Below are 57,671 nucleotides of genomic sequence, written 5' to 3' on the forward strand. Positions count from 1 at the left end.
TATTTTACTTTTCTTGCCATAAAAAATGCCCCCAAAAGTGTCTAACTTTTTGGGGGCAGTGTAAAACCGAGTTCGCTTTTTTTATGCTACATTATTTCTTCTCGAATAAGAAAAGATTAGTTCCGTAATAGTTTGAATTGTTTATCAAATTTCCTTCTAAAACCATTGTTTTATTTGTTGCATCTATAACAGAAATATAGCTATTAGAATTGTATTCGATATAATTTTCTCTTTCTTTGTTTTGTGGATTTTTGCCGTATTGCATCTTATATTTAATCCAATCCTCTTTACTTGTATTACAATGAATAGGTCTAAATTTTGATTTTTTCGAATTAAATTCTATTAAATCAAATTGATCTACACATTCACTTGTATAAGCAATCTCTGGGTTTTTATCGTTTGCAAAACTTTCGTAATTTCCTTTGTAAATTCCAACTAATTTCCATTTTCCATCAACTTTATCTTCATCAATTTTTCCTTTTGCTTTTCCAACAGCCCATCCAATTCCCTTTACTGTTCCTTTAACGACTCCAACACCAACTTTTGCAACAGTGGTTACAGCTTTAGCAGCTGTAGAAACAACACATGATTGTAGGATAAATAATGCGGTGATTGATAAAGCTAAATTTCTCATAATTATCTGGTTTAATGATGATTAAATATATGTAAATAAGTTGATTATTTAACAGTATAAAAAGGAATTTTAAAAAATCCTTCGTAATATGTTATTGAAATATTATCGCCAATGTTTTTACTTTCGTATAAATCATAGCTAATGTCAACATCTTTAATTTCTGATATATATTGCCATTTATCGATAGTAAATATATAAGAAGTAGTTTTTCCGCCACTTGTAAATTTATTAAGAATTTTAGAGTTGTAATATTCGTTTCGTTGATTATGTATAGCATTTAGATTAATAATACTTCCAAAGCCAAAAGCGAAAGCAATAAAAAATAGAGTTATAAGGTTAAATTTCTTTTTGATAATTGTTTTATAATCTTCATTAATAAAATAAATTACTAAAATTATAAAAGCTATAATTCCACTGTACAAAAGGATATAACTATAATCTAAGAAATTGTATTTTAAAATGCAACTTATTATAAGAGCACCAGGAATTAAGGATAAAGCAATTCCTATACTTGGAGAAATAGTGTTTTTGTTATCTATAAATTTTATAATCCCTTTGTATTTTTTAAGAGTGAATATGCATATGAAAAATAAAACAATGCTCGAATATATTGCTAGTGTAATGAAAAATTCTTTAAAAAATATCATCCAAATAAGAATAATTACAGCTAATACATTAAGAGTTTTAGTGATTTTCTTTGCATCCGATTCTTTTAGATTTTTATGCTTCTTTTCAATTGCTTTTATTTCTTTTCTTTCAGTATATTTTTCATTTTTATCTAAGTTTTTAAATCTAGCTCTAATCCAGGTTTCTATTTCAGAATAATTGTCATAGTAAGATGCTAATTTTAAAGCTTTCTTTTCAGGATGATTCGTCTCAAGAATAATCATATTTTTTAAGACACGAAAACCTTTGATTTCGTCAAAATACCATTCTTTATAAATTTTATCATTTTCTTGTCTAATCTTTTCGTTATCTATAACAAGAATTAAACTGAATTGACTATTTAAATAGCTGTAAAGAAATATTCCTAGAAAAAAATACGCAAACGGAATAATTACAGTTACGAACATATTCATTTCAGTTTTACTATAAATTGGATATAGAAAATAGAGTGCTCCTAAATATATAGAGTAGATAATTGCTAATGATAGATATTTCCAAAAAGGAGATATTTCGTAAGTTTTCATGTATAGAGTAGTGAGTTAAATTAAAGAATTTAAATATAAAAAAAGGTTCAGAAATTAATCCAAACCATTATTGTTTATTTTTCTGTATTAAAAAACACTTTGTAATAATACATTTTCTTTTCTTCGTCGTAACCGCGTTCTAAATGTTCTTCGGCAGCATCGGGATCGTGTAAATCAATTTTGATATTGATATTAGTATCTAACTTAATTTCTGACTTTAATTTTTTAGATTCTTTAGCTAAAGTAGGAAAGGAAACTTCAAAATTCTCAACGAAATCTACTTTACGTTCTTCGGCATAATTCTTTTTAAAATCCTTAAACTCATCAATTAACTCAAATGGTTTAATAATTTCTTCCTCGATGATATCCGGAGAAATAAAATCATTGTTTTGCATCACTTGAATTGAATTTGCAATAAATTCAGCTTGAGATTTTTTATCGTTTTTGTCTAAGACAATATCATTTGAGAAATCTTCAATTAATTCTAAAACTTTCTTAGTATGATAGGCATTATCCTTAATCATATCAATTTCAAGGAAGTTCTTTTTCCAATATTCTGATTCTTGGTGCTGATCATCAATAGAAAAAACTCTAAAACCATCTTCACGATGTACATCCAAGATTAAACAAGCTTTGTCAATACCTTCCAGTTTATAACCTTTCCAGATATTATAATCAATTCCTTTTGATTCATCAAAACGAATAAATTTCTTTTTATTTTCTAATTTATAAATTGCTAAACCGCGACAAGGTATTTCTTCGAATTGCATATTTTCAAACAAAACCATAAATACTTCACCACTTTTAATCTGTGGATGTAAAGATTTTTCGTACAAATGGCTTAATGTATCGTTAGAAAAGTCAACGAAATCTACTTCATCATCAAAAACAGAAATTGCAGAATTGTATAAAACATTAAATTCTAACTTTTCTGTATAATGCGTAAAATGATGCGGTTGTAAATTCTTTCTGAAAGGTGCTAATAAGAAAGGAACCAAATCTTCTTCTTTCTTTTCGTCTAAAGGCATTGTTTCCTGAGCAAAAATATTTGCTTCTTCACGTATTTTATGTCCTACTTTTTGTAAAGTAATAAAGCCAATGTAAGCGTTTTTAACGTCAATCATACTCGAATTCTAATTAAGGCGTAAAATTAATTAAAGTTTTACAACTATTCCTATTAAAATATTTGACAATTTTGTTAGATATTTTTGTTAAGTTATATAATTGAACCACAATAATTTACATTTTATGTAAAAGTTAAATTTTAAATTTTTCCATTTAAAATTGAATAATGTTTTAAATCTTGGCATAAATATGGTAATGTCGTTTATATAATTTGATTATTAATACAGGTTGGTTATGAAATTAATAAGATTTACATTTTTAAGTTTAATTATGACATCAGGATTGATGGTTGAACTTAACGCACAAGACAGAGGTGGAAGAGGTGAAGGACAGCGTAATGCAGGAGGTAAACCTAATGTTGAAAACCACCAAAGATCGCAAAGAACTGATTCTCCAAACGTAAGAATGGAACAATCGAATAGAGGAAGAGTTGAAACTAACAGACCGAATAGAGAAGTTGTAAGACAACAATCATCTGTAAATCAAGGAAACCAAAGAATTGAAAGAAATTCTACGGTTGTGAAACAAGATAATAAAGGTAGAGATACACGTGTTGAAAGACCTCAGGTACAAACAGCAAAAAGACCTGAAGTTAAACATGATCAAAGACGTCCAGAAGTTAGACATGATGGTCATTCAGATAGAAGAGAACCGATCAGAATAAACAACTCTAGACAGCAACATAATTACAGTTATAGTAAACCAGTTAAGAACTTTGATCACAAGAGATATAATTCATATCACTACAACAACGTGAAATTTTATGGTCAAAATGGAGTTTATTACAGACATTACAACAATAATTATGTAAGATTTATGCCACCAGTTGGTTTTAGAATTAATGTATTACCGGCAGGCTTTATTTCATTAAATATAGGATCTAGACCATTCTACTTTTATGAAGGAGTATATTATGAAAGATATAGAAACGATTATCGTGTGGTAGAGCCACCTATGGGAGCAATTGTGTATGCATTACCATATGGTTATGAAAGAATTAATTATTATGGGGAAAACCTGTATGAATATGCTGGAGTGCTATATGACAGAATATACCACAGAGGAGAAAGAGTATATCAAGTAGTTGGTTATTTAAGCTAAACTTGATTTAGATTAGGTTGATTAAAAAAGCCCGATACATTTAGATGTATCGGGCTTTTTATTTGTAGCGAAGAGCAGAATCGAACTGCCGACCTCAGGGTTATGAATCCTGCGCTCTAACCATCTGAGCTACCTCGCCATTTTCTTTTGGTTTGCAAATATAAAGTATTTTAAAAATAATGTCAAAGTATTATTTTATTTTCTTTGGTAAATTCAATTCATTTTATATCTTGCGACCTCAATAAATAAGAATTATGCCAAAAAAGAAATATCAAATAGAGTTTTCAATTAATGCTTCTCCATCATTATTATATAACTATATTTCAAATCCTTCTGGTTTATCTGAATGGTTTGCTGGTAATGTAAATTCACGTGGAGAAAAGTATACTTTTATTTGGGACGGACACGAAGAATCTGCTTTTTTAATGAAATCTAAGCAAGATACCTACGTACGTTTTCAATGGGAAGATGATGAGGATACTAAATATTTCTACGAATTAAACATTGTTGTTGACGAATTAACAAACGATGTTTCTTTAGTTATTACAGATTTTGCTGAAGAAGATGAAGTAGAAGAATCTAAAGAACTTTGGGAAAGTCAAATTGAAGATTTAAAGAAAATCTTAGGATCTAAATAAGAAAACTACTTTATTTTGAAAATTAATGTTGGTGGATTAATCGTCGACCAAGAAAATTCAACGATTAAAATTACAAATCGTGCATTTTCTCATGGAGACGCGGTTAAAGAGGTTTTACGATTAGTAAACGGTGAAATTAAAGATTGGGAAGATCATTATTTTAATTTAATGGCTTCAATGCGTATTTATCGCATGAATATTCCTTTATCATTTACACCAGAATTTTTCCAAGAACAAATTAATTTAGTTGCTGAAGCTAATCATTTCTTAAACGGAAAAATTACGTTTTTTACATATCGTTCAGATGATGCAGATTTATTAAAATCATCTATAGATTACGTCGTTTCTATTGAAGGAAGTGAAAATGCTTGGGAATTAATAGAAGGTGATGCCGAAATTGATGTTTACAAAGATTTTTCTGTCAATACATCATTTTATTCTTTAGTTAATGCACAACATCCAGAAGAATATATTGCTGAAATTTATCGTTTAGAAAATGAATACGAAGATCTTGTATTATTAAATACTGATAAACGAATAGCAAGAACTTTAAAAGGGAGTATTTTCGTTTTAAAGGATAATGTTCTTAAAACGCCAAAATCGTCTGAAGGAGTTATTACAAGTGCTTTACGTAATAATTTTATCAAAGTAATTTCGAAAGAAGAAGCTTATACAGTTGAGGAAGTTGAAATATTTCCTTTCGAAATTCAGAAAGCAGACGAAGTTTTTGTTTTAATTGATGGAGTAGGTATTCAATCTATTAGTCAAAACAGAAAGAAAATTTATCAATCTACAGAGACAAAAAAAATCTTTGAAATTTATTTCAAAGATTAATTCATAGAAGGATCAGAGGGGGTGTTAAACCATATTAGGTTATCACCCCCTAATTTTTTCATTAAATTTTTCCACAAATCATTATCGTGTTTGGAAAATATATCTAAAGAAAAGTCATTTAAAACTTCCCATTCTTTTAACTTTTCGACTTCATTCTCTAATTGATTTTTACTCCAACCTGAATAGCCAAGGAAAAATTTGATATCATTATCACAAAATAATCCGTGATGTATAGCTTTGTTTACATCATCAAAATCGCCAGACCAATAAATTTCTTCGGTTATTTTGTAACTATTTTCAATCAAATCTGGTCTTCGATGTAAATAGTAAATATTATCCTTATCTACAGGTCCACCTTCGTTTACGATATCAGAACTTTCTAAATTTGAAACAAATACATTGATTGGAATTTCTGTAGATTTATTAATAATAAAGCCCACAGTTCCACTTTCTGAATGTTCTACAATCAGAATTACACTTCGGTTAAATATATCTAAGGATAATGATGGTCTTGATACCAAAATACTCCCTTTTTTTATACTTGTGTTGGGCATATATTTTCTTAAATTTGGTGTGAATTACTTTAATCACTAGTTAAATATAATAATTTATTTAAAACATTAATTATGAAACAGGATTTATCTTATCACCGTAAATCGTATGAGAAAAAATCAATGAAATTTGAAGATTTGAAAGATAATCCGCTAGAGCAATTTCGTGATTGGTTTTTACAGGCAGAAGAATGTGATGGGGTTGATGAAGCAAATGCAATGTCGATTTCTACAATTGGTTTAGATGGTTTTCCGAGAACAAGAGTAGTTTTATTAAAACGTTTTATTGATGAAGGTTTTATTTTCTATACAAATTATGATAGTCAAAAAGGAAAAGCTTTACTAGAGAATCCAAAGATTTCTGCGTCGTTTTTCTGGCCTTATTTAGAACAGCAAATCATAATTAAAGGAATTGCAGAAAAAACGTCTGAAAATACTTCTGATGGTTATTTTGATACACGTCCAAGAGGAAGTCAGATTGGAGCATGGGTTTCGCAACAAAGTAGCGTAATTGAAGAAAATGAAGACTTAGAAGCAGAAGTTAAAGAATTAGAAAAAAAATACGAAGGACAAGAAATTCCAAGACCAGAACATTGGGGTGGTTTTATTATTAAACCTGTAGAAATTGAATTTTGGCAAGGTCGTCCAAATCGTTTACACGATAGAGTTCGTTATGTATTACAAGAAGATTTTGATTGGAAAAAAGAGCGTTTAGCTCCTTAATGCTGTAAATCGATATAAAACAAAAAACCACTTCAATAGAAGTGGTTTTTTTATAAATTAATCGTTCGATTATTTTTTATCAACTGCGTCAGATAATTCTGATCCAGCCTTGAATTTAGCTACTGTTTTAGCAGCAATTTGAATTTCTTTTTTAGTTTGTGGGTTGATACCAGTTCTTGCAGCTCTTTCAGAAGTTGAGAATGTACCAAATCCTACTAAAGCAACCTTATCTCCTGAAGCTAAAGCTTTAGTTACATTTGAAGTGAATGAGTTTAATGCTTTTTTAGCAGCTTCTTTAGAAATTCCAGCGTCAGCTGCAATTGCGTCAATAAGTTCTGATTTGTTCATAGTTGTAACTTTTTTATAATTAATTTATACACAAATATAGTCTTTCCCTTTATTTGTGCAAGTTTACAAGCAAAAAAAAATCATCAAAACATAAAAAAATGCAAAAAATTTAACGATGCTTTATTATTTAACAAAGATTTGAGCTTCATTCTGGTGTCCATTGATGAAATCTTTAGCACTCATCTTACGTTTACCTTCTGGTTGCAAATCTAATATTTCGTACATACCATCAGCTAAATGAATATATAAATTGTTCTTAGTTCGTACTAATTCAAATAGTTCACCAGATTTTTCTAAATCTGTTTTTATACCTCCGTAAATTTTTAATGTTTTATATGCGTCACTATTCCCGTAAGTAGTCCAAGCACATGGATAGGGAGATAATCCTCTAATTTTATTATGTATTGTATCAACTGATTGGTTCCAATCAATTTTACAATCATCTTTAAATATTTTTGGAGCGTGTTTTAATTCAATTGATTCATCTTGTGGATGAGGTTTTAAAGCATCATTTGCTAAACCATCTAAAGTTTTAACAACTAAACGAGCACCAATTTCCATTAATTGATCGTGAATATCACCAACATTATTATTTTCTCCAATTGAGACTTCATCAGCAATCAAGATATTTCCTGTATCAATTTCTTCATCAATTAAAAAAGTTGTAACTCCAGTTTTTGTTTCACCGTTCATTACAGCCCAATTGATAGGTGCAGCTCCACGATATTGTGGTAATAAAGAACCATGTAAGTTAAAAGTTCCTTTTGTTGGGATAGACCATACAGCTTTTGGTAACATACGGAATGCTACAACTACAAAAACGTCAGCATTTAGGGCTCGTAAATCTGCTAAAAACTGTTCGTCTCTTAATTTTTCAGGTTGTAATAATGGTAAATCGTGTTCTAATGCATATTTTTTTACATCAGAAATGTTCATTTTTTGACCACGTCCAGATGGTTTATCCGGAACTGTTACAACACCAACAATTTCGTGATTACTATTTGTATGAATTTCGTTTAGAGAAGCAGCTGCAAAACCAGGAGTTCCCATAAAAACTACGCGCATATATTATTCTTTTATTTTATAACTAGCTAATCCTTCATTTTCAATCTTCATTTCGTCAATTAAGAGCTGAAGAGTTTGAAGAATTTTTTCTTTTGGCGAAGTTATGAAATTAGTCAGAATTTCTTCGTTAGTTTTAGGTCCTGATGCTATAAATTGTAGTATTTGTTTTTGAATTTCTTTCGATTTTTTACGTTTTTTGCACACATCGCATTGTCCACAATTTGTTTCAGACTTTTCGTTAAAATATGCTAATAGCATTCGTTCACGACAATTATCTGTTTGTTCAGCATAAAAAGCCATCGCTTGTAAACGCTTCCATTGTGAGATTTGAATGTTTTCGAAAATTGTCCATAATTTATTATTAAATAATGAATCTTCTCGTGGAACTAAAAATCTAAAACGAGCCAAATATCGATCTGAATATTCTAATATTTCTCTGTCTTTTAATACGTGTAATTTTTGTCTAATTTCACTAATACTTTCATCCAATTCATAACTTATACGACCTTCACTTATTTCGCGATGTTGCATAAAAATTCCAGGTGAAGTACGTTGTAAAAAGCTTAAAATAGGATTATTTAAATTACTCGCAGTTTGTGGTGAGATATGAATTTTAACTGTACTTTGTTGATTAAAATTCTTTTGAAATATGACACCTTGTGTATTTAGAAAATCAATAAACATGACCATACTTTTGGCGTTGATTCCAAATTTTTCAGAGAATTTAGGAATATCTAACGTGTAATCAAGATCATGTAATTCGCCTTCACCAATTATTAAATGACTAAATAAGGCATTCGCCATACGTAGGAATTCTTTTTTTGAAGGTAAATTAGCTTTGAAGATACTTTCTGCATTTACTTGATCTTCTTTAGTATATAAATAAATTCCTCTCGATTTTTTTCCATTTCTTCCGGCACGGCCAACTTCTTGGTAATATGCTTCAATACTTGGAGGTAAATCTAAATGAAAAACTGAACGAACATTAGCTTTATCAATACCCATCCCAAAAGCATTAGTAGCAACCATAATTTGCTCGTCACTTTTTGTCCAATCATTTTGCCTTTGTTCTTTTTCTTCTTTCGATAATTTCGCATGAAAATAGGCTGCATCAATTCCGTTATTAATTAAAAACTTATAAATTTCTTGGGTTTGACGACGGTTTCTTACAAAAATGATAGAACTTTCTTTTCTTGTTTTATAGTAGCGTAAAAGATCACCAAATTTATCTTTAGATTGAACAACATGATAGGAAAGATTCTCACGTTTTAAAGTAGATTGAAAAACATTAGGTTCAAAAAGTTGTAACTTTTGAATGATTTCTTGCTTGATTTGATTTGTAGCAGTCGCTGTTAAGGCCAAAATAGGTACACTTGGAAAAACTTGTTTAATACGTGCGATTTTGTGATAGGCAGGTCTAAAATCGTGTCCCCATTCAGAAATACAATGTGCTTCATCAATCGCGATTAGCGAAAGTAAAACAGAACGTAAATGTTCTATAAAGATTGAACTTAATAATCGTTCAGGAGAAACATATAAAAGTTTAATTTCTCCTCTTTTTGTTTTATCAAGAATTTCTATAATTTGTGCCTGAGTATATTCACTTGAAATTAATTCGGCAGGAATTCCGGTGTATTTTAATTGATTAACTTGATCTTTCATCAAAGCAATTAATGGAGATATAACCAATGTTACACCAGGAAATAATAAAGCTGGAATTTGATAGCATAAAGATTTTCCACCACCAGTAGGTAAAACAGCCAAATTATCTGTTTTATTTAATACTGAAGTGATGATTTCTTCTTGAGGTCCTCTAAATTCTTCGTATCCCCAATATTTATTTAGAACTTCTTTTGCAGTCAAATTGTAATTGCTTTTGTGTAAAAATAAAGTATTTGAACGACAAATTGTGTCTGTATAAATGTTTATTTGCTAAATGTCCAGATTAAAGCTTTTTCTTTTGTCGCTCTAAAAATGGTATTATGTTTTTCTTTTGGCTCATCAGCATAAATCCATTTTAAATTTGCTAATGGGTTATTTTTTAAATTTTGAGCCAATTGTTTTGTGTTTGCATTGATGTCTTTTGCTCCAGAACCTGCAAACCAAAATTTTAGTGGTTTAGAAGATGTAATCGAAAGGTTTGATTTAGAATTTTTGACGATATATTGATTATTCCACCATAATGAAGGATCGAATGCGATGTAATCGTCAAATAATTCAGGTTGCTCAAATAAAGTTTCTACGACAAATAAACCTGCTAAAGATTCTCCTATAATACCTTTTTGATCGTTTACTCTATATTTTTGATTTATTTTTGGAATCAATTCATCAGCTATGAAAGTTCTAAAATTTGTAGACTCACCAACAATTGGTGCTATTTTTTTGTCTTTTTCTATAGTGGTATAACCAGTTAAATCTCTTCTTCGTTCAGTATTTTCTATCCCAACTAAAATGATTGAAATTATTTGTTTGGAATTAATTAATTCAGCAATTGTATTGGCTAAATGAGGAAAATCTTCATTTATTCCACCATCTAACATATACAAAACAGGATAATTTTGATTAGAAGTTGTATAATCATCAGGTGTCCAAATCGTAATTATTCTATTCTCGTTTAAGGTTTTAGAAAAGATTTCTATCGTTTGATGCTTTGGAATTTCGTCTTGTGCATTTACATAGGTGTTTGATACGAATAGAAAAAGAATAATATTTTTAAAAATTTTAATCATTATAAAGTGGTTGATATCTATAAAAATAACTAAATTTTAAAATAAAGTCAATTCTTTGTTGTTATTATTAAAAATATTTAAATGAAAATTATCCGATTAATTGCATTACTATTTCCTTGTATATTATATGCTTAAGACAAAAAGTGTTTGCTTTTGTTGGAGAATTGATTGAATATAAAAAAGTAGATTATCAAGAACATAACAAGTTAAATAAAGAAAAATCTCCAGTTTATTTTGATCAAATGTTTGTTGCGAAATATAAAATTTTACAACCAATATGTAACGAATTTAAGTCGGATACAATAGAATTTGTAAGTTTTGATCATTACGGTGTTCCACCAATTTTTAAAGAAAAAAATCCTATTGTTTATCTAGGTATTAATAATGAAAAAAAGGAATATTTTCAATATAAATACATATGGGATGAACCAATATTTATTAATAATAATTGGTATGGAATTTTTGATTATATAATTGCTGATTTATTAGAAATCTATCAACCAATTACAGTGAAGTTTCCATACATTTATAATAGAGAAGGGCACGAAAAAAATCGATTTTTATATCCTGATACGCATTTTGAAATCAATCCAAATGGACAATCTTATGTAACGAAAGTATACGATATATATGATTTAGCAGAAGCAAGAATTAAATATATAAACAGATAGCCAACTAAATTTAGTTGGCTATTTTGTTTAAAATTATACTGTAATGCCTTCTAACATAAATAAGAAAGCATCTTCTTTTGCATCTTCTTTTAACGATTCGAATCGGCCAGAAGCTCCACCGTGTCCTGTATCCATATTCGTATCTAAAAGTAAAATATTATCGTCAGTTTTTAACTCACGTAATTTAGCAACCCATTTAGCAGGTTCCCAATATTGCACTTGCGAATCGTGTAAACCAGTCGAAACATACATGTTTGGATATGCTTTCGCTTCTACATTATCGTAAGGCGAATATTCTTTCATGTAATGGTAATATTCTTCGTCGTTTGGATTTCCCCATTCGTCGTATTCCCCAGTTGTTAATGGAATTGTATCGTCTAACATTGTTGTAACCACATCCACAAAAGGAACTTGCGCTACAATTCCGTTAAATAATGTTGGTTCGTAATTAATTACAGCTCCCATTAATAAACCTCCTGCAGATCCACCCATTCCGTAAAGGTGTGGAGTAGAAGTATAACCTTTCTCAATTAAGTATTTCGCACAATCGATGTAATCAAAGAAAGTATTTTTCTTGTCTAACATTTTTCCATCTTCGTACCATTCACGTCCTAAATATTGTCCACCACGAATGTGTGCAATCGCGTAAACAAATCCACGATCTAATAAACTTAAACGAATAGAACTAAAGTTTGGTTCTATTGTATAACCATAAGATCCGTAAGCGTATAATAATAATGGTGTATCAGCAGAAAGTTTTGTGTCTTTGTGATGAACTAAAGAAATCGCAACTTTCTCACCGTCACGTGCTTCAGCCCAAATACGTTCAGAAACGTAATTGTCTTTATCAAATGTTCCTAAAACTTCTTGTTCTTTTTTTACTTCGAATGTTTTATCTTTCATATTGAAATCAATAACAGAAGTAGGCGTTGTTAAAGAAGTATAACCGTAACGTAAAATATCCGTATCAAAATCAGGATTTGTACCCGATCCTGCTGTGTATGTTTCTTCGTTAAATGGTAAGTAATAATCTTCTGATCCGTCCCACGCTTTAATGTTCATTTGCATTAAACCATTTGTACGTTCTTCGATTACCAAGTAATTCTTGAAAATTTCAAATCCTTCGATAAAAGTTTCTTCGCGATGTGGAATCACTTCAATCCAATTTTCTTGTTCTGTTTTATCAACAGAAGTTTTCATTAATTTGAAGTTGAAAGCATCATCTTTATTTGTCTGAATATAAAATTCGTTACCGAAGTGTTCAATTGAATATTCTAAATCACGCTCGCGCTCTTGAAAGATTTTAAATTCAGCATCTGGTTCATTTGCCGGAATAAAACGGTATTCGTCTGAAACTGTTGATGAAGTTCCGATGATGATATAATCTCTTGATTTTGATTTGTACACATAAACCGAAAATGTATCGTCAGTCTCTTCAAAAACTAAAGTATCATCTTCTGATGAAGTTCCTAATTTATGTTTCCAAATTTGGTAAGCGCGTAACGTTTCGTCTTTTCTTGTGTAGAATAACGTTTTGTTGTCTGCTGCCCAAACTGAACCTCCAGTTGTATTTTCGATTTTATCTGCTAAGATTTCACCAGTTGTTAAATTTTTGATTTGAATTGTATAAATACGGCGCGAAACATTATCTACACCAAATGTACACATTTCGTTATTTGGAGAAACTGATAATCCACCTAATTTGTAGTAAGCGTGACCTTCGGCCATCGGATTTACATCAAACAAGATTTCGTCTTCGTTTTCTAACGAATCTTTGCGACGTTTGTGAATTGGATATTCTTTCCCTTTTTGGAATTCAGTTAAATACCAATATCCGTTCATTTTATAAGGAACAGAAGAGTCATCTTCTTTGATGCGCGACTTCATTTCTTCAAACAATTTTGCTTGAAATTCTTCAGTCGGTTTTAAGATAGCTTCTGTATATTTATTTTCTTCGGTTAGATAATCAATCACTTCTTGATTTTCGCGTTCGTTTAACCAATAATAGTTATCGATACGAATATCACCGTGTTTCTCTAATTTCTTTTCTATTTTTTTAGCAATTGGTGCTTGCATAATATAAAATTTATGGCTGCAAATTTAGTGATTTGCAGCCATTTTTTAGTTTTATTTTACTTTATTAAAAATTCGTTCTTTTAATTGATTGTTGTGATCTAAATATTCAAAACTAATCGTTTCATCTGTTGTATACCCAATCGAATTATAAAATTGGTTCTTAGAATCTTTTAATGAAACTAAGAAAACATTTGGACGTAAAGTTGGTTTAAAATTAGCAATCAAAGTAGTTTCGTTTGTAATTACAATCGTACCATTTTCTTTATAATTTACTGTAATTGTAATTAAACCATCTGTAAAATCAACTGACTTTTTAGATTTAATACTTTTTACATCAATTGGTTTATTCTCTACTTTTTTATTTGTTTTTGAATCTTGAATTAGATTTGTGTCGTTTGTACTAACTTCAACAGTTTCCTTTTTAATACTATTTGTAGTAGTAAATTTTTGTTCAGGTAATTTGTTCATAGCTTCAGCTAAAGCAGCTTGATAACCTTTTTCAAAATCCTTTAATTTAGAAACACCATCTAATTCATTCAATATAGAATTATTACAATCTGTAAAAACAACTTTTAATTTGTTTTGAAATGAACTTTTTACATTTTGAATATTTGCTCTTGTAGCTAAACATTCGTTTTGTTGTAAATCTGAAGGAATATTATTTGAACCTTCAACAACAATTTCATACTTTTTTTGACGTAGTAACGTCTTTAAATAGGTATTTAATTGATAATCTTCTTTTTCGAAATCAATAAATGTATTTGGAACAATTACATACTTGAAATTACTTACTTGTTGTGCATTTGCAAATGAAACAGAAAGTAAAAAAAAGGCAGCTACAAGTTTTTTCATAACGGATTACTTTGAAGTTAATTTAATTTCTTTCCACATATTATTTTCTAATACTTCGTAAGAAATTGAATTATCGTTGTTGTAACCTATAGAAGAATAGCTTGCTGTATCATCAGTAACTGCTACACGATAAACTCCGGGCTTAATGGCTTTTTCAAATTTAGCTACAACTTGTGTTCCGTTTTCATTCATTAACATAAAACTACCGTTTTGTAATTCTATAATTTGGTAATTATTTTTGCCATCAGTAACTAAATTATTTACAACAGCTTTTGTTGTAGTAGCAGCTGGTACGTATACAGCTTTTTCTTCTTTAATTTGTTGAGAGTTTGATTGTTTCGCTTCAATTGGTTTAGTAGATTTTACAGTCGGAACACTAATTTGAATTTTTTCCAATGCTTTTTTCAAAGCCTCTTGATAACCTTTATCAAAATCTTTGATACTTGAAACTCCTTCAAAAGTGTTAATGATTTGGTTTTTACAATCAATAAAATTGATATTTAATTTATTAGTTGTTAAACTTTTAGCTTTTACTAAATCTGCTCTTACAATAGTACATGGATCGTTTAAAGTTTCTGCAGGCCAAACAGATTTATCGTCCTTTAGAATATGATAATTCTTTTTACCTAAATAAAAACTTAACCTTGTGTTTAATTGGTATTGATTTTCACCGAATGATGATAATGCATCAGGTACATGAACGTATTTATAATCTTTGATTTCTTGAGCATTAGCAAAACCTAATGTAGCTAATAATATAGTTGATAGGATTGTTTTCATTTAAATAAATATTTAAGACCAAATTTAACAGAATTAATAGAATATGCATTGTTAATTATTAGCTAATCCTAATCTTTAAAGGTTTTTTCTTTCATTTTTATTGTAATTCTATTACTTAAATCTGTAGAAGACTTACCTAAAGCAAATGTGTAATCACCTTTTTTAATTTCCCAGCTTTGAGTTTTCCAATTAAAATCAGCAATAATTCGTTTATCCATTGTTAATTTTACGGTTTTAGTTTCTCCAGGATTTTTATCATCAGGTCGATATCCGGGGTTAGTTACTCCCATACTTGCATCTGTACTTTGTATATTAGGAATTCCCAATCTTGGGATACCAGGTGTATATCCAGCACTCATTAAAATATTATTTGGAATTCGGTTATCTTTAGGAATACCCAATGTAGGGACGTAGCCAACTAAGCTTGTTATCAATGAAAAGCGTTCATCATCGGTCATTTTAGCTTCGGTTTGTTTTGTTTTTTGTTCGGCAATTTTATTTTGAGCTACTACAGTCATACTTCCTATAAATATTGATAGAATAAATAGTCTAATTTTATATTTTATCATAAAGTGATTTTATATTAACATATTGAGCTGTAGGGAGATATTAATTTTACTGTTAATTTATTATATATTGCATAAGAGTAATTATATGAAATGAATTTAAATAAGGTTTAAATCTTGAAAACTAAGGTTTTAAATATTAATAAATTCTTAAATTTATATAGAAATAAAAAAGGATAAAAATGGGAATATTAGAAAATAAGGTTGCAATTGTAACTGGTGGAGCATCTGGAATTGGAAAGTCAGTTGCGGAAATTTATGCAAAAGAAGGAGCAAAAGTAATAGTATCTGATATTGATATTGAAAGAGGTGAACAAGTTGTTGCTGATATATTATCTAATGGAGGAATAGCTTCATTTTTTAAAGCAGACACTTCGACAGCTGAAGAAAATAAAGCATTGGTTGATGAAGCAATTAAATTATATGGTAAATTAGATATTGCCTGTAATAATGCTGGTATTGGAGGTTTAGCTGCTGAAACTGGTAATTATACATTAGAAGCATGGAAACAAGTAATTGATATAAATTTTAATGGTGTTTTTTACGGTTGTAAGTATCAATTAGAAGCAATGGAAAAAAACGGAAGTGGATCTATCATTAATATGGCTTCTATTCATGGTTTAGTTGCAGCGCCTATGAGTTCTGCTTATACATCTTCTAAACATGGTATAGTTGGTTTAACAAAGAATATTGGTGCTGAATATGGACCAAAGAACATTCGTTGTAATGCTGTTGGCCCAGGATATATTAAAACTCCGCTTTTAGATAATAATTTATCAAAAGAACAATTAGAATTTTTAGTAACAAAGCATCCAATTGGTCGTTTAGGAGAGCCTGAGGAAGTTGCTGAATTTGTACTTTTCTTAAGTTCGGACAAGGCATCATTTATGACAGGAGGTTATTATGTAGTAGATGGTGGATATACAGCTGTATAGCATTTTGTTAGATATTTCTTTTAAGATTTAGAGGTTTTATAGCCGATTAATCCTTAATTTTGTGCAAACGTAACACAACAAACAATGAAATTTTTTATCGATACAGCAAATTTAGCTGATATTAAAGAAGCTCAAGATTTAGGAGTATTAGATGGAGTAACTACAAACCCATCTTTAATGGCGAAGGAAGGAATTGCTGGAACAGAAAATGTATTAAACCATTACAAAGCAATTTGTGAAATTGTTGATGGAGACGTTTCTGCTGAGGTAATTGCTACAGATTTTGAAGGAATGGTTAAAGAAGGTGAGGAGCTTGCTGCTTTACACCCACAAATCGTTGTAAAAATTCCGATGACAAAAGACGGAATTAAAGCATGTAAATATTTCTCAACGAAAGGAATTCGTACAAACGTAACTTTAGTTTTCTCTGTTGGTCAAGCTTTATTAGCTGCAAAAGCAGGTGCTACTTATGTTTCTCCTTTCTTAGGACGTTTAGATGATATTTCTATGGATGGTATGAATTTAATCGAAGAAATTCGTTTAGTTTATGATAACTATTTATATGAAACAGAAATTTTAGCTGCTTCAGTTCGTCACACAATGCACATTGTAAATTGTGCTAAAATTGGTGCTGATGTAATGACTGGACCATTATCTTCAATTGTTGGATTATTAAAACATCCATTAACAGATTCTGGATTAGCTCAATTTTTAGCTGATCACGCAAAAGCAAATTCTTAATAGAATTCCTTTACAACTACACAAAAGACAAAGTTTATATATTTAAAAAGCCACTCATTTGAGTGGCTTTTTTTGGTATTATATAAATTGATTATTTAATTATAACTTTTCTATTAATTTCAAGTCCGTTTCCAACAACTTTGATGACATATACTCCTTTCGTTAGGATTTTGATTTCCATTTTTTCAGAATTATTATGATTTTGTTCTTGTTGAACTAATTGACCATTTAAATTGTATACTGAAACTTGCTGAATCTTTTTATTATTGTTTTTTAATTCTACAATTACAGATTGATTATTAGTGTTTATTACACTAATATCAGTTCTATCTTGGTAATCGAAATCTGTAGAAGATAAAGTTCCCCAAATACGTTGTACGTAATCAGGATTATCAATATATGGATTTCTGTTTCCTTGATAGTTGTAGATTAAATCATTGATGTCTAATTCTCTTTGCGAAACAGGATCCTGTACATGCCAAGTAATTAGTTGGTTTAAGAATTCGTCAGAAAATGCTTTGTTAGTACTACCGTCAAACATCACTTTAGAATTACTTCTTGTAGTTCTGTAAAAATCAGGCATCATATCTTCGTAACGAGTAGAGAAGTACAATAAAGCACGAGCAATATCTCCTTTAAATTCATCGATTGGTTCTACTACAGTAATTGAATTGTTAGTTATATATTTTCCTTTTGTGGTTCCATTTAATGATTTACATGGAGTATTTGTTGCACCACTGTTACAAGGCGAAGCGGAGTTTCTATTTACAACATTACCGAATGCAAAATTACTTCTCCATCCGTTAACTTTACCATCGGTAGGCCAAACGTGAAAAGCATCTGTACGCATAGGGTTAGTTTTATATTCGTCAAAAAACGATTGTGGAACTAAATGTTCACGATTGTAACCGCCACCTTCTTGTCCTGCACCTAGATTATCTCCAGGAATGTAATTGTAAGGATCACGTCCTGTAGGGTTTTCAGAATAGATATCTAGAACTGTATCATCGTTTTCATAATATTTATCTCTAAATCCATTTTTTGGATCAGTACTTTTGTATAAATCTTTTAAACCATTATAAGTTCTATCAGTATGATTAGCTTTAATTATCTCGTGTAGTTGAGTTTTTAATGCATAACCTGTACCATTAGCATTGTCGTAATAACCAGTAGGAATTTGTGCAAAAGCAGATAGACTTAAATTAATAAATAGAATAGAGTAGATTGCTTTTTTCATAATATTATTTTATAACTACTTTTTTAGTATCGTTAATATTATTACCAGTAATTTTTAGGATATGAATTCCTTTAGAATTATTACGTATTTCTATATTCTTTTGATTAGATGTATTATTAAACACTTTGTTTAATTGTCCACTTGGCGAATAAATAGAAATAGATTGAATTAATTCTGTTGTAGATTGTACAAAAATACTTGTCCCGTTTGTGTAAGTACTGATTTTGTTTTCTGTATAATTATAATTTTCTGTAGATAATGAACTCCATAAGTTTTCTGCAGCTGGACCACCCCAGATTAATGTAGCTAAATAAGGATTATCAATAAATGGGTTACGATTACCTTGTGCGTAAGTATTACTTCTATTTCCCATATATTCATTACGTTGAATTTCGAATTGAGAAACTGGATCTTCCGCATTCCAACGTAAAAATAAGTCAATCATTTGATCAGGAGTATTTGCTGTGCTTCCAAATCCTACTGCTGTTGGTTTACATCTGTCACCATAACGTAAATACATATACATCATCATACGAGCAACATCTCCTTTCCATTCATCTCCAGGATACCAACCGCTTCCAACTTTAGCTGAATTCCCAGAACCATCAATGAATTTTAAATTTCCACGCGATGAGTTTCTTTGTACGTCAGATGCTCTTAAATGATGTGCATCTGCACCAGGTCCAGATGTATTTAAATTTGGAGAACCTAGAGATTTAGCGTAAGTATGCTCACGGTTCCATTGTCCACTTCCACCACCATTGTTATCTTTTCGGTTGTAGTAAGCATCGTTTCCTGTAGAGTTTTTATTATAACCATAGATTTGGATTACTCTACTATTGTCTGTTGGATCAAGATCTGTAACTTTTAATGCATTCCAAACATTTGAATAAGATAAAGTTTTCGTATGTGTAGAAGTAATTAATTCGGCTAGTTCTTGTTTAAGTGCTAATCCTCGTAAATTTAAATCTATACCGCTGTAGTAAGATTGTTGAGCTTGCGTATAAATACAAGTTAATACAAATAAAATTGTAGAAAGTTTTTTCATTAAAAATGAATTTAGTTTATATTTAAAATTTTGGCTTGCAAACATATGCAATATTTAACAATAATCTATAAAGTGTTGAATTAATTTATTAATATGAAAAAAATAAATAATTAAACCTAATGATTTTGAGTGAAAATTCATTTATATTGTCATAAAAATATTGAATTGATATAATTTAAGTAATATTTGTAAATAATATATAAAAAAATAAACATTTTGATTTAAATGCCTTAATATTACTATTGTTAAATATTAATAAATTCCATTATTCCATGACAAAACTATTTATTGTATTACTTGTATTATTTCTTGTACCAATTGTATACGTATTATTACTTTTTATAACATCTTTTTTTAAAGGTTTTAAAAAAATAAATCACGATTAAAAAAATCCATTATATAATGTAATGGATTTTTTAATTGTTTAAAATTCGCATAATCTATTACACTTTATATATATTTAACTATATGTATAATAGTATTTTATGGTTAAATTTTTATTTATTTTATTATTACTTCAACAGTCAATAATATGTGCTCAAGATTCTCTAGTATTAAATACAAAGTATAGTTATGATAAAGTAGATTTTACTGAAGGAAAGTGGATAAATAAAGCGATCGCTCCAAGTATTTTTTTTGTAGCTTCAGCAGCTTCATGGAGTGAGAGAGAAAATATTAGAGAAATTAGAAATAGATATATCCCAACATTTAAAGTAGATTATGATGATTATTTACAATACAGTCCTGCAGCAGCTGTTTTTGGATTAAAAATAGCAGGTGTTAAAGGTCGTAATAATACTTTAAGAGCTACTATATCTTATGCAAGTAGTTTAGCTATTATGGGAATAATTGTAAATACTGTTAAAAATAGTGTAGACGTTGAGAGACCGGATGGTTCTGCAAATAATTCTTTTCCTTCTGGACATACTTCTATGGCTTTTACGAATGCAACTTTTTTACATAAAGAATATGGTTTAGTAAATCCATTATATAGTATAGGTGGATATAGTGCTGCAACTTTTACTGGTTTAGGTAGGAATTTAAATAATAGACATTGGATTTCTGATGTTTTAGCTGGAGCAGGGATCGGTATTTTATCAACTGAATTAGGCTATTTTTTTATAAATAAATTCTATAAAAATAATGGTGATAATGAAGGTTTATTATCAAAAATATCAGGTAATGATAATCCATCGTTCTTAGCATTAAAAGTCGGATCAGCATTGGGAACAACTAATTTTTTAAAGGAATCTGAACTTGATGATAAAAAAGAAGTCGGTTTTGAAGCTGGTTTAGAAGGTGCTTACTTCATAAATAAAAAATGGGGTATAGGTGCAGATATTACTTTTAGCAGTTTTCCTGTTTTAAAAACTCATTTTGATTTGGATGATCAGGGTTTAGAACATGTTGATATAGTTACACAATCTTTGGGTTTTTTAAATTTTGGTATTGGTCCATATTATGCTTATGATTTTAACGATAATTTTCAATTAATGTTAAAAGCAAAGCTAGGTTATTCTATAGGTGCAAGTGGTAAAATTTTATTAAAGGATGATTTCATAGATGCTCCTACTAATGAATTCGAAATTGCTGAATATAAACCAACTGATAGTTTTAGATTCAATAGCGGAGTATCTTTAACTTACAAGATTAATAATGAATTAGGAATTACTTTGTATTCTGATTACAATGCGAGTTCATCTACAATTAACTATAAATTTAATGAAATCTTAGCGGATGATGAAATGGATGATAATTTAAATGCTAGTGCTAAAGAAAAAATGAATTATGTTGGAATAGGGCTAAAACTTACTGCATATTTTTAGATCTGCATATTTTATTAATTTTAAAGATAGATCCAATCTTTCTTCAAATTATTTAGATATATCAACAATTCCTTGGTAGAAAAATGAAGCATAAAAAAAGCCATTACAAATTTTGTAATGGCTTTTCAATTATATTTTATAAACTTCGTGTACTTTGATTTGTGTTGTAAATAAACCATAGTTAACAAAAACTACATCTTTACTTATTTTGTCAATTGTCCCAACCGAGCTGGATCCATGTATTTTGACACGATCACCAACTTTTAGGTTGTCAATTTTCTTTTGTGTCGCAGCTTTTTCTTTCTGTTCAATCACTTCTTTTTGTTTCGAAATCTCTTTTGAATTTTCTTTCAATTCACGTTGAACTTCCTTTTCAATTATTTTTTCGATTTTCTTCAATTGCTGAACTTCTTTTGTTTTTTTCGAATTTTCCATTTCGATAATCTTCAAGAAATTAGCAATTAATTGTTTTTTATTCTTCGATTTCAGGTAAGAATCAGACATGTCTACGATACGTTTTCCTAACATCATCGTTTTTTGTTCACGATCATATAATTGTTGGAAATCATACAATTTTTGTTGAATTTTTTCCTTTGTTTGTTCTAATTCTTCAGTTTGAACTAAACTCGTTTCTTTTAATTCTTCTACTTGATTTTTCGTTTTCTGAATTTCAAATTTTTCTTGTTGAAGTTTTAAAATCGTTTTGTCTAAACTAACTTTTTCACTTTCTACTTTTTTCTTTGCACGATTTATTAATCGGAATGGAATTTTATTTTTTTCAGCAACCTCAAATGTGAAAGAACTTCCGGCTTGACCGATTTCTAATCGATATAATGGTTCTAACGATTTTTTATCAAATAACATACATGCATTAATCGCTTCTGGTAATCTTTCTGCGCTTAATTTGATGTTGGTATAGTGAGTTGTGAAAATACCATATGATTGTCTTTCATAAAATTCTTCAAAGAATACTTCAGCCAAAGCTCCACCCAATTCTGGGTCAGATCCTGTACCAAACTCATCAACTAATAATAATGAATTTTCGTCGGCTTGTTTCAAGAAATAAGACATTTGTTTTAAGCGATAACTATATGTCGATAAATGGTTTTCGATGGATTGATTATCTCCAATATCTGTAAAAATTTGAGTAAAAAATCCGAATTCGCTTTCTTCATTTACAGGTACTAAAACTCCTGATTGAACCATTATTTGTAATAAACCAATCGTCTTTAAAGTAATCGATTTTCCACCAGCATTAGGACCTGAAATAATGATAATGCGACAATCTTTGTCTAAATGTAAACTTTGAGGAATTGTACGTTCATTATTTCTAATATTGTTTAAATATAATAATGGATGATAGGCATCTACCAGTTTAATTTGAAGTTGATCTTTATTAATTTTTGGTAATATTCCATTAATACTTTGTGCATATTTTGCTTTAGCTTGTGTAAAGTCAATATACTCTAAAAACGCCTGATATTCTTCCAAATTTGGTCGATAAACTGCGATTTTTGCTGTTAAATCTAATAGAATTTGAATAATAAGGTGTTTTTCATCTTCTTTTAATTCTTCAAATTCACGGCGTGGACCTTGTACACTTTCTGGCTCAATAAATGTAATAGAACCTGTTTTTGAAGTTCCTAAAAATTGTCCTTTTACACGTTTTCTTTGGAATGATTTAACGGCTAAAACACGTCGATTTCCAATTACAGATTCGCGAATATCATCTAAATAATCTGAATGATATGCCATTGATTTATTAAATAACTCTGTAATACGCGAATTGAGATGACGTAAACGATCACGAACAATTTTTAATTCAGGACTTGCATCATCTTTTACTTCTCCAAATTTATTAAAAACTGTATCGATTAATTTTACAATATCTTTTTCATATTGTATCGATGAAGCTTTCGTAAATAGAGTAGGAGTATATTCTTGGAAATTAGTTAAGTACTTTAAAATTTCCTTTACTTGTAATGCGTTTGATTTTATTTTGAAAAATTCTTCTGCAGGCAGATAATAATTTTCAATTTCTAAACGCTTTAAATATTCGTCAATAATAAAATATTCAGCAAAAGGGAAAGTATTTCCACTTTCAAAACTTGCTAAATACTCGTTAGTTGTATATAAATCTTGAATTAATTCATCTTGGTCTGAATAGGGTTGCAATTCTGTAATTTGATCTACAACTTTTTCAGTGTAAGCAAATGCTGCAATCTCTGATTGAACAACATGAAACTCTAAATCTTTTAAGGTTTGATTTGATATTTGCATTAAAGCAAAATTACATAATATTTATAATTCTAATAATATTATATTTTATATCTAAGATCATTTGATTTCAAATATGAAGTAATTATTTTTATCGAAAATTATTACAATGAAACTGTCTATTGAACAAAGCTGGCATGAGGTTTTAAAAAATGAATTTTCAAAAGAATATTACTTAGATTTAATGTCTTTTGTAGGGGCTGAATATCAAACTAAAATGATTTATCCATCTTTTGATAAAATATTTGCGGCTTTTGATGCAACTAAATTTAATGACGTAAAAGTAGTAATATTAGGTCAGGATCCATATCACGGCCCAAATCAAGCCAATGGATTAAGTTTTTCAGTAAATGATGGAATAAAATTTCCACCAAGTTTACAAAATATCTATAAAGAATTACAAGATGATTTAGGAATACCTATACCAACTTCTGGTGATTTAAGCAAATGGGCAGAACAAGGAGTTTTAATGTTAAATGCAACTTTAACTGTAGAAGCTTCAAAAGCAGGATCACATCAAAAGAAAGGTTGGGAAATTTTTACTGATGCAGTTATTCAAAAATTAGCTGAAGAAAAAGAAGGGATTGTATTTATACTTTGGGGTAGTTATGCGCAAAAAAAAGGGGCTAAAATTGATAGAGAAAAACATTTTGTAATAGAATCTGCACATCCATCTCCATTATCTGTTTATAGAGGTTTTTGGGGAAGTAAACCATTTTCTAAAACAAATGAATTTTTAGAAAGCATTGGAAAACAAAAAATAGATTGGCAACTAATAGCATCAAATAATGCAACATATATTCAAAGCAGTATTAAATTGGACTTTTAAAGAGAAATCTAAAGATTCTCCAAAACGTTTTTATTCTAAATCACATTCAATAGTTATTGAAGGGAAAGAACTATTAGAGGTTTCTGCTGCTAAAAACTTTAAGGGAGATCCTTCTTTATATAATCCAGAAGATTTATTATTAAGTAGTTTAACATCTTGTCATATGATGTCTTATATGTATTGTTGTTCTATTAATAAAATAGATGTAATTTCCTATACAGATCAATCAGAAGCTTGTCTTGAAGTAAATTCCGACGGAAGTGGTCAAATAATTAAAGTGATATTAAACCCAACGGTGATTATTTCATCAAAATCAGATCCAAATCTTGCTAAAGAATTACATAATAAAGCGAACGAACTATGTTTCATTGCAAATTCATGTAAATTTCCTGTAGAACATCACGTAACTATTATTCTAGAGTAATATATTACTTAAAATATACGGTTATTACTAATTGAAATATATAATTAATAGTAGAATTCGATTTATTTTTGTCAATCAATAATCAATTCTTATGAGTTATAGTTCTAAACAAGTAGAAGTCGTTTCAAATTTTAAAGATTTAATTGGGTTTGAATTTTACGGTACTAAAAATGCAACTTGTTGGCAACGTGAATTATCTGGTGATTTTAAAGAAATTGTTTCAAAATTAGTTTTGAAAGATGATATAACTGAAGTATTAATAGAAGATTTATTAGCTTTAGAACTTAGCGATCAAGGAAAATTAGCCAGAGAAATTATAATATCAGATCTGGAATATTTAACTGAATTTGGAGCTCAGCCTACTTTAAATTTATTAAAATCATACGCTCGTGATGATGAGTTTGATTTTATCTCGACAGATGTATATTCTTATCATGTAGACAGGTCTCCAATTTTAACTGATACATATCTTTGTACATATTACGGAGCTTCTAGTGATATTATTGCGAATGAAGAGGTAACGCAGAAGATTTTAATTCCTGAAATTAGAGAAAAACTTAAGGAATTGCACGATGATTCGGATGGTGATTTTGAAGAATTTTTAAAAGAATACTTTTTTGATTTACACTACCATGCCAAAGAAAATGCTACACCTACAAATTTAGGTATAGGTCATCTTTGGCGTTTAGCAGTAGATCATCCAAATCAAGCGGTTTTACCTTGTGTACATCGTGCGCCTAAAGAAAATGATGGTGAATATCGTTTATTATTAATTTGTTAGAAAAAGCTATTTTGATTTTTTTATAATTTTTGCCTTTTTAATTACATCTAATTTCGGAAACTTACTTCTCATTGCGGCTGTACTATTGTAAATATCGTCTTCTTTCATCGTAGCTTCGCCATAACCATTATATAAACTATTTACGACATCCATGCCATTTATTACGTTACCGAAAGTAGGAAATCCAACAGCTCCTTCATAACTTGCTGTATCTAATCTTGCATTGTGATTAAGATTGATAAATAAATCTAATTCTCTCGTGTCTTTACCATATCTCGCAAAACTAAGAGTTCCTTTTTTATTTCCATTAATAACAGGTTCGTCTAAAACTTTGTATTTTTTCCATTGATTGGCAATAACTGTATCTGTATTTCCAAATTGAGCTACAAAATTTGGAACTACTCTATAAAAAGTGCCATCTTTAAAAAAATCGTATTTAACTAATTGATAAAAACGATCCGCTGCATTTGGTGATAATTTTCTTTCAACCTCAATATCAATATTACCTTTTGTTGTTGTTAATCTTGCAACAAAAACTTCAGGTGCTTTTTTAGTCGTCCACTTTTCTTTTACAACAGTGTTTGTAGTACAACTTGTTAATGAAAGCAAAGCTATAAAACCTAATATTTGATTTCTCATTTTATATTATTGAAATTTAAATATACTAAAACTATACACTTTAATAAATTAATATTAATGAAATAATAGAAATTGCTATCCATAAAATGATTGCAAATGCCATTGTTTTGATTCCTGCTTCTTTAAAAGATTTAAAATTAATTAAAGACCCAATCATAAATAATGACACACAAAGCAGTTGTTTTGAAATAGTAGTAATTATTGAATAAACATTTTCTCCTTGTGGGTAATAAGTGGCAATAACCATAGCTACTATAAATCCGATGATAAAAAATGGAAATTTAATTTTGGATTGATTCGTTTTTTTCTGAAACAAACTTATTATAATAGCAACAGGAAATATCCAAAGTGTTCTACTTAATTTTACTGTTGTTGCGATTTCTAACGCTTCGTCTCCAAATGTTTTTGCTGCACCAACTACAGAACTAGTATCATGTATTGCAATCGCAGACCATAATCCAAATTGATATTGACTCAGGTTTAATAGATTTCCAAGAATAGGGAATAAAATAAGTGCAACTGCATTTAGGATAAAAACAATTACCAAAGCAATTGATATTTGATTGGCTTTTGGATTTATTACGGATGAAATTGCTGCAATAGCACTTCCACCACAAATAGCAGTTCCGGAGGATATTAATAAAGAAGTGTTTTTATCGGTTTTCAATATTTTGTACAAAATAAAACCTAAAACGAAGACAGTTGATATTGTAATTAATGTAATTAAAAATCCATCTTTACTAACAGAAATTGCTTCATGTAAGTTTAGACCAAATCCTAAACCAATGATAGAGATGTTTAAGATTTTTTTTGAATAATTTTTAGAAAAAGATGACCAATAATTATTAAAAATTAATCCAAATGTAATTCCTAATAATAAGGCTATAGCTGAATTTGTAATTGGCAATAAAGAAATTATTATAAATAAAATATAAAAAATCCTGGCAGTCATTTATGTAGTTTTAACAAGAGCTAAATTATGTTTTATTAGTTAAAATTTATGTAACATTTGTTACAGTTTTAGACTGATAAAACAAAACTTGCAGGATATTCCTGTTAACGCTAAATTAGAGCGATCTATTATTGCAAATTACCAAACAGCAGATTATTTATTTACGAATCATTTATTAAATGAAAAATAAAATTATATTCATTATTAATCCAATTTCTGGAAAAGGAAAAGGTAAAAGTTTAAAGTTGATTATTGATGATTTTTTCAAAGATAGAGAAGAAGAAGTAATAATTCGTTTTACTGAATATGAAGGACATTCAATTCAGATTATTCAGGAAGAAGTTAGAAATAATCCAACAAAAATTATCGCTTGTGGAGGAGATGGTACAATTAATGAAGTTGCGCAAGCATTAGTAGGGAAGTCTATACCTTTAGGAGTTATTCCTATTGGTTCGGGAAATGGATTAGCTTCAAACCTTAAAATTCCAAAGGACGAAATTAAGGCATTAGAAATTGTAATTTCAGATAAAATCAGCCAAATAGATGTAGGATTGATGAATGGCAAATACTTTTTTAGTAATATGGGTTTAGGAATAGATTCGACAGTTATTCATCGTTACACAGAACAAAGTAAACGTAATTTATTAGGATATTTTAACGCTACAATTTGGTCATTTTTTAATTTTAATCCTTTACAATTTAATCTTTCGATAGATGGATTTGAGATAAAAGATAAAAGCTATTTTTTTGTTTTATGTTCAAATTCTAACGAAGCAGGGTATGGAATTTCGTTCAATCCAAATGCTAAGTTAAATGATCAAAAATTGGATCTTTTATGTGTAGAAAAGCTTAACTTTTTTCAGCTTTTAATTTTTGGATTTTCAGTTTTAACAAATCAAATTCATAAAATGAAAAAGGCTAATGTTTTTCAGGGTGAAGAAATTATTTTTACTTCTAAATTTGATCAAATTAAGGCTCAAATCGATGGTGAGGCAATTATTATTAATGAAAATCAGGCAAAAGTTAGTATTTTGCCTAATGCACTTTATGTAATTATTCCATCAAATTAATAATCTTGTTGCTATAAGTTAGTATTAAATTTAGATCCAAACGTAACATTTCCTTCTTGAAGCACAATGTCAGAATGTAGAAATTTAGCAGCATCTGCTGATTTTTTAACTTTAACGCTGCTGCGGTCAATCATTTCTTTTTCAAAAGGTTTCAATACTTTTTCTCGAATATCAAGATTAGTATTCCCTTCATTATATGCTGTTGTTATTTTTTGAGCCAATAATAAAGCATCTAATAAAGCCTGATTTGCACCTTGTCCTTTAAATGGACTCATCGGATGGGCAGCATCGCCAAGAATAGTTACTGGTCCTGCATTTGCAAGTAATTCGGGATTCAATAATGCTCTGTCATATACAGGATATCCTGTGATTTCTTCCGTTTTAGTAGCTGCAATAATTTGAGGAATAGGTGCGTGCCATTGCGTTTTTTTAATTACTTCCTTCTTTAATTCTTCAGCACCTTTTTTACTTAAAATTTTAGCTTCTTCTTCAGATATCGGATAACTAAATTGCCACATAATCGAATCTTTATCATAAGGCATCATGTACATTCTTTCCGTACCATTAGCGGTCTGAAAAACTGTTGCTTGATCTAATAAAGGATTATTTAAATTTTTTAGAGCATCTAACTTACAAATGCCTAAAATAACAATACAACCTAGATAACGTAAAGGGCTTTTATCTTCGCCAATTAATTTATTACGTACACGACTTCGGATTCCGTCAGCACCAACAAGTAAATCTGCTTTATACTGTTTTTGAATTCCGTCTACTTCAAAAGTTAATTCAATTTTATCACTAACTTTATAATCAGTTAATTGATGGTTCCATACAACTTTACTATCTCCACCTAATTGATTTAGAAAAGCTAAGCGTAAAGATTGTCTAGCAATATGAATATTAGTTGCTTTATTTTTATTCTTTTCTTCTATAGCTTCTTTATCAATCAATTTTCTAATACCCCATTGGGCAATTACATTTCCATCGATTGTATGCGCTAGGTGTAAAGTAGAAACGATTCCTTCAGTTAAATCGTTTATTCCGAATTTTTTAATTTCTTTACTTGCTTGTTGTAATGTTAAGCCATAACCTTGTGAACGATCCAAAAAAGAACGATCACGTTCAAAAAGTGTAAATGGAATTTGACGATGTAAACAAGCTAATGCAAGTGCAATACCTCCAATTCCGGCACCGATAATAGCAACATGCGGATATTTATTTTCATCAGGGATTGGTTGCCCATTGTAGATTTCTAATCCTGTACCTGAACAAGTGGTACAAATTTGCATCGAGTTTTTAGGTTTAATAGGTGCTTCAGTTGCTTGTTCATTTTTATGAAATTGAGCTAATGCAGATTCGTAACGTAACAGTTTCTTTTTAGAAACACCTTGACTTTTTTTACCTTGACCTTTGCAAGAAGTACAACTTATCCAATTATCTTTTGTGCTCAATTTCTCTAATTTAATGATGCTTATTATTTGCAAAAATAAGATAAAACTAGCTGTTAGTCTATCATCAGATTAAAAATGTAGTTATGTTATAATGAGTAAAAATTTAATATTTTTGAGTAAATAAAAACAAATATGAAATTTCTATTTTTTATTAAATTATTTTTAACTAGTTATCTACTTACAGCTCAAATACAAAAAGAATATTACATCACGATAAAAAATGATACAATTAGTGGAGAATTTCTTGATTATCATCCAAAAATGGTTACTTTTTTAGTGGATGAAATAAAGGTCAAATTAAAACCAAAAGAAATACAATCTATTTTTATTAAAGAAAATGAAAAGTTAGTAAAGTATGTTACTTTAAATAATGATAAAACTAATTTTTATGAGGAGGCAGTAGTTGGTCCTTTATCTCTTTACTATTTGCGTACTTTTAATCCATATGATGGTGAAAAACTTATTTTTTCAATATTGATTAAAAACAATGAAATGATTAATGTAAATGCTTCAAATTCTAAAAAAAGAATTGCCAAATTAATTAAAGATTGTCCCCAATTATTAAAAGAATGGACGCAAACTAATAATTATCCTGATTATGATATAATAAAAATTACAGAAGCTTATAACGAATGTAAAAAGTAAGTTATAATTTTAAAAAAGCCCTAGTTAATTTTTAACTAAGGCTTTTTTTATTTAAAAATTATACTTCATTTGAAGTTTGAAATTTCGTCCAGGATTTGCCATACGTTGCATTAAAGGTAAATCTAATTGATTTTTGTAATTAAAATTTAAATGACTTTGATAGAATTTATCAAATAAATTTTCGATACCAAAAGTCAACTGAATTTTATCAGTTAACTTAATCAAAGAATTAAAATGCATTAAATGGTAGCTTGTTGAATATTTTTCTCCAAATGAATTTGCTATTCTATTTTGATGATTTACAAATTGGTGTTCAAGATTCAAATTCAACCATTTATTCTGAAAACTAAATTTAATCGTATTTTCTAATGGAGGAGTAAGCGCTATAGCTTCATTCCAATCTTTATTTTTGGTATAGATATAATTTAAATTTCCGTTTAAACCATAATTGGAATTAAAATGATAATTCCAACCTAAATCAAATCCAACTTTAATTGCATTTTGAATATTTGTAAATTGTTTTAAATTTTGTTTATTACCATCAATCATAAAAAAATCTTGTTTAGCGACGATGTAATTTTTAATGAATGATTGATAGACAGAAAAATCTAAATGTAGTTTATTATTTTGTTTTTTGTATTGAATTTCAAATTGATAATTTTCTTCAGGTTTTAAATTTGGATTTCCAAAATAACTAGCACCATCCATGCCGACTTGATGTAGATTGATTGTACGTTCAATCATATCACCACTTCTAATTCCACGTCCAAATAAAAATGAAATTTTCTGATTATGGGTTAAATTTTTTGTGTAACTAAGAGTTCCGCTAAAATTATAATCAATAGGATTTAAATTAGAATAATATGTTTGAAATAAAATAGATGGATCGTTTATTTTTAATTCATTTTTATCAATTCTAAAACCAAAGTCAAATTTATTTGTTGAGTTTATATGATAATCTCCTTGAAAAAATAAACCTAAATTATTTTGATTTGTATTTTGCCATACAGATGATTGTTTTGTGATAGGATTGGTAATTAAATGTCCATCATGCATTAACATAGTACTGTTTTTTAATCCATCTCGGTGTATATAAATCCAATCTAATCCGTTGTAAATATTAAGTTTTTTTAACTTCCAAATTGCTTCAATTTTCCCGCCAATTGTAGTACTTTCAACATCTGTTATCATACGCATCATTTTTGAATTTGGTCGATTTAAATTATTCATTTGATGTGTTACAAAACTTGAATAAATTTTACTTTGAATTTCTTTTACAAAGCTATTTTTTAGTTTCGTTTTTCCTATAAAGTGAAATATTGTAGTGTCGTCATAACTTGTATCCATAGGTAAAGTTGGATGTAATATATTACGACCGAATTGTTGTTGTAATCCAAACTCGTATCGACTTTTATTATTTGATTTTAATCCCAATTTCAAAAAATAATCTTGTGATTTATAAGAGCTTGGTACAATTATTCCGTTCCCATCTTTGTAATTTTTAGAATCTTGATAATTGTAACCAGCTTGTACATCCCATTTTTCTTTATTATAAGATAATTTAAGTTGATTTGTAAATGCATTCGGATTGGATTGAAAACTACTAATATAGTTAGCTTGAAATCCATATTTATCGTTTAGTTGATGAGAAATTAAGTTGATAATTCCTCCAAAATTTGGTCCAAAACGCATAGAATAAGGGCCTTTTATAACTTCTACTTCCTGAATTTGATTCATTGATAAATGAGTTGTAATAGGATCCATTCGATTCGGACATGCATTCATTGCTTTAATACCGCCATCAAACTGAACATTGAGTTGTTCGTATTGATTAGCTCTAAAACTAGGATCGATTGCGTAATTACTTCTCTTAATTAATTTAATTTCTTGATGAGAATTAAATATATCATTATGATTGAAATTTGAACTTGTATTAGGTTTAATATTTGTTTTTAAGTGATTAAATATAGAAACAGGATCTAAATTTATGGATGTGTTAATACTGTCCATTTGCTGAGCATATCCCATAGAAGATGCGCAACAAAAAGACGTTATGATGAATCTTTTCATTGAATTTGATTTAAAATTATTATTGTTTAACTATTTTCTTGTTAAACAACAGGTGGTTTTAAATCTGCTTTTTCAAAAATAAACTGGTAAAAATTTGTGTAATGAAAGAACTGTTGTTTTTTTATTACAAGTGGAGTATAAATTTCAAAATCAGATGTTGTAGAGATATTCCAAACGATAGAAATATATGAAATACTCTTATGATTTTCTTTGTGTTGATGTTCGTAAAAATCACCGATTTTTTTTAATTGACATGAACCTTCACAATGCAACTCAGGCTGATCTGTATTTATACATAAATATTCTACAAATGCATCTTTTTCTATGGTATAAACTAGCATTGTAATTGGTGCGAAAGCGCTTCGTACCAATAGGGCTAATGTAATACATATATATAGAAAATGTTTTGGCAAAATATAAATTTAAAATCAAAATTAATTTATCTTAATTGGCTATAATATGATAAAAATCGGATGAAGCTTATTTCATCCGATTATAAATAACATGTATTATTTTATTAAGCTTTCTTCCCATTCAATACCGCTAATATCTAAAAGTTTAATAGATGTAATTTGGTTTATATCATTAACTTTAAGTTTTAAATCAGCTTTCGCACCTAAAGGAATTATTAAACTATGTTTACCAGGTTTTACTTTTGCGACGTAAATATTATTGATTTCGTTAGAATTTAATTGAGATAAATCAGCCATTTTATATTCGTGTACAATTTGTTTTTTTTCATTTAGAAATTGAATTCCGATTAAAAATGAACCATAAACATCGGCACCTTCAGTACGATAGATCTGAAATTGGATCTGATTATCCATTTTAGTAATTTGTGAAATTTCAATTTTAGGTTTAACAGATTTGTTGTGCAATTTTCCGAAAACTCCACCATGAAAATATTGATTGGTAAATAAGGTTAATCCTAGGATTAATAAAGAAACCATTAAAATGAATTTTTTAGATATAACAACTGGGAGATTGCCAGATCCAAGCCAAGAAAACCAAGATGTTTGTGTCCATTTTAGTTTTTTATTTATAAGCAATTTATCTAAGGAGTAATACCCACTTCCGGTTAAGAAAAGTGTAAAACCAGAAGCGATTCCTAAAACTCCAATTTGCCATTCATCTAAGCACGTAGTACCAATCCATCCAGATCCTAATAAAATTCCCATTGCAAGTCCAAATACTCCAACGCTCATTAGTCTTGTAAATAGGCCAAGTATAATAAATAGCCCAACTATAGCTTCTATTATTGTAAATGTAACCATAGAATAATACAATTTATCAGGATTCAAAACGAGATATTCTATTAATGGCTTTATTCCTAGTGCGTTGGGTAAAAAGTGATTAAATTTTTCTCCAATATATCCAGCTTCGTTAGGAATTAATTTATTTTCTAAAATTAATCTTCTCCAAAAGGCAGAAAAATAAGTCCATCCGATTACAATACGTAAGGACAAGGTAAATAATCCAGCGTAATTATGTAGCTGGTTTTGTGAGTTTTGCATAGCTTTTTTTTAATTTAACAATTTAATTTGATGATTAAATGGCTAAACTATTGCTATTTTTAATTGAAGATAAAGGATGTATTTTGGTGGACTATTATTATGATAATCAAAGTTATAGCTGTCTGAGTAAGGTTTATGATTTACGACAAAAAAAGGAAGTAAATCGGTCGCTTTGACATTAAACTTTATATTTTGTTGCTGCTTGTAAGATTTAACTTTTAATTGATTAGTAGTATAGCATGTTGAAGTTGATTTTGTTTTATTGTATGGTTTTTCAAATGTTAAACCTACAGTTTCAAAAATAGCTTCTTTAATTGTACATGATGCTAATGCAAAGCACGACAAAATGATCCAACAAGTTATTCTGAGTTGTTTGAAATTAGTTAAATATTTGAAACGATTTATCATAATTGAATTATGAATTTAAAACAAATTCTTGAATTAAAATTAAGGATGCAATAAATAATATAAAATATCCAAAATACGGTTTCAATTTAGACGCATCTACATATCGAACCAAATAGTTTCCCAGTACAATTCCTATAATAGACAAAATAGTCATTGATAATAATAATGTCCAATTTAAGGTGTTGAATTGTTGAAAATCACTTGTAAAACCTATAATCGAATTAATAGCAACTAGAAATAGGGAAGTAGCGACAGCATTTTTCATCGGAACTTTAGCAAAAACAACTAATCCGGGAATAATTAAAAATCCACCACCAGCTCCAAAAATTCCTGAAATTGTTCCGATAATTATTCCTTGAAACAATAATAAGAATGTTTTCTTCTCCATCTTTTTACCACATTCTATGCAATCCTCTTGTTTGTTCGTAATCATACTATAAGCTGCAAATATCATTACGATAGCAAATGCAAAAATTAAATAAATATCTTTTGAAATTACTCCCAAATAAGGAAAATAAATTTGTTGAGATAGGAATTTTAAAATGTAAATTCTCGTAACAATCATCGCAAGTAATGAAGGAATTCCAAAAATTATTACTAATCTAAAATTAACTAAACCATTTTTAATTTTATCATAACTTCCAATTAAAGAGGTAATACCTATAATAAATAAAGAATAAGTAGTTGCTTGTACGGTATTGATATCGAATAAATAAACGAGATTTGGAACAGTAAGTATTGATCCACCACTACCCATTAATCCTAAAGTAATTCCTACAAGAATTGTAATGATGTACCCTATAATGTCGTTCATGATAATTTTTGTTTTAAGCTTCAAATGTCTTTATTTTAGCATTATTCCACAGTTACAAATGTTACATAAGTGATTTTTTTTTATAGAAAAAAAGTGACTGAATTTTCAGTCACTTTCATTGTAAAAAAAGAATATTTGGACCCAATTTTGGATTTGATATTATAAGTGTTTTTTAAGATTATTAATCAAATCATCAGGAAACAAAACACCATTATATTTCCATAGCAATTTATTGTTTTTGAATAACATTAGAGTAGGTACTCCCATTATTTTATAAGTTGCATCGAAGTGAATAGTATTAATTTTATCTTTATCAATATCGATTTTTATAAGATCTAACTCATCCTTAAATTCTTTAGAAACTTCTTTTAAAGATTGATCTAAAACTGTACATATACTACATGTTGTAGTGTAAAAATCTATTAATATAGGTTTATCTTCTTTGATTCTATCTTGTATCATTTATTTTCATTAAATACAGACCATGCACCACCATTACTCGAATTATAGCCGTGTTTTATTAATATTGATTTAGCTTGCTCACTTCTTGCACCGCTTCTGCAAAGTGTCACAATTATTTTTGATCGATCGATCTCGTTAAGTCTATTTTCTAATTCATGTAATGGAATATTGATTGAATTAGGAAAATGACCATTTTGAAACTCTTCAGGTGTACGTACATCGATAAGAATTATATTCTGAATCATGTTGGATTAGTTGATAGTTAAAGATTTTCCTTTTTGTTTCCAATCTGCTATACCAGCAGAATAATTTTCAACTTTAAACCCAATCGATTCTAAATAACTTTGCGCAATTGTTGCTCTGTCACCAGCCTGGCAATGTAAAACAATCTTTTTCTTTGGATCTAATTCATTCGCTTTTGTTCTTAAATGACCTACAAAAATATGTTTTGCACCTGGAATGTGTCCCGCTTTAAATTCAGTTTCTGCACGAACATCTAAGATTTGAATATCATTTTTACCAAGGTAAGATTCCATCCTATCAGCATCAATGATTTTTGAAGTAACCGTATTTTCATTATCATCTAAAAGTAAACTTGGCTTAATGTATCCGTAGATATTATCCATACCAATACGCATTAATTTACGAGTAATTTCTTCTATTTCTTCATGGTTTGCGATCAAAACAATTGGTTCTTCGTAATTAATCATCCAACCCATCCAAGTGTTTAATGTTTTATTATTTTGGATGTTAACTGTGTTTGGAATATGTGAATTGAAAAATTCTATTTTATTTCTTGTGTCAATTACTTTCATACCAAAATTTTTTGCCTTTTCGAACTCAATTTTAGTTAATTCAGCAACCTTAGGAACTTCAATCAATAATGGACGAAGTTTTTTATTTAATTGCTTCATTTTAGAAAAATAGGCAGGTGCTTCTGGTTGATCGGCTAATAAATAATCAGAAAAAACTTCTACATCTGAATTTAATTTAAAAGCCCAATTTCTAATTTTTTCGTAACCAACTGTAGAGCTAGAAACAGCTCCCAAGGCTTTACCACAAGCAGATCCTGCTCCATGCGCCGGCCAAACTTGAATAAATTCTGGTAATTTCTCGAACTTTTTTAAAGATTCAAACATTTGTTTAGCACCAATTTCTTTCGAACCTATTAACCCAGCTGCTGCTTCTAATAAATCAGGACGTCCAATATCTCCAACAAATACAAAATCTCCTGTAAAAATCATTACCGGCTCCATTGTAGCTGGTGTATCAGTTAATAATAAACTGATACTTTCTGGTGTATGTCCAGGCGTATGCATCACAGCAAAAATTAGATTTCCTACTTTTATTTTATCTCCATTTTTTAATCCAACATGATCATATTCGTATTGCCAATCTGGTCCACCTTCATCAGAAACATAAATTTTTGCGCCGGTAACATAAGCTAACTCTAGACTTCCTGATAGATAATCAGCATGAATATGTGTTTCAGCAATATGTGTAATTTTTAAATTATTTTCAGAAGCGATTTGTAAATAGGTGTCAATATCTCTTTTAGGGTCTATAACAATAGCTTCTCCAGCAGCTTGACATCCTACTATATAGCTAGAATGTGCTAACGATTTTTCGAAAATGTGTTGAAAAAACATAGAATGATTTTTATGGTTAATATTAATTATCAATTATTTATTAATGCAAATTTAAAGACTCATATAATCCTATACAGTAACCTTTGTTACATTCCTATTGTTATGTTTATTTAATTTTGTATGAGCGTAAACAGAGAAAAAAAAATTAAGTGATTATATTAAAATGTGTTTGTTATTATCCGTTTGATATAACTTTTTTATTAGCGTAATCATTAAATAAACTGTAATTTTAGAAAAGAATTAATCGATATAACTTTTAAATATTACCAATGAAAAAAATAGATATTACAACTTTAGAACATTTAGATCAATTAGATCAAGCTTCGTTCAATCAACCTCAGATTATATATAAACATAGTACAACATGTGGATTATGTGATATTATTTGGGATATAGTTAAGGTAAGTGATTTTGAACTGAATTATTTAGATTTGTTAACATATAGACCAATATCAAACGAAATAGAGCGTAGATATAATATTTTACACGAATCACCTCAAGTCCTTATTATAAAAGATGGAAAATGTGTTTATAATGCATCACACCGTGGAATCAAAAATGAAGAAATCCAAAAACAATTGGATTTATATAAAGTTGATTAATTTAAATGAAGATTAAGGCTCATTTTTGATGATAAAATACAAATAAGGTACAGATATTATTATAATATTGATATAACGTAAGTTTGTAAAAAGAATAAAAACCTCTTAAATTCAATGCTTTAAGAGGTTTTATTATTGTTTAGTTTGATGTGGTTACTTTCCGATACAGAATATACTAAAGCCTTTATATATAAGAATTTTAGTAGGTGAGAGGTGTAGTTTTGGTGAAGTGATTTTATTGAAAGTTTAACATTATTGCTTAGAAATTATTGGAAGATCTTCTTAAATCTGTTATTAACTATTTCTTGATATTCTAGTTTAACATCATCGTTTAAAAAACTTTGTTGAATAAATTCATCCCATTTTGGTTTAACCTTGACGAATTTTTTATAGATAGATTGTAATGATTTCTCTGAGATTTTAAGCGATTTTGCTAATTGATCAAAATCTTCAATTTTTAGTCTATTTTTCTTACCATTAATTGTCAATGCGGATTCTTCTTTATCATCTGGTATAAGAATTAGTGTATTTAATAAATCATAAGCCGGTGATAACTCATACTCATTAAATTCATTTTCAATTAATGAATAATTCTTTAGATGCATATCTGCATTAGCGACTAAATAATTGAATAGAACGATTTCAAATAATCTTTGAGCCTCTAAACCACTGTTTTTAGTATATAGGTAGATTAATTTACTTATTTTTTCTATAGACCCACGATATTTATGCTCAGTTAGATTTTCGCTCAATTGGCAAAAATCTTCAACTGAAATTTTTTGATTTTCTTTTCTATCAAATCTTTTTGTTAAATAAGCTAATTCACCTGATTTAAGGCGAATTAAAGTATGTTTGGCTGTTTTAATTTTAACTAAATCAGCTAGATGCATAGTTAAATCTTCATTTTCAGGTAAATTAATATAGTCATTTGATGCAGGTTTTAGAATATAATTACCCTCAAGATCAACAATTGTAAATCTTGATTGTTTATTTTTATTATTAATTAGATTTAAAGATAGCTTTGGTTGAACTCCTGTTAGTGCTATACTTTTATTAATAATTCTCTTAGCTAATTCTTCAATTTGCTTACTATCAAAATCAATTCGTGGTAGAGTATGACTACCAAATATTTTTCTAGCACATTTAGAATGGAAATCAATTTCGTTTTCTGACAGCTCTTTATAACAGCTTAAACACTTTTTCATTATTTCTCATTTTTTGGTATGATAGATATGCTACCAATACAATCTTTGCAAAGTATAAGTAACAGGCCAAATCGATCTTTTGTATTCAATTTCCAGTTTTTTACAGCTATGTTTAAAAGCCATCCTTCTGGTATTAAACCATCGAAAAATGGAAATAATATTTTGCTTTCATAGCTTTCAAGTTGCTTTGGCAGGGTTAAACTAATAGGTTTAGAATTTTCATCATTTAAATATTCTATGTCATATTTAAATATAAACCCGTCTTCATTTTCGGTAATTATACCTGCAAATTTGTCTTTATAGTATACTAATCCTTCTCTCATATCTCAATTTTATCAATAACACCAACTTCAGATCCAAACAATGCTAATACTTGATTTACTTTATCTAATCTTAAAGTTGGTTTACCTTGTTCTAATTCTCGAACGAAACGAAGACCAACACCAGCTCTTTCAGCAAGTTCTGGCTGAGTAATCTTTAATCTTTTTCGTTTTTGTTTTACAAAATCTGCAATTGATAAATTCATATTATACCCTTTAAGGTATAAATATATGAAATAATTTTTAATTATACCTTTTAGGGTATAAAATTTTGTTTTATAACTATATTTATACCCTTTAGGGTATATGATTATAAAAATGTAGTCAGGTTAATAAATTAGTGCAATATATAGCACTAATTTTACACTTTATATTAAATAAACAGTAATATATCTATAAAAGTGCAATATATGACACTATTGATAATTCATCAAATCAAAGAAAGACGTAAAGTTTTAGCTATTTCACAAGAAACATTAGCTGAGATTTCAGGTGTTGGTTTACGTACGATAAAACAATTTGAAAGTGGCAAAGGTAATCCTACATTGGGAACACTATATAAGCTGTGTGATACATTAGGATTGGAGATTAAATTAGAGGTTAAAACAATCGAATAGTTTATTTCTTCTTTTCAACGTAATTTTATAAGTGAAATAATAGAAATAAAAATGTTAAAAGCTCTTATCAATAATGATAAGAGCTTTTAATTTATAGTTTAATGCGTTCTAAAAATCGTCTTCAATAATTTCCTGTACACGTCCAATTTGTCCATCCATCAAACGAACTTTTATACCACGATGATGATAAGGCGCAGAAGTCAATAAATCTTTCACTACACCCTCAGTTAATTCGCCAGTTCGTTGATCCTTTTTCAATACAATATTAACCAGTGTTCCTGATTTTATATTTGCTCTTGTTTTACCATCCATATTACAAATATCTTAAAATAAATGGAAAAAATATTCATTCTATCGTAAAGGAAATTAAAAAAATACTTGAAATGCAAACAAAAATTGGAGAATAAGTTAAGCTACATTTTTATAACTAATTTTTTGTTGAATATAAGCATTGTTGACAGGCACTAAAGATTGGTAATAAATTTCTAATGTATTAGGATCGCATGTATCGTCTACATCTTCGTTGTATTTGATTTCATATAATTCTTTGCTAATTCCTAATTGATCCAATTGCTGAATTAATTCTTCTCTAAACTTATTTATAATAAATCCACCTGAAGATTTTCGTAATTTTTTAATTTGAGATTTTGAATTTAATTCATCAAATCCTAATAAATGACGATCGATAATAAAATCAATATCTTCAGAAAATCGATCAATTACATCATTAGTTTTACTTAATGATGTACCAGCTTTAAAGATAATTGAATTAGCATATCGTGATTGAAAAATAGATTTCAACAAAATACAAACCCACAAATATTTCTCTATTACAAAGGCAGGAAAACCTTTAGTTATACCTGTTTGTTCAAGTAAATGAATTTTTTTGTTTTGAATAAGATTCCATGAATCGTATGTTCATTTGAATAATGCGTGTACTTTATATAAAATTGTTCCTATGGACCAAATTTTAAGTGATATGTTTAAAGAATTACAAAGCACCTTTTAATGAAGTTTGATTCCCTTCATTTTTACCTATTCTTCTTAAAATTCTCGGCCTGTTCCAATACATTCTTGTAAACATCTTCTTGCGTAATAGGAGGGTAACCAAACTCGTGAAGCTTGATAATAATATCCATTTTCAATTGTGCTTTAATATCATCTCGTTCAGCCCAATCAGGATATTGAGAGGCGTTGTCTACAATCTTTTTTATTTCACGAGCGAGTTCTAACATTTTATCTTTATCGAATTCAAATCCATAATTTTTACAAATGACATCCAAAATATCGTAGAAAGCTTTTTCTTCATAATCGATGCCTAAATCTTCAAATGAAGCCATTTCAGTGCGTAATTTGATGATTAAATCTAGCATTTGTTCTGCTGTATCAGCTTGTATACCATCATAATCTAAAATATCTTTTTCACTACGTTCGTTGTAACGATCCACAATGCTTTTCAAACGTTCAGCAAAATCTTGACCTTTCACTTTATTCACTTTTATAAAGTCAGTAATCGTTTGTTTTAGTAAACGTTCTAAGATTTTAATCTTTGTGTTCGGTAATTCAAGATTAGAGATTTTCTCAATGAATTTATCGTTAAACAAATCAATAGCATTGGCTTTATTATCATCCAGTTTAAAGATTTCCTCTACACCTTCAGATATTATCGCATCTTCTACCATTTTAGCTACTTTTTCATTCATTTGAGCCGTGTCAGGTGCTTCTCCTTTGGTCAACTTGACAACAATGGATTTAACGGCAAAATAAAAATGAATTTCATCCACTTCTTTTGGTGTGAATAATTCAGAACCGCTGACCAAATTATAAGCCGACTTTAATTTCTTCGTTACATTGACAAAAAATTTTTCCGATTCTTCCGTCAATAACACAAATTCAGATGCTTTTTGTAAACATTGCAAACGTTCTACAGGATTTCCTTCATAATATCCTTTGGCATCAAACGTATGAAAATACTGACGTAACAAATCCATTTGATCTCGAACCAGTATTTCAGCTTGTTTTAAGTCCTCAAAATCATCATCGGCAGTTTGGTTGTTGAACACGCCTAACGCTTTGTTCAAATTCTTTTTAATTCCAATATAATCAACCACTAATCCGCGATCTTTTCCTTCGTATTTTCGGTTGACACGAGAAATGGTTTGTATTAAATTGTGCGTTTGTAAAGGTTTATCAATATAAATAGTATCTAAAAAAGGAACATCAAATCCTGTCAACCACATATCTACTACAATCGCAATTTTAAAGTTGGATTTGATGTGTTTAAACTGTCGATCCAATTCTTTACGTTCATCTTTATTACCCAAAAGCTCCCAAAGCTCTTTTTCATCATCTTTATTACGTGTCATCACCATTTTCACACGTTCGATAGGTTTGATTTCTTTTTGCTCTTTCTCAGTTAATCCATCCGAAATATTTACTTCTCCCCATTCAGGTCGTAAGGCTAATATTTCTTGGTACAATTTATATGCAATGGTACGAGAAGCACATACAAACATCGCTTTTCCTGCAACGGTAGCACGTTCCTCGATACGTTTTTCGTAATGCGCAATAAAATCTTGTGCAATGGCTTTAATTCGATCCGTATCCCCTAAAACAACTTCCATTTTAGCAATCGCTTTTTGGCTGGCTTCTACATGATATTCAGAAGCGCCTTCGGCTACTGCATTTTCGTAATAGGCTTCAATTTCTTGCACCTTATTGTAATCTAAATTGACTTTAGCGGCTCTTCCTTCATAGACCAAACGAACGGTAATTTCATCATTTACAGACTCGAACATCGTATATTGATCTACCACCTCTCCAAAAACTTCTAACGTTTTGTCGATAGGTGTTCCTGTAAATCCTACATAAGTTGCATTAGGTAAAGAATCGTGTAAATATTTAGCAAAACCATAGGATTTTGTCACTCCTTTTTCCTCGTCAATTTTAATTTTTAAGTCTAAATTCACTTGTGACCGGTGGGCTTCATCCGAAATACAAATGATATTGGTACGATCGGATAAGATTTCAGCATCTTCAGCAAATTTCTGTACCGTAGTCAGATAAACACCACCACTTTCAATTCCTCTTAATCGAGATCGTAAATCGGCTCTAGATTCGATATTGATGATATTTTCATCCCCAATGAATCTCTTGGCATTGGTAAAATCTTTCGACAATTGGTCGTCTAAATCGGTACGGTCTGAAATGATAATAATCGTAGGACTTGCAAAATTGGTTGAACGCATCAATAGACGCGTTAAATACAGCATCGTATAACTTTTTCCACAACCTGTTGCACCAAAGTACGTTCCACCTTTTCCGTCGCCTTCAGGTTTACGGTGAGCTTTGATGTTTTGATACAACTTATTGGCCGCATAATATTGCGGATATCGACTTAAAACCTTTAGCTCTTTTTTAGAAGAATCAGGAAACAAAACAAAATGATGGATGATATCGACCAATCTTGTTTGGTTCAGCATTCCATGAACAATAGAAGTTGTAGTTTCTATACCTGTTAAAGCTTTTTTTTCTACTCCCGTAATTTTATTCCAACCGTAGTAAAATTCGTAAGGAGAAAATACTGTTCCGGCTTTGTTATTCACCCCATCACTAATCACACAAAACACATTGTATTTCAATAGTTCGGGTATATCTCTTTTATAACGATTAGTTAATTGTTCGTATGCTTTAAAGATTGTTATTTCTTCCTCAATTAATGTTTTAAATTCAAAGACCACAACTGGAATACCATTGATGTATAAAATCAAATCAGGAATTCGTAATTCAGTTCCTTGAATTTCAAGTTGATTGACAGTTTTAAATGTGTTATTGTCTACCGAATCACAATCGATATATCGTATATGTAAATCCTTTTTTTGTGGATTGTTACGTTTAAAAATAAATCCATCTGCCAATAATTTGCAAATGTATTTATTAGACTCGTACAAATTAGAAGTCGATTGAAATGCCAATTCATTGATGATGCTTTCCAATTCTATTTCTTCTAAATCTTCATAACGATCTTGTAAAAAAGCGCGCAAATCTTCCTTAATCAATACTTCTTGATTAGAAGTTCTTATTAATTCTTTTCCGTTAATATAGTGATAGCCTTCTGCATCCAAAAGGCCTATAAATGCTTATTCTAATTGTGATTCGGTGTATTTCATAATAGGTTATTTACATCCTTTATTTCCGTTGTAGCGGTTGGGGCAGTTGGGGCGGTTGGGGCGAATTGCAATTCGCCCTTACTTATGCTATTACTGTAATAGGTTATATTCGTCGTTAATCCATCGTTTAGGATTTTCAATAATGTAATTACTAATATTGATATAAGCCTTTTCATCTCTTATGATATGTTCATAGTAGTTACGTTGCCAGATTTTATAATCTAAGGATTTTATGATTTCCCTCGTTGTAGCGGTTGGGACGGTTGTGGCAGTTGGGGCGAATTGCAATTCGCCCTTACTATCTACGCCCTTACTATCTTCGCCCTTACTATCTTCGCCCTTACTATCTACGCCCTTACTTTCTTCTGTTCGTTTTACTATTTTTTTTATTCTTTTTATAGTAGCTATTTTATAGCCTCTTACGATTGCACCTATGGTTTGGGATGGCGATTTAAAAGCGCTTACAATATTACTAGATTCTTTTGGATATTGTATTTCTATAATACCATGGATATGATTAGGCATTACAACATATTCATGCAATACAACATTATCTCTAACCTCTTGCGTATGTAGCCATTCATCAACTGCAATTTGCCCAAATTCATTCAAATACATGATGCCATCTTTTATATCACCAAACAAATGCGCTCTATCTTGACAAACTAAAGTAACAAAATACAATCCCGCTTGGCTATAATCATAGCCAACCAAACGTATCGACTTTCGATGATGTTTATAAGGGTTGTATTGTTCCATAACTTAGCTATTTAAAAGTATAATATACTGATAGTTTTTTGTTGGGGCGAATTGCAATTCGCCCATACTATCTTCGCCCACTGTTTCAAAAATTTTGATTAAGCCTCTATCACCAAAAAATTAATAAAACTTTGTTCTAATTGTGATTCGGTGTATTTCAAAGAAATTTTTCATGTTGTGTTTTTTTGGCTTTTGTAATTAGTATAGTAGAAAGTGTTACAAATTTTATCTTTGTGTATAAAGGTTATTGATGTGTTTCTGTATCCAAACCGGTGCATATTTTACTTGCTTTTGGACCACTTGAGAGTTGAGCTGCACTATAGAAGGCTTTATTTTTTCTATAAAATCTTCGGTTACGTTGTTTTGGCCCACTTCTTTAAACGCTTGTACGATCAAATGCAACAATTCATCTTTGATGGCAAAACTTTTTGGAACCGTTTTTTTGAATTGAATGGTACGGTTTCCTATTTTAATTTCTCGTTGCGAACCATCGGACAGATACACCGCTTTTAGAGGAACTTGTGTGGTTAGCCCCAACAAATACAAAGCGAATACACCTGTTGGGGCAATTCGCGCTTTGTCGCGTTGTGCTATTTGCTTGGCTATTTCTTCCGTAGTAGGATAAAGAGTACCTAATAAAGGATCTCTTTTGGGTTTTAGATAAATGCCTTGAGCCAAACGTTCTAATATGCCTTCATTCACCAAACGAAAAAGCGTTAAACGGATATTACCTGGTGAACCATACGCATAGAAATCTTCAGCGAAAAATATTTCGCCTAATGAAGATTTTAAAATCTTTGTTTCTATTTGATTTTTAGATGATTTCACTTGGTTTTATCTTTATATTCTGTAACAAATTTAGTGAAAATTTGTTACAAAATCACGTTTGTTTAAATGACTGAGTAATGATTTTTTTATAAATTAAATAAAAAATCTATAATCATATTCTGAAGTTCCTATATTATTTACTAGTTTACCAATTCTAGCTATTTCATTAGATGAAAATATTGTTGCGGGCAATTGAGAATACATATTTAGGGAATTCCAATTCATTTTTGAAAGTCCTAATATTTCATTTGAAATTTGTTCTAAAGAACTATTACCATAATGTCTAATTATCTTTAATGGTTTAGGTATATACCTTCCTCCAGGATAAAAATTAAAATTATGGTTTTGAACTGCTGGAATTATTCCATGTGTCCATAGTAATGCTGAGTTATATGATAATTGAATACAAGTGCCTCTAGCCACTGAAAAACCATCTATTTTAGCTTCTCCATTTATAATTTTGCTAGAAACATATTTTATATCCTCTTCAAAATTAATTTCAATTAAATCAACATTTTCGACATTAGCATTTTCTAATAAACTATCACATATTCCATCTGTTTCCTCTTGAGTAAAAAAAGTTCTTTTATGTATCACAACACGCTTTGGTATTTCGTTCATTGATTCATAAAATAAATTAATAATTGATCTTCCAAAATCATATGCATCATCGTAAGACAAATGAGGTTTTTTGTCTCTCCATTGAATTTTATCATTACTTAATTTAGATAATTTATATTTTAATCCTTCACCATTTGAAGTGTATAAATGACTGCATCCTAGTACAATATGATTTTTATTTTGTTTATCAATACTATATCCAATTCCTGCGAATGCTGTTTCATTTGTTGAATTTTCAACTAACCAGGGTGTACGGAAAGATTTTACGTAAAATGATAAAGAAAGCCACCAAATTACTTGACATTCTTGTTTATAATCTAATATTGTTCTTTCTGTAATAAATTGAGATGTTAAACCTTTTTCTGCACAAAAAGCTTTTATATAATCATGTAAATCAAATGATTCTATATTATTAGAATAAGATGTGTAGGGTAACCATTTATTAGGAATAAAAATGACAATAATCTTTTGACTACCTGATGCACTTATTTTAAGAATTTCTGAACAAATAGTCTCTTTTATAGAATGTGAAATAGCTCTCGAATCATTTTGTAAATTAATCGTATTAATTTTTTTCCAATCCTCAGATTCGATTTCAGGTATTTTTAATTTCACTTTATAAGTGTCTTCAAACCCTTCGTAATTAATTACATAATTTTCCTTTGGATTGGTGGTTGATATTTTTTTATTCAATTTATTAAGAAAATTAAACAATTGATTACTATATTCATCAATACATAATACTGAAAGTTTTATTTCTTTTTTTAAAAAATGATTAACACCTGTTTCAAATGGATTATATTGAACTAACCCTTTCATTGGATGTGGTTCGAAACTTCTTTTACCTCCATTTACGGAACTAAATATCAAGTTTGGTTCTTTAAATTTTACACCTTTATAACTTATCAAATTTGCAGGTACATTATGTGATTCATCACGAGATTTTGTTAAATCATCAATTATAGTAAATATTGGATTCTTTGTTACCTTGAAACTAAAACCCGAATTAGAACTTATTGGATAATCAAATTCTGATGTATTGATAAATAATCTTTTTCTCCATTTATCTACATAGTCATTAAATTTATTATTCCATATTTGATGAAAATATTCTAATCCTATTCCATGTAAATCATTTTTAGATTCTACATAAAAATCAGGATTTAATGTCAAATAATACTGTTTATTGATTATTTCAATGTCTAAGCGAATAGCACTATATACCTTTTGTCCTTTAATAGTTTTCCAATCATTAGCATCCCATAATTTTCTTTTGAAATCAGTATTTAAATTACTACTAGAAGAATAATATTTACATAAAGATGAAAGAAACAAGTATATCAGATTATTAGATGTATTTGATATTTCCGTAATTGGTTTTCGACCTAACTTACCATTTATCAAATTTTCAAAAGCATTATGAATACTATCAGCAGTACCTAATGTCCAAATTTGATTGCCTATTGGAACTGCTGTAATATTTTTATTTGACAAAATATTTTCATTTAAATAATCCCATGTTTTTCCAGAAATTTTATGCTCAAAAACATAAACTTCTTTTGGAAATTGAATTGGAAAACAATTACTTTTTAAAACTGTACTAGATTTTCTTTGTACTAGATTAAATGGAGTTGACTCAATATTTTTACTACTATTTTTTACAATAGATTTAAATTCTTCATCTAATTCTTTATTAGATGCTAAAATTAATTGGCTAATTTGACGTATTGCAATATCAAAACCCTCTGTAGCTATGTAAAAAGCTTTATTTCTAGTCTTATTTGCATGGTTTATTAATTCAGTAACAGTTTTACTTTTATTTTCATGATAACCACACCAATATAGTCTACCACCACCATCTTTTGAATAAACATCTTTTAATGTATTCATTAATGAATGATCTCTACCACTATACCCTAAAACAATTAAATGTTTATCTGCTAAATATTCAATCATTTTTTCACGAAAAACTTCATCTTGCTTTTTAAGTTCTTCTTCTGTGTTTTTTAAATCACCATATTTAAAATCTCCGTGTAATTTTATAATAGGTAATTCGGAAATATTTTGAGCACGACTATTTATTCTTGAAGTATTATCTAAAGAAATATCTATAGATTGAAATCTCTGTGATATACAAGCATCTCGTATTAAATCATCGAAATTAGTTGTCCAAACACTATCTAAAAATCCAAATTTTGCTAATAATGCTGTTCCTTTATAACCTATAGATGGTTGAGCATTTGAACAAATTTTTTGAAAATACTTTCTTCTATCATCATCAATTGGAAAACATTCATTAGCGTAAAATGAATATTCTATATCTGAATCTTTGGTCGGAAATCTTCCTTGATTATCTAACCAATTCTGGATTATGTTTTGATTTTTTTTATTTTTAAAATTTTCTAAAGATTCATCTGAAATGTTATTATTAGTCTCGTAAATCATTTTTTTCCATTCCCAAATACAATCAGAAGCAGATTGTATTCCAGATGATATAGAACATCCAGCACCTAATAAAAATGCATATTTATCATTTTTAGAGATAATCAAGGATCTTTTGAATTTATCAAAATCTAATTCCATAAGTTTTTTTCTAGTAGTTAATTTTGAATATTAGTTAGTTTACCCCTCCAACCTCGCCAAGCGACTTAACAACAACGATTGAAGTTGGGAGTGTTTTGTATTTTTACCCAAAGAAGCAATGGAACTGATCTTCTTTTATAATCGCTAATAAATCTTGTAAATGATCAGCAATTGGGTGTGGATCGTACAACTCCCATTTGCCAGAAGCACGCATCCAATACAGTTTCCATTCATTTGTGGTTTTTGTATAGCGAATTTTTGCAAAATTGGACTGAATTAACTCATTCGGATTATTCCAAAATGGACGAATCGTATATAAAATGGCAGTATTCTTTTCCCAAGAATACCCAAAATCTAATTGTTTGCGTATCTCGTGATCTTCTGGTCGTAAGCCTTCTACAAATTGTTTAATATATGCTTCGCTAATACTAATTTCTTTTCCCATTTGTGTTGATTTTTATAGTAGTTTAGTTTTTCTTTACCCCTCCAACGTTGCCAAGCGACTTAACAACAACGATTAAAGTTGTGTGAGTTTTTGATTATGCTATTCTATTTATTCTATCAATATTAAAGTCCGATAAATTTAACTCCTTCAATTTATTTAAAGATAATCGATAAGGATACTTCCTTTCAGTTGGTAAGTGAGACAACAAATGTTTATAAATTATATCACCACGTCCATTAAAAATTTCTTCAAAAGTCCCATCCTTATTTATATTAATGGCAATAAAGTAGTCAGGCATTTTTGTTAAGTCCTTTGGAAAATAGAAATAGTTGTTGAATGAAGATTTAATTTGAACTTCCTTAGTTGAGTCACTGGTAAGAAAACCATCATATACCGCTTTATTATCTTTATGTAGGGTAATACCATAATATTCTGCGGCTAAAACTTCACCGATATCACCTACAAGCTTACCATCTAAAGTAAATTTCTTGTTATGATGGCTATATTTTTGTTGTAACTTTTCTATGGCTATAAAAAATTGCTCTAATTCATCTTTCATAAGTTTTAATAAATTTTAAGTCGTTTATTATTCATAATTACCCCTCCAACGTAGCCAAACGACTTAACAACAGCGATTGAAGTTGAGTGAGTTTTTGGTTTTGTTTTGATATTAATATAATTTCATCATCAATGTGATTCATTTTCTCATGAAAATCTTTGCTATAATTCTCGTTGTAAATCACTTTTAGATTAAACAATTCATCTTTATTTATAGAACTAAATATAGTTCCAGTACCATCACTTAATTCAAAATGAGATTTAAAGCTTTTCATTAAGTAAAATAAATATGATGATTCTTTTGAAGAAAGTGCAGCAATACCACGTCCGATACTACAATCACTATCAGCAATATTTAAATCACCTACTGGTGCTCTTACAGACATTAAAACATCTCCTTTCTTTGCATTTTTCTTTGATAAAGTTGTAAATATTCTAACTTCAGGAATTCTAAAACCAAAATCAGTTCTTCCTTGATAAAATATTTTACCATTACCTTTATCATTATAATTTTCTCCTTCTGGAGATTGTCCCATTGTAATCTTAGAAATATCTGATAAACTCTTCACCTCCCAACCCTCAGGAATTTCCTTTTCTAATTCTTCATTGAAAACCATTTTCCCTGCCGTCCTTAACTCCGTTTGCGGGGCAGGTAAACTGGTTTTTAGTTGAGTGATTCCGCCTGCTTTTTCAATTTGCCTGCTTATCCAAGTTCTACCATAGCCTGTTTTTAAATCTTTTTCTCTTTTTACAGCTTCTTCCTTTGTTGCAAAACTTTCCCAATGAATAACTTTTAAAGGTTTATTAAGTTTTGTCCATTCAGCACCTTCTCCCATATAGTGTTCGTAAAACCTACGGTATAAATCATTCGTCATTCCTTTATAAACAGAATCGTTCTCACATAAGATAAGATATACAAACCAAGTTTTGCCATCTGAAACGGGTAAACCACCCACCTTGCTATATGTACAAACACTTCCTATCTTAGTAATATATTCATCGATTGGCAGATTTTGGTTTACCTGCCCGTGAGGACGATAGCCCGAAGGAAGGCAGGGAAACTCAAAATCGACAAACCATTGCTTGTACAAGGTCTGAGCAGTAGCTTCCAACTTCTCGCAGATTTGTTCGTTGACTTTTATTTTGTTTTCTATCGCTTGGTATTGCGCTACAATTTCGCGTTGTTTCTCGATGGATGGAACAGGTAATTCTACTTCACATAATTCTTCCCAATCAAAAGATTCTCTTGTACTTCCATGCGAGTGATAACGTGCATAACGATCAAATTCTGGTCGAGAAAACCACATCATCAGATATTCAGGTAGCAATTCATTTTTATCTATTACTTCAAAAACAATATAGATTTGAGAAACCAAAGCCTTTTCATATTCATCAGCTAATGCAATAGATATTTTATCTCCATTTCTAGATGTAATGGTTCCGTATGCGAATTGCCCCTTTTCAATAATCTTATACGTAGACATATCCGTTCCAACAGTATTAGCAATGGAAGGAATCAATTTTTTAGTAATACTTACACCAAGCAATGTATCAACTTGTAAATCTCTGTTACGATTATTTACTTGTTGAATATAATTACCCAACTTTTTATAACTCATAGCCCAACGATTTAAATACGTTAGTTACTTCTTGTTTCAAAGCTTCTTCTTGCTGAAACAAGTCTTTCAATTCGGTTTGCAAGGCTTGCATTTGGGTATCGTAATCGATGTTTTCGTCACGGTTTACAAACTCAATGTATTTACTTGGCACCAACGAATAATCTTTTTTACGAATCTCTTCTAAGGTTGCACTATAGCAATATTCTGGTTCGTTCGTATAAGTCGTTGCCACATCTTTCTGTTGCCAGTTATGATAGGTTGCTGCAATTTGCTCAATATCTTGTTCGGAAAACTGAATGAATTTCTTTTCAAACGGTTCTCCTTTTTGGCGTAAATCCATAAACAACACTTCACCTTCGCGGTTACGGTACTGTCGGGGCGAATCGCAATTCGCCCTTACTTCAGTGCGTTCTGTTTTATTACGATTCAATATCCAAAGCGTTACCGAAATATCTGTAGAATAAAACATATTACGAGGTAGAATCACAATCGCTTCTACCAAGTCGTTTTCTATAATTTGTTTGCGGATTTTGTATTCTTCACCACCACCCGAAAGGGCGCCATTGGCTAAGATAAAACCAGCCACACCGTTTTGCGAAAGTTTCGAAATCATGTTCAAAATCCACGCATAATTGGCATTGGATTTTGGAGGAACTTCGTAACCAGTCCAACGTGGATCGTCTGTTAATTCGTTTTCAGCGCGCCAATCTTTTAAGTTGAACGGAGGATTTGCCATGATGTAATCGGCTTTCAATTCTTTGTGCTGGTCGTCACCAAACGTATCGGCCGCTTTGTTTCCTAAATTGGCTGAAATCCCACGAATAGCTAAGTTCATTTTAGCCAGTTTAAACGTAGTATTCGTTAATTCTTGTCCGTAAATGGAAATGTCTTTTTTGTTTCCTTGGTGCTTTTCAATAAACTTCAACGACTGCACAAACATACCACCCGAACCACAAGAAGGATCATAGATCTTTCCTTTATAAGGTTCAATCATTTCGGCAATCAAGTTTACAATTGATTTTGGCGTATAGAATTCTCCTTTCCCTTTTCCTTCGGCAATGGCAAACTTGCTCAAGAAGTATTCGTACACACGCCCCACAATATCTTGTGCTTCATCACGAAGCGTATCGATGTTGTTGATGGTATCCAATAAAGCCGAAAACTTAGATTGATCCAATCCCAATCGAGAAAAATAGTTATCAGGTAATGCACCTTCTAATGATTTGTTAGTACGTTCAATCGTTTTAAGTGCGGTATCTACTTTTAGCGTAATATCTTCTTGTTTGGCATTCTCAATAATGTAATCCCAACGCGATTCCTCTGGTAAATAGAATACATTTTCTGCCTGATAAAATTCTGGTATTTCTAAGAAGGCCTCTTTTCCTTCTGCAATCAATTCTTCTCTACGTTTGATGAATTTATCACTTGCAAATTTCAAGAAGATTAAACTCAACACCACGTGTTTATATTCGGATGGTTCAATTGAACCACGTAATTTATTTGCTGCATCCCAAAGGATTTCTTCTGTACTTTTAGTTTGTACTTTTTTTGCCATATTGTTATTCTGTACTTAAGTTGTAAATATACTAATCGTTTTATTGCTAATAAAATCATAACAAAAGATAATTACTTCCTATTAAACCTATTTGTAATGATAATAACAAACATAAATATTCACAACGTCAAAACAAGTCGTTTGGATAATAAATGTATAACAAAGAGATAGAATAGGAGAGGAGCAATTGATTATAGATTAGTAGTTTTTTAATCTACTAGTTAATGATGCTACATTATACATAAAATTAGTAAAGCCTCCGAAGTTGGAGGCTTAAATGAATGGATTTGAAGCAAAATTTATGAAGGAATATGGAATTTTGGTGTTAAATATCATCTATCATATTTTGAAGTTATTTCATGTATAAGTTCACAAGCTTCAAGTAATTTATGATAATCAAGGATTGATACACTGCAAACAAAGTCTTTTCCATAAGTGTCATCAGCCATTGCGGCAAGTATTAGATTAAGAAATGATTTACTAACCTTTTCAAATCGATGCTTTTTAAAAATATTTTAGAAAACGATATAGGGATTTTCAATCTCATTTAGATCTAAATAATTCACTTCTTGCAACCGTTTTTCAGAGAATTGATATTTGCTAAGATTCATTCTTTTAAATTCTTCTGGATTTAGAAAAATTTTATATCCTATTTTTATAATAGATTGAATAACAATGGTATCATATATAACCTCTGTAACTCTTCTTTTATCATACATGACATAACTTATGGAATACAAACAATAATGATCTAATTGTTGATGAAAATATTCCATACCTGCTTGTTCTTTTAGTAAAACTAAAAGTTCATACGGGCATTCAACCTGATCTTTCGTCCAATAATAGGAATCTAAAGTTAATTCAAACATCTTCATCATAAATTTCACGTTTAAAAATTAACCAGCAAGCATCTAACAACCTATTGATATTGATAAATGAAATACAAACATCTTCTGATGGGCTACTTGAAGCATTACCTAAGGCATGTTCCAAGATATCTTGTAGATCAAACTCTATTTGGGAAAGGGTTTGCTCTTTAAAAACTTCTTTGATTAGTAAGTATGGATTGAGATAATGCACATAAGTTAATCCAGATGCATAGACTAAATACTTCGAATGTAATACTGCATTAGATTCACTTTTACGTTCATATTGATCAATATTCCTTAAAATTTTAAAACTTGCTCGAGTCAATGATTTCAATACATTTAAAATTTTTAATGATTCAATTGGACTTGTATAGATTTCAAATTTTTTATCAAATGCATATTTTAAGATTTGATTGAAATTTGTTTTAATCGTTGTGAGCGATTTAAATTCAAAAATTGCTTGAATTAGTTCATAGGGATTTTGAATTTTCCTATTACACCAAGACGCTGCTGCCAATGAGATTTTTTCTTTTTTCATGAGATCTAATTTTTAAATTCGTTTGAAAATTGGAGATGTGAAAATAGTGTAGTAACTAATTGATCAATCAAGGTACAAATGGATTCATCTAATAGTAATTGACCTTCTTTTATAAATTCATTTTGTAAATTTTTAAATAAGGAACTAAGCTGATTTATTTCGGTAGTAGAAAATTGTTCAAGTAATGCACTGTTTGCAAAAATTATTAAATTCCAAAGTGTTATGAGGTTTTTTGATTGTGGTTTGTAAATGATTTCACTATAAATAAATGTTTTGAAATGATTCACTAAAAAATCAACTAACATTTTGTTGGAAATGTATTTTCTAGTGTTTTTACTTTCTAATATCGGTTTAATCTTGTATTCATAATGACACAAATTCAATTCGTATAATCCTTTTAAATCATCTATAGAACAGATTTCTTCATCGTACCAATGAATTTTAGGATAATAACCAGTGCTGAAAATTTTGTTCTTGGATTTCATTGCCTTTTTAAAAAAACATTGATATTTATAAAGTTTACATTGAATTTGATAGCGTGTATAGCAAATACTAGTTAAACAAACATCTTCAATGGGATTATGTTCTATGTGTTGCAAATAGGTTTTTAGTTCTTCTGTTACTTTCTGTTTAATTACAACAAATACATAAAGATGTTCGTGCAGTCCATTATTACCAAAAGTTGTGATTTGATGAAAAACAAATATTTCTTCCACCTCATCAAACTTTTTCAATTGATTTAAAGCTTCATGATGCATTAATTCATGATTAAAAACCTCATTTTTCTTTTCAACGCTTAGTATGCGACAACCATTATATTTCTCCGTATATTGTGAGATATTTTGATGCACTAACTTATAGAATAATTTCTGAATCTTTTGAAGACTTTTTCCAAAATCGTCGTAATAACCTGAATCATCATCATGAATGATATAATCAATTAAAAAGTAAGTTTGTTCATCTTTTTTAACCAATAGTTTTTTTACTTCTGGAATAAAACGCTCTAAAATCAACAAGCGTTGGGTTATTGTTTTACTTTCAAATGAAGTTCCGTAAAGCATGAGTTCTAAATACGTAATATCATTTGCAAACGCTTTTATGATAAATTGCCATGCGCCTTGTAATTTTTCTTTTATAAATTCTGTACTTATCTTATTTAATAGCTTATTTTTTTCTTCATAACTATTTTTTAATTTCATGTAATAGGTCTCATTTAAATACGTATAGAGGGTTATTTTTTCAGTACTGTACAAACAATTATCCTCATGAAGTAAATGAGCAAGTATGAAATCGTCAAAACGCTGTGAATATTCAAAATCTTTATTGTCAAGAAAGACCATTGAAATTTGATTTTCTCTTAAAATAGCGTTTTGGAAATCGACTGAAAATGATTTTTCAATTTCTTTTTTATCTTTTACTTTTAACCATAAAATGTGATAGTCCGTACGAGCGGTTTTATCAAACCAAATGCATTGAATTTCATGAGTACGAATACTTTCTTCTAATTTACAGTTCAATTCATCAGGTAAATGAACTGTTTTACTGAATTCTTTTTCTTGAATATTCATAATTCTATACTTTTAATTGTTCGCAAGCTGTATTTCATTAAACAGCTTTTCGCACAGACCTAAAGTTTTTGCACAAGTAAGCTGATCAATATTTTGTTCTTTTGGATTGATATTAGGAAGGAAATCTATCGGTGTGCTCAACAAATGAAGTATGGTTTGAACTTCAATAGAATCAATACATTTATTGTAGATTTCAGGTAACAGGGATTGGAATAATTGCATCAAATATCTGCTACTGTAAATAGCAGGAATGTATTGTAACTTTTGATATAAAATTCCAAGGATTAACTGTTGCAAGATGTTTTTAAGAAGTAAAATATGTCCGTTTTGGTAGACTAAATTTTGTTGTTGAAAAGCAGTAAACCAAGGCGAAATATAGGCTAAACGTTCTGTCCAATACTTTTCTTGTAATTGTTTGGTGTTAGTAGTTTCACAATGCTTTTTATTTAGTACTAAGTTACTTTTCATAAACAAAACATTTTGATGTAATATGTATTTATTGATAAAATGCTGAAAGGTTTCTTCATTTTTTTGAAGCCATTCCAACGTATGAATTAAACATAATACTTCTACCTTCCCTTTGAAATGATTAGAAACTTTTTGAACAAGTGCATCGTGTTGTTGAATACGAAGTGTTGGAGCAATGATAAGCAGATTAAACTTATAATTATGGGTACCATTCGAGTCATTTATTTTTTCTGTACTTAATAGATAAATCGAATCTATTTTATAGGTACGGATTAAAAAAGTAACGAGATTTTTTAATAGCGTTTTTTCATTTAAACGATCTGGTAGTTGTGCATCGATTCGTTTCGTGTAAAAGATATTCGTTCGTTTAAATCCATGCGTTAGGATTTCTAATGCGCTTTTCATTGTTTTATCGAAAATACTTTTGGGAGTTTCTCCCAGTATATATTGCGATTGATCGATAAATGAAACCTCTTTAATTTTAGAGATTTTATAGACGATTTTTGAAAACACATGATAATACGCATCTATAAATAAAATAAATTCTTGCTCGTTATACTTGTGATGGAGGGAACTTGGGAGCAACATATTTTTTAACAAATCAAAGTAATAAGAAAAGACTTCAAACAATGCTAAATGTGCCGCTTCGTAAAGTTGCTGTTTGACTAATGGAGCTACAAACATAGAAATAG

At 29.4% G+C, this 57,671-nt stretch carries 57 protein-coding genes and 1 tRNA gene (1 of these 58 running past the window's edge); 15 read left to right on the forward strand and 43 right to left on the reverse strand.

Going from position 1 to position 57,671, the window contains the following annotated elements; genetic code table 11:
* Positions 1-91 precede the first annotated feature (91 nt).
* From EAH69_RS07735 to EAH69_RS07745, 3 genes are all read right to left on the reverse strand, one after another.
* Entirely contained in the window at positions 92-634 is a 543-nt protein-coding gene (locus tag EAH69_RS07735) for a hypothetical protein (RefSeq protein ID WP_121934623.1), read from the reverse strand.
* Positions 635-678: 44 nt separating this feature from the next.
* Entirely contained in the window at positions 679-1,824 is a 1,146-nt protein-coding gene (locus EAH69_RS07740; RefSeq protein WP_121934624.1) for a hypothetical protein, read from the reverse strand.
* A 74-nt stretch (positions 1,825-1,898) separates the two neighbouring features.
* On the reverse strand, positions 1,899-2,948 hold the full coding sequence (locus EAH69_RS07745) for a nucleoid-associated protein (RefSeq protein WP_121934625.1): 1,050 nt from the start codon (positions 2,946-2,948) through the stop codon (positions 1,899-1,901).
* A 235-nt stretch (positions 2,949-3,183) separates the two neighbouring features.
* Here EAH69_RS07745 and EAH69_RS07750 point away from each other — a divergent pair, with 235 nt between their 5' ends.
* Positions 3,184-4,050, forward strand: a complete 867-nt coding sequence (locus EAH69_RS07750; protein ID WP_147439112.1) for a DUF6515 family protein — start codon at positions 3,184-3,186, stop codon at positions 4,048-4,050.
* Between the two features lie 65 nt (positions 4,051-4,115).
* Here EAH69_RS07750 and EAH69_RS07755 read toward each other — a convergent pair.
* A tRNA-Met gene (locus tag EAH69_RS07755) sits at positions 4,116-4,189 on the reverse strand.
* A 115-nt stretch (positions 4,190-4,304) separates the two neighbouring features.
* Between EAH69_RS07755 and EAH69_RS07760 the strand changes: the two genes are divergently transcribed.
* Positions 4,305-4,688, forward strand: coding sequence for an START-like domain-containing protein (locus tag EAH69_RS07760; protein WP_230466745.1), 384 nt, complete (start codon positions 4,305-4,307; stop codon positions 4,686-4,688).
* Between the two features lie 15 nt (positions 4,689-4,703).
* Entirely contained in the window at positions 4,704-5,522 is an 819-nt protein-coding gene (locus EAH69_RS07765) for an aminotransferase class IV (protein ID WP_121934628.1), read from the forward strand.
* Here EAH69_RS07765 and EAH69_RS07770 read toward each other — a convergent pair.
* A complete protein-coding gene (locus EAH69_RS07770) occupies positions 5,519-6,076 on the reverse strand; it encodes a YqgE/AlgH family protein (RefSeq protein ID WP_121934629.1) in 558 nt (185 codons plus the stop codon). The genes EAH69_RS07765 and EAH69_RS07770 overlap by 4 nt on opposite strands.
* A gap of 72 nt (positions 6,077-6,148) precedes the next feature.
* Here EAH69_RS07770 and pdxH point away from each other — a divergent pair, with 72 nt between their 5' ends.
* Positions 6,149-6,796, forward strand: a complete 648-nt coding sequence (gene pdxH, locus EAH69_RS07775) for a pyridoxamine 5'-phosphate oxidase (protein ID WP_121934630.1) — start codon at positions 6,149-6,151, stop codon at positions 6,794-6,796.
* Positions 6,797-6,865: 69 nt separating this feature from the next.
* Here the strand turns inward: pdxH and EAH69_RS07780 are convergent, their stop codons facing one another.
* From EAH69_RS07780 to EAH69_RS07795, 4 genes are all read right to left on the reverse strand, one after another.
* On the reverse strand, positions 6,866-7,144 hold the full coding sequence (locus EAH69_RS07780) for an HU family DNA-binding protein (protein WP_121934631.1): 279 nt from the start codon (positions 7,142-7,144) through the stop codon (positions 6,866-6,868).
* Positions 7,145-7,267: 123 nt separating this feature from the next.
* Positions 7,268-8,209, reverse strand: coding sequence for a methionyl-tRNA formyltransferase (gene fmt / locus EAH69_RS07785; RefSeq protein ID WP_230466746.1), 942 nt, complete (start codon positions 8,207-8,209; stop codon positions 7,268-7,270).
* A 3-nt stretch (positions 8,210-8,212) separates the two neighbouring features.
* Entirely contained in the window at positions 8,213-10,072 is a 1,860-nt protein-coding gene (locus tag EAH69_RS07790; protein WP_121934632.1) for a RecQ family ATP-dependent DNA helicase, read from the reverse strand.
* 62 nt (positions 10,073-10,134) lie between these two features.
* Entirely contained in the window at positions 10,135-10,938 is an 804-nt protein-coding gene (locus EAH69_RS07795; protein ID WP_121934633.1) for an alpha/beta hydrolase, read from the reverse strand.
* A 143-nt stretch (positions 10,939-11,081) separates the two neighbouring features.
* On the opposite strand from EAH69_RS07795, the gene EAH69_RS07800 reads away from it, so the two are divergent.
* On the forward strand, positions 11,082-11,609 hold the full coding sequence (locus EAH69_RS07800; protein ID WP_121934634.1) for a hypothetical protein: 528 nt from the start codon (positions 11,082-11,084) through the stop codon (positions 11,607-11,609).
* Positions 11,610-11,642: 33 nt separating this feature from the next.
* Here the strand turns inward: EAH69_RS07800 and EAH69_RS07805 are convergent, their stop codons facing one another.
* The 4 genes from EAH69_RS07805 to EAH69_RS07820 all read right to left on the reverse strand — a co-directional run bounded on the left by EAH69_RS07805 (position 11,643) and on the right by EAH69_RS07820 (position 15,835).
* On the reverse strand, positions 11,643-13,685 hold the full coding sequence (locus EAH69_RS07805; protein WP_121934635.1) for a S9 family peptidase: 2,043 nt from the start codon (positions 13,683-13,685) through the stop codon (positions 11,643-11,645).
* 51 nt (positions 13,686-13,736) lie between these two features.
* Entirely contained in the window at positions 13,737-14,537 is an 801-nt protein-coding gene (locus tag EAH69_RS07810; protein ID WP_121934636.1) for a hypothetical protein, read from the reverse strand.
* A 6-nt stretch (positions 14,538-14,543) separates the two neighbouring features.
* Entirely contained in the window at positions 14,544-15,317 is a 774-nt protein-coding gene (locus EAH69_RS07815; protein ID WP_121934637.1) for a hypothetical protein, read from the reverse strand.
* A gap of 68 nt (positions 15,318-15,385) precedes the next feature.
* A complete protein-coding gene (locus EAH69_RS07820; protein WP_121934638.1) occupies positions 15,386-15,835 on the reverse strand; it encodes a fibronectin type III-like domain-contianing protein in 450 nt (149 codons plus the stop codon).
* A gap of 230 nt (positions 15,836-16,065) precedes the next feature.
* Here EAH69_RS07820 and EAH69_RS07825 point away from each other — a divergent pair, with 230 nt between their 5' ends.
* Entirely contained in the window at positions 16,066-16,818 is a 753-nt protein-coding gene (locus EAH69_RS07825) for an SDR family NAD(P)-dependent oxidoreductase (RefSeq protein WP_121934639.1), read from the forward strand.
* An 84-nt stretch (positions 16,819-16,902) separates the two neighbouring features.
* On the forward strand, positions 16,903-17,559 hold the full coding sequence (fsa, locus tag EAH69_RS07830; protein ID WP_121934640.1) for a fructose-6-phosphate aldolase: 657 nt from the start codon (positions 16,903-16,905) through the stop codon (positions 17,557-17,559).
* A 91-nt stretch (positions 17,560-17,650) separates the two neighbouring features.
* Here the strand turns inward: fsa and EAH69_RS07835 are convergent, their stop codons facing one another.
* The gene (locus EAH69_RS07835; protein WP_121934641.1) at positions 17,651-18,796 is read right to left on the reverse strand and encodes an endonuclease; all 1,146 of its coding nucleotides are present in this window, start codon (positions 18,794-18,796) and stop codon (positions 17,651-17,653) included.
* A 4-nt stretch (positions 18,797-18,800) separates the two neighbouring features.
* Entirely contained in the window at positions 18,801-19,844 is a 1,044-nt protein-coding gene (locus EAH69_RS07840) for an endonuclease (RefSeq protein ID WP_230466747.1), read from the reverse strand.
* 485 nt (positions 19,845-20,329) lie between these two features.
* Between EAH69_RS07840 and EAH69_RS07845 the strand changes: the two genes are divergently transcribed.
* A complete protein-coding gene (locus EAH69_RS07845; RefSeq protein ID WP_121934643.1) occupies positions 20,330-21,670 on the forward strand; it encodes a phosphatase PAP2 family protein in 1,341 nt (446 codons plus the stop codon).
* 129 nt (positions 21,671-21,799) lie between these two features.
* On the opposite strand, the gene EAH69_RS07850 is transcribed toward EAH69_RS07845, so the two are convergent.
* On the reverse strand, positions 21,800-23,950 hold the full coding sequence (locus EAH69_RS07850; RefSeq protein WP_121934644.1) for an endonuclease MutS2: 2,151 nt from the start codon (positions 23,948-23,950) through the stop codon (positions 21,800-21,802).
* 106 nt (positions 23,951-24,056) lie between these two features.
* Between EAH69_RS07850 and EAH69_RS07855 the strand changes: the two genes are divergently transcribed.
* The 3 genes from EAH69_RS07855 to EAH69_RS07865 all read left to right on the forward strand — a co-directional run bounded on the left by EAH69_RS07855 (position 24,057) and on the right by EAH69_RS07865 (position 25,981).
* Complete coding sequence (locus tag EAH69_RS07855) at positions 24,057-24,776, forward strand: uracil-DNA glycosylase (RefSeq protein WP_121934645.1); 720 nt, start codon at positions 24,057-24,059, stop codon at positions 24,774-24,776.
* A complete protein-coding gene (locus EAH69_RS07860; RefSeq protein WP_394338567.1) occupies positions 24,736-25,200 on the forward strand; it encodes an OsmC family protein in 465 nt (154 codons plus the stop codon). Before EAH69_RS07855 ends, EAH69_RS07860 begins: the two co-directional genes overlap by 41 nt.
* Before the next feature lie 91 nt (positions 25,201-25,291).
* Entirely contained in the window at positions 25,292-25,981 is a 690-nt protein-coding gene (locus EAH69_RS07865; protein WP_230466748.1) for a DUF1826 domain-containing protein, read from the forward strand.
* Between the two features lie 6 nt (positions 25,982-25,987).
* On the opposite strand, the gene EAH69_RS07870 is transcribed toward EAH69_RS07865, so the two are convergent.
* Positions 25,988-26,620, reverse strand: a complete 633-nt coding sequence (locus tag EAH69_RS07870) for a peptidylprolyl isomerase (protein WP_121934648.1) — start codon at positions 26,618-26,620, stop codon at positions 25,988-25,990.
* 40 nt (positions 26,621-26,660) lie between these two features.
* Positions 26,661-27,572 (reverse strand): YeiH family protein, encoded by a 912-nt coding sequence (locus EAH69_RS07875; RefSeq protein WP_121934649.1) that lies wholly within the window; start codon positions 27,570-27,572, stop codon positions 26,661-26,663.
* 179 nt (positions 27,573-27,751) lie between these two features.
* Here EAH69_RS07875 and EAH69_RS07880 point away from each other — a divergent pair, with 179 nt between their 5' ends.
* Entirely contained in the window at positions 27,752-28,642 is an 891-nt protein-coding gene (locus EAH69_RS07880; protein ID WP_121934650.1) for a diacylglycerol/lipid kinase family protein, read from the forward strand.
* A gap of 11 nt (positions 28,643-28,653) precedes the next feature.
* Here the strand turns inward: EAH69_RS07880 and EAH69_RS07885 are convergent, their stop codons facing one another.
* Positions 28,654-30,093: an FAD-dependent oxidoreductase gene (locus tag EAH69_RS07885; protein WP_121934651.1), complete on the reverse strand. Its 1,440-nt coding sequence runs from the start codon at positions 30,091-30,093 to the stop codon at positions 28,654-28,656.
* 132 nt (positions 30,094-30,225) lie between these two features.
* Between EAH69_RS07885 and EAH69_RS07890 the strand changes: the two genes are divergently transcribed.
* The gene (locus EAH69_RS07890; protein ID WP_121934652.1) at positions 30,226-30,738 is read left to right on the forward strand and encodes a hypothetical protein; all 513 of its coding nucleotides are present in this window, start codon (positions 30,226-30,228) and stop codon (positions 30,736-30,738) included.
* A 51-nt stretch (positions 30,739-30,789) separates the two neighbouring features.
* Here the strand turns inward: EAH69_RS07890 and EAH69_RS07895 are convergent, their stop codons facing one another.
* From EAH69_RS07895 to EAH69_RS07930, 7 genes are all read right to left on the reverse strand, one after another.
* Positions 30,790-32,808, reverse strand: a complete 2,019-nt coding sequence (locus tag EAH69_RS07895; RefSeq protein ID WP_121934653.1) for a TonB-dependent receptor domain-containing protein — start codon at positions 32,806-32,808, stop codon at positions 30,790-30,792.
* Between the two features lie 41 nt (positions 32,809-32,849).
* Positions 32,850-33,221, reverse strand: coding sequence for a hypothetical protein (locus tag EAH69_RS07900; RefSeq protein ID WP_230466749.1), 372 nt, complete (start codon positions 33,219-33,221; stop codon positions 32,850-32,852).
* A 96-nt stretch (positions 33,222-33,317) separates the two neighbouring features.
* Complete coding sequence (locus EAH69_RS07905; RefSeq protein WP_121934655.1) at positions 33,318-34,322, reverse strand: TQO small subunit DoxD; 1,005 nt, start codon at positions 34,320-34,322, stop codon at positions 33,318-33,320.
* A 415-nt stretch (positions 34,323-34,737) separates the two neighbouring features.
* Positions 34,738-35,544, reverse strand: a complete 807-nt coding sequence (locus EAH69_RS07915) for a sulfite exporter TauE/SafE family protein (protein WP_121934657.1) — start codon at positions 35,542-35,544, stop codon at positions 34,738-34,740.
* A gap of 159 nt (positions 35,545-35,703) precedes the next feature.
* Positions 35,704-36,006, reverse strand: a complete 303-nt coding sequence (locus EAH69_RS07920) for a thioredoxin family protein (RefSeq protein WP_121934658.1) — start codon at positions 36,004-36,006, stop codon at positions 35,704-35,706.
* Entirely contained in the window at positions 36,003-36,251 is a 249-nt protein-coding gene (locus tag EAH69_RS07925) for a rhodanese-like domain-containing protein (RefSeq protein WP_121934659.1), read from the reverse strand. The genes EAH69_RS07920 and EAH69_RS07925 overlap by 4 nt, the downstream gene beginning before the upstream one ends.
* A gap of 6 nt (positions 36,252-36,257) precedes the next feature.
* The gene (locus EAH69_RS07930) at positions 36,258-37,655 is read right to left on the reverse strand and encodes an MBL fold metallo-hydrolase (protein ID WP_121934660.1); all 1,398 of its coding nucleotides are present in this window, start codon (positions 37,653-37,655) and stop codon (positions 36,258-36,260) included.
* Positions 37,656-37,924: 269 nt separating this feature from the next.
* On the opposite strand from EAH69_RS07930, the gene ytxJ reads away from it, so the two are divergent.
* Entirely contained in the window at positions 37,925-38,257 is a 333-nt protein-coding gene (gene ytxJ / locus EAH69_RS07935) for a bacillithiol system redox-active protein YtxJ (RefSeq protein WP_121934661.1), read from the forward strand.
* A gap of 266 nt (positions 38,258-38,523) precedes the next feature.
* On the opposite strand, the gene EAH69_RS07940 is transcribed toward ytxJ, so the two are convergent.
* The 3 genes from EAH69_RS07940 to EAH69_RS07950 are packed head-to-tail and all read right to left on the reverse strand — an operon-like array spanning position 38,524 to position 39,988.
* Positions 38,524-39,462: a HipA domain-containing protein gene (locus EAH69_RS07940; RefSeq protein ID WP_121934662.1), complete on the reverse strand. Its 939-nt coding sequence runs from the start codon at positions 39,460-39,462 to the stop codon at positions 38,524-38,526.
* A complete protein-coding gene (locus EAH69_RS07945) occupies positions 39,462-39,785 on the reverse strand; it encodes a HipA N-terminal domain-containing protein (RefSeq protein ID WP_121934663.1) in 324 nt (107 codons plus the stop codon). Before EAH69_RS07945 ends, EAH69_RS07940 begins: the two co-directional genes overlap by 1 nt.
* Positions 39,782-39,988, reverse strand: a complete 207-nt coding sequence (locus EAH69_RS07950; protein ID WP_121934664.1) for a helix-turn-helix transcriptional regulator — start codon at positions 39,986-39,988, stop codon at positions 39,782-39,784. The genes EAH69_RS07945 and EAH69_RS07950 overlap by 4 nt, the downstream gene beginning before the upstream one ends.
* Positions 39,989-40,192: 204 nt before the next feature.
* Here EAH69_RS07950 and EAH69_RS07955 point away from each other — a divergent pair, with 204 nt between their 5' ends.
* Positions 40,193-40,399 (forward strand): helix-turn-helix transcriptional regulator, encoded by a 207-nt coding sequence (locus tag EAH69_RS07955; RefSeq protein ID WP_121934665.1) that lies wholly within the window; start codon positions 40,193-40,195, stop codon positions 40,397-40,399.
* Between the two features lie 108 nt (positions 40,400-40,507).
* Here the strand turns inward: EAH69_RS07955 and EAH69_RS07960 are convergent, their stop codons facing one another.
* From EAH69_RS07960 to EAH69_RS08025, 14 genes are all read right to left on the reverse strand, one after another.
* Positions 40,508-40,711: a YwbE family protein gene (locus EAH69_RS07960; RefSeq protein WP_121934666.1), complete on the reverse strand. Its 204-nt coding sequence runs from the start codon at positions 40,709-40,711 to the stop codon at positions 40,508-40,510.
* 96 nt (positions 40,712-40,807) lie between these two features.
* Positions 40,808-41,200, reverse strand: coding sequence for a nucleotidyl transferase AbiEii/AbiGii toxin family protein (locus EAH69_RS07965; protein WP_230466750.1), 393 nt, complete (start codon positions 41,198-41,200; stop codon positions 40,808-40,810).
* A 230-nt stretch (positions 41,201-41,430) separates the two neighbouring features.
* Positions 41,431-44,523 carry a type I restriction endonuclease subunit R gene (locus EAH69_RS07970; protein WP_230466751.1) on the reverse strand — a complete coding sequence of 1,031 codons (3,093 nt, stop codon included), beginning with the start codon at positions 44,521-44,523 and terminating at the stop codon, positions 41,431-41,433.
* A 135-nt stretch (positions 44,524-44,658) separates the two neighbouring features.
* Complete coding sequence (locus EAH69_RS07975) at positions 44,659-45,327, reverse strand: transposase (RefSeq protein WP_121934668.1); 669 nt, start codon at positions 45,325-45,327, stop codon at positions 44,659-44,661.
* A 225-nt stretch (positions 45,328-45,552) separates the two neighbouring features.
* The gene (locus EAH69_RS07980) at positions 45,553-46,155 is read right to left on the reverse strand and encodes a DUF6088 family protein (RefSeq protein WP_121934669.1); all 603 of its coding nucleotides are present in this window, start codon (positions 46,153-46,155) and stop codon (positions 45,553-45,555) included.
* Positions 46,156-46,248: 93 nt separating this feature from the next.
* Positions 46,249-49,359 (reverse strand): SIR2 family protein, encoded by a 3,111-nt coding sequence (locus EAH69_RS07985; RefSeq protein ID WP_121934670.1) that lies wholly within the window; start codon positions 49,357-49,359, stop codon positions 46,249-46,251.
* A 103-nt stretch (positions 49,360-49,462) separates the two neighbouring features.
* Positions 49,463-49,804 (reverse strand): DUF3024 domain-containing protein, encoded by a 342-nt coding sequence (locus EAH69_RS07990; protein ID WP_121934671.1) that lies wholly within the window; start codon positions 49,802-49,804, stop codon positions 49,463-49,465.
* Positions 49,805-49,898: 94 nt separating this feature from the next.
* Positions 49,899-50,363, reverse strand: a complete 465-nt coding sequence (locus tag EAH69_RS07995; RefSeq protein WP_121934672.1) for a DUF6998 domain-containing protein — start codon at positions 50,361-50,363, stop codon at positions 49,899-49,901.
* A gap of 37 nt (positions 50,364-50,400) precedes the next feature.
* On the reverse strand, positions 50,401-51,981 hold the full coding sequence (locus EAH69_RS08000) for a restriction endonuclease subunit S (RefSeq protein WP_121934673.1): 1,581 nt from the start codon (positions 51,979-51,981) through the stop codon (positions 50,401-50,403).
* Positions 51,971-53,536: a type I restriction-modification system subunit M gene (locus EAH69_RS08005; RefSeq protein ID WP_121934674.1), complete on the reverse strand. Its 1,566-nt coding sequence runs from the start codon at positions 53,534-53,536 to the stop codon at positions 51,971-51,973. The genes EAH69_RS08000 and EAH69_RS08005 overlap by 11 nt, the downstream gene beginning before the upstream one ends.
* A 515-nt stretch (positions 53,537-54,051) precedes the next feature.
* Complete coding sequence (locus tag EAH69_RS08010; RefSeq protein WP_147439113.1) at positions 54,052-54,414, reverse strand: hypothetical protein; 363 nt, start codon at positions 54,412-54,414, stop codon at positions 54,052-54,054.
* Positions 54,398-54,943 (reverse strand): hypothetical protein, encoded by a 546-nt coding sequence (locus EAH69_RS08015; protein WP_121934676.1) that lies wholly within the window; start codon positions 54,941-54,943, stop codon positions 54,398-54,400. Before EAH69_RS08015 ends, EAH69_RS08010 begins: the two co-directional genes overlap by 17 nt.
* 5 nt (positions 54,944-54,948) lie before the next feature.
* Entirely contained in the window at positions 54,949-56,511 is a 1,563-nt protein-coding gene (locus EAH69_RS08020) for a hypothetical protein (RefSeq protein WP_121934677.1), read from the reverse strand.
* 12 nt (positions 56,512-56,523) lie between these two features.
* Positions 56,524-57,671, reverse strand: the 3' portion of a protein-coding gene (locus EAH69_RS08025; protein ID WP_121934678.1) for a hypothetical protein. It continues 445 nt past the right edge of the window; only the last 1,148 of its 1,593 coding nucleotides appear in the window; the start codon falls outside the window, past its right edge; its stop codon occupies positions 56,524-56,526.

This window comes from Faecalibacter macacae (assembly GCF_003687725.1).
GTDB lineage: Bacteria > Bacteroidota > Bacteroidia > Flavobacteriales > Weeksellaceae > Empedobacter > Empedobacter macacae.

Bases quoted from the DNA above. Each gene is read 5' to 3' on its own strand.
- EAH69_RS07735 (WP_121934623.1), bottom strand. From the start codon at position 634: ATGAGAAATTTAGCTTTATCAATCACCGCATTATTTATCCTACAATCA.
- EAH69_RS07740 (WP_121934624.1), bottom strand. From the start codon at position 1,824: ATGAAAACTTACGAAATATCTCCTTTTTGGAAATATCTATCATTAGCA.
- EAH69_RS07745 (WP_121934625.1), bottom strand. From the start codon at position 2,948: ATGATTGACGTTAAAAACGCTTACATTGGCTTTATTACTTTACAAAAA.
- EAH69_RS07750 (WP_147439112.1), top strand. From the start codon at position 3,184: ATGAAATTAATAAGATTTACATTTTTAAGTTTAATTATGACATCAGGA.
- EAH69_RS07760 (WP_230466745.1), top strand. From the start codon at position 4,305: ATGCCAAAAAAGAAATATCAAATAGAGTTTTCAATTAATGCTTCTCCA.
- EAH69_RS07770 (WP_121934629.1), bottom strand. From the start codon at position 6,076: ATGCCCAACACAAGTATAAAAAAAGGGAGTATTTTGGTATCAAGACCA.
- pdxH (WP_121934630.1), top strand. From the start codon at position 6,149: ATGAAACAGGATTTATCTTATCACCGTAAATCGTATGAGAAAAAATCA.
- EAH69_RS07780 (WP_121934631.1), bottom strand. From the start codon at position 7,144: ATGAACAAATCAGAACTTATTGACGCAATTGCAGCTGACGCTGGAATT.
- fmt (WP_230466746.1), bottom strand. From the start codon at position 8,209: ATGCGCGTAGTTTTTATGGGAACTCCTGGTTTTGCAGCTGCTTCTCTA.
- EAH69_RS07795 (WP_121934633.1), bottom strand. From the start codon at position 10,938: ATGATTAAAATTTTTAAAAATATTATTCTTTTTCTATTCGTATCAAAC.
- EAH69_RS07805 (WP_121934635.1), bottom strand. From the start codon at position 13,685: ATGCAAGCACCAATTGCTAAAAAAATAGAAAAGAAATTAGAGAAACAC.
- EAH69_RS07810 (WP_121934636.1), bottom strand. From the start codon at position 14,537: ATGAAAAAACTTGTAGCTGCCTTTTTTTTACTTTCTGTTTCATTTGCA.
- EAH69_RS07815 (WP_121934637.1), bottom strand. From the start codon at position 15,317: ATGAAAACAATCCTATCAACTATATTATTAGCTACATTAGGTTTTGCT.
- EAH69_RS07820 (WP_121934638.1), bottom strand. From the start codon at position 15,835: ATGACTGTAGTAGCTCAAAATAAAATTGCCGAACAAAAAACAAAACAA.
- EAH69_RS07825 (WP_121934639.1), top strand. From the start codon at position 16,066: ATGGGAATATTAGAAAATAAGGTTGCAATTGTAACTGGTGGAGCATCT.
- fsa (WP_121934640.1), top strand. From the start codon at position 16,903: ATGAAATTTTTTATCGATACAGCAAATTTAGCTGATATTAAAGAAGCT.
- EAH69_RS07835 (WP_121934641.1), bottom strand. From the start codon at position 18,796: ATGAAAAAAGCAATCTACTCTATTCTATTTATTAATTTAAGTCTATCT.
- EAH69_RS07840 (WP_230466747.1), bottom strand. From the start codon at position 19,844: ATGAAAAAACTTTCTACAATTTTATTTGTATTAACTTGTATTTATACG.
- EAH69_RS07845 (WP_121934643.1), top strand. From the start codon at position 20,330: ATGGTTAAATTTTTATTTATTTTATTATTACTTCAACAGTCAATAATA.
- EAH69_RS07850 (WP_121934644.1), bottom strand. From the start codon at position 23,950: ATGCAAATATCAAATCAAACCTTAAAAGATTTAGAGTTTCATGTTGTT.
- EAH69_RS07855 (WP_121934645.1), top strand. From the start codon at position 24,057: ATGAAACTGTCTATTGAACAAAGCTGGCATGAGGTTTTAAAAAATGAA.
- EAH69_RS07860 (WP_394338567.1), top strand. From the start codon at position 24,736: ATGCAACATATATTCAAAGCAGTATTAAATTGGACTTTTAAAGAGAAA.
- EAH69_RS07865 (WP_230466748.1), top strand. From the start codon at position 25,292: ATGAGTTATAGTTCTAAACAAGTAGAAGTCGTTTCAAATTTTAAAGAT.
- EAH69_RS07870 (WP_121934648.1), bottom strand. From the start codon at position 26,620: ATGAGAAATCAAATATTAGGTTTTATAGCTTTGCTTTCATTAACAAGT.
- EAH69_RS07875 (WP_121934649.1), bottom strand. From the start codon at position 27,572: ATGACTGCCAGGATTTTTTATATTTTATTTATAATAATTTCTTTATTG.
- EAH69_RS07880 (WP_121934650.1), top strand. From the start codon at position 27,752: ATGAAAAATAAAATTATATTCATTATTAATCCAATTTCTGGAAAAGGA.
- EAH69_RS07890 (WP_121934652.1), top strand. From the start codon at position 30,226: ATGAAATTTCTATTTTTTATTAAATTATTTTTAACTAGTTATCTACTT.
- EAH69_RS07895 (WP_121934653.1), bottom strand. From the start codon at position 32,808: ATGAAAAGATTCATCATAACGTCTTTTTGTTGCGCATCTTCTATGGGA.
- EAH69_RS07905 (WP_121934655.1), bottom strand. From the start codon at position 34,322: ATGCAAAACTCACAAAACCAGCTACATAATTACGCTGGATTATTTACC.
- EAH69_RS07915 (WP_121934657.1), bottom strand. From the start codon at position 35,544: ATGAACGACATTATAGGGTACATCATTACAATTCTTGTAGGAATTACT.
- EAH69_RS07920 (WP_121934658.1), bottom strand. From the start codon at position 36,006: ATGATACAAGATAGAATCAAAGAAGATAAACCTATATTAATAGATTTT.
- EAH69_RS07925 (WP_121934659.1), bottom strand. From the start codon at position 36,251: ATGATTCAGAATATAATTCTTATCGATGTACGTACACCTGAAGAGTTT.
- EAH69_RS07930 (WP_121934660.1), bottom strand. From the start codon at position 37,655: ATGTTTTTTCAACACATTTTCGAAAAATCGTTAGCACATTCTAGCTAT.
- ytxJ (WP_121934661.1), top strand. From the start codon at position 37,925: ATGAAAAAAATAGATATTACAACTTTAGAACATTTAGATCAATTAGAT.
- EAH69_RS07940 (WP_121934662.1), bottom strand. From the start codon at position 39,462: ATGAAAAAGTGTTTAAGCTGTTATAAAGAGCTGTCAGAAAACGAAATT.
- EAH69_RS07945 (WP_121934663.1), bottom strand. From the start codon at position 39,785: ATGAGAGAAGGATTAGTATACTATAAAGACAAATTTGCAGGTATAATT.
- EAH69_RS07950 (WP_121934664.1), bottom strand. From the start codon at position 39,988: ATGAATTTATCAATTGCAGATTTTGTAAAACAAAAACGAAAAAGATTA.
- EAH69_RS07955 (WP_121934665.1), top strand. From the start codon at position 40,193: ATGACACTATTGATAATTCATCAAATCAAAGAAAGACGTAAAGTTTTA.
- EAH69_RS07960 (WP_121934666.1), bottom strand. From the start codon at position 40,711: ATGGATGGTAAAACAAGAGCAAATATAAAATCAGGAACACTGGTTAAT.
- EAH69_RS07975 (WP_121934668.1), bottom strand. From the start codon at position 45,327: ATGGAACAATACAACCCTTATAAACATCATCGAAAGTCGATACGTTTG.
- EAH69_RS07985 (WP_121934670.1), bottom strand. From the start codon at position 49,359: ATGGAATTAGATTTTGATAAATTCAAAAGATCCTTGATTATCTCTAAA.
- EAH69_RS07990 (WP_121934671.1), bottom strand. From the start codon at position 49,804: ATGGGAAAAGAAATTAGTATTAGCGAAGCATATATTAAACAATTTGTA.
- EAH69_RS07995 (WP_121934672.1), bottom strand. From the start codon at position 50,363: ATGAAAGATGAATTAGAGCAATTTTTTATAGCCATAGAAAAGTTACAA.
- EAH69_RS08000 (WP_121934673.1), bottom strand. From the start codon at position 51,981: ATGAGTTATAAAAAGTTGGGTAATTATATTCAACAAGTAAATAATCGT.
- EAH69_RS08005 (WP_121934674.1), bottom strand. From the start codon at position 53,536: ATGGCAAAAAAAGTACAAACTAAAAGTACAGAAGAAATCCTTTGGGAT.
- EAH69_RS08010 (WP_147439113.1), bottom strand. From the start codon at position 54,414: ATGATGAAGATGTTTGAATTAACTTTAGATTCCTATTATTGGACGAAA.
- EAH69_RS08015 (WP_121934676.1), bottom strand. From the start codon at position 54,943: ATGAAAAAAGAAAAAATCTCATTGGCAGCAGCGTCTTGGTGTAATAGG.
- EAH69_RS08020 (WP_121934677.1), bottom strand. From the start codon at position 56,511: ATGAATATTCAAGAAAAAGAATTCAGTAAAACAGTTCATTTACCTGAT.